The organism is Geomonas subterranea (assembly GCF_019063845.1).
GTDB classification, from domain to species: domain Bacteria; phylum Desulfobacterota; class Desulfuromonadia; order Geobacterales; family Geobacteraceae; genus Geomonas; species Geomonas subterranea.
On sequence record NZ_CP077683.1, the window covers coordinates 4812501 to 4869698 of the forward strand.

Consider the following 57198-nt stretch of genomic DNA (forward strand, 5'->3'; position numbering starts at 1 on the left):
CGTTTCGGGAAGTATGCATGGCAGTGAGATCATTTACAGTTTTTTTATGGTCAAGCTACTAAGGGCGTACGGTGGATGCCTAGGCAGAGAGAGGCGATGAAGGACGTGGTAAGCTGCGATAAGCTTCGGTGAGCCGCTAAACAGGCTTTGACCCGGAGATTTCCGAATGGGGAAACCCACTGGAGGTAATGCTCCAGTAACGTAGAGTAAATTCATAGCTCTATGTGGCGAACGAGGGGAACTGAAACATCTAAGTACCCTCAGGAAAAGAAAACAATAGTGATTCCGTCAGTAGCGGCGAGCGAAAGCGGAACAGCCCAAACCGGCACCATTTCGATGGTACCGGGGTTGTGGGGCCCCGACGTGGGATTGATGATTGGTAGGAGAACGGTCTGGAAAGGCCGGCCATAGTGGGTGATAGCCCCTTATCCGAAACCATGAGTCACCCTAGGGTGTCCCCGAGTACTGCGAGGCACGTGAAACCTCGTGGGAATCCGGGAGGACCATCTCCCAAGGCTAAATACTACTCTCTGACCGATAGTGAACCAGTACCGTGAGGGAAAGGTGAAAAGTACTCCAATGAGGAGGGTGAAATAGAACCTGAAACCGTATGCCTACAAGCAGTGGGAGCACTATGGAGCAATCCAGTGTGACCGCGTGCCTTTTGCATAATGAGTCAGCGAGTTACCCTTTGCAGCGAGGTTAAGTTCATGGAACGGAGCCGCAGCGAAAGCGAGTCTTAATAGGGCGAATTAGTTGCAGGGGTAGACCCGAAACCGGGTGATCTATCCATGTCCAGGGTGAAAGGAAGGTAACACTTCGTGGAGGCCCGAACCCACTGGCGTTGAAAAGCCAGGGGATGAGGTGTGGATAGGAGTGAAAGGCTAATCAAACTCGGAGATAGCTGGTTCTCCCCGAAATATATTTAGGTATAGCCTCACAAAGTAAGTAGCGGGGGTAGAGCACTGGATGGGCTAGGGGCCTCACCAGGTTACCAAACCTAACCAAACTCCGAATACCGCTAACTGTTATTGTGGGAGTCAGACTGCGGGTGATAAGATCCGTAGTCAAAAGGGAAAGAGCCCAGACCGCCAGCTAAGGTCCCAAAATCTATGCTAAGTGGAAAACGATGTGGAAATGCCCAGACAACCAGGAGGTTGGCTTAGAAGCAGCCACCCTTTAAAGAAAGCGTAATAGCTCACTGGTCGAGTGGGTCTGCGCGGAAAATGTAACGGGGCTAAGCATAGTACCGAAGCTGCGGATTTGATCCTTAAGGATCAAGTGGTAGGGGAGCATTGTGTAAGCCTGCGAAGGTCGACCGTGAGGACGGCTGGAGGTATCACAAGAGATTATGCTGACATGAGTAGCGAAAAACAAGGTGAGAAACCTTGTCACCGAAAACCCAAGGTTTCCTACGTAAAGGTAATCTGCGTAGGGTTAGTCGGTCCCTAAGGCGAGGCCGAAAGGCGTAGTTGATGGGAAACGGGTTAATATTCCCGTACCACCTGTTGTTGCGATGGGGGGACGGAGTAGGGTAGACGATCCTGGCGCTGGTTGTCCAGGTTTAAGGTCGTAGGCGGGAAGAGGAGGCAAATCCCTTCTTCCATTCAACGCTGAGAACTGATGACGAGGGGGTATCCCCGTAAAGTCGTTGATCCCATGCTTCCAAGAAAAGCCTCTAAGCTTCAGACAGCAGGTGACCGTACCGTAAACCGACTCAGGTGGGTGAGGATAAATGTCCTAAGGTGCTTGAGAGAACACTGGTTAAGGAACTCGGCAAAATGATACCGTAACTTCGGGAGAAGGTATGCCCTTTTTGGTGAAGGCGATTCGCTCGCACAGCTGAAGAGGGTCGCAGAGAAATGGCGGTAGCGACTGTTTACTAAAAACATAGGACTCTGCAAAGTCGCAAGACGACGTATAGGGTCTGACGCCTGCCCGGTGCCGGAAGGTTAAGGGGATTTGTTAGCCGCAAGGTGAAGCTTTGAACCGAAGCCCCGGTAAACGGCGGCCGTAACTATAACGGTCCTAAGGTAGCGAAATTCCTTGTCGGGTAAGTTCCGACCTGCACGAATGGCGTAACGATTTCCGCGCTGTCTCAACCAGTGGCTCAGCGAAATTGAATTCTCGGTGAAGATGCCGAGTACCCGCAGAAAGACGGAAAGACCCCGTGCACCTTTACTACAGTTTGACAGTGACATTCGAATAAGCTTGTGTAGGATAGGTGGGAGACTTTGAAGCTGGGACGCTAGTCTCGGTGGAGTCAACCTTGAAATACCACCCTGGTTTGTTTGGATGTCTAACCCAGGTCCGTCATCCGGATCGGGGACACTGTCTGATGGGTAGTTTGACTGGGGCGGTCGCCTCCCAAAGAGTAACGGAGGCGCGCGAAGGTTCCCTCAGGCTGATTGGAAACCAGCCGTAGAGTGTAAAGGCATAAGGGAGCTTGACTGCGAGACCAACAAGTCGAGCAGGTACGAAAGTAGGTCTTAGTGATCCGGCGGTTCTGTATGGAAGGGCCGTCGCTCAACGGATAAAAGGTACGCCGGGGATAACAGGCTGATCTCCCCCAAGAGTTCACATCGACGGGGAGGTTTGGCACCTCGATGTCGGCTCATCGCATCCTGGGGCTGAAGTAGGTCCCAAGGGTTTGGCTGTTCGCCAATTAAAGCGGTACGCGAGCTGGGTTTAAAACGTCGTGAGACAGTTTGGTCCCTATCTTCTGTGGGCGTAGGATACTTGAGAAGAGTTGACCTTAGTACGAGAGGACCGGGTTGAACGTACCTCTGGTGTTCCAGTTGTTCCGCCAGGAGCAGTCGCTGGGTAGCTATGTACGGAAAGGATAACCGCTGAAAGCATCTAAGCGGGAAGCCTCCTTCAAGATTAGGTATCCCTGGGAGCAATCCCCTAAAGGCCCGTTGTAGACCACAACGTTGATAGGCCGGGTGTGTAAGCGCAGTAATGCGTTCAGCTTACCGGTACTAATCGGCCGTGAGGCTTGACCATAAAAAATTCTTAGAGAGGGGGTGGTTCTCCACCCCCCGATCATAAACTGCCGGTGCTGCAACCTACATTCATGATGATGCAATTGAAGAGAAATAGACTGTAGGGGCGAATAATCATTCGCCCTTACCACGAGTTTCTCTGTGGCTATGCCGAGAGGGTCACACCCGTTCCCATCCCGAACACGGAAGTTAAGCCTCTCAGGGCCGATGGTACTGCACTGGTAACGGTGTGGGAGAGTAGGTCGCCGCAGGGAATTTAATAGAGAAAGCCCCGCCAGGTTCGTCCAGGCGGGGCTTTTTCGCGTCCTGAATCAAGGCTTGCCAGTTGGTCCTCGCAGTCTCATCCCTGCTGTGGCAACGCCCTCACCCCCGCCCCTCTCCCAGGGGGAGAGGGGGGCTATAGGGTGCTCATAGGGGTGCCTATGGGCTGCCAAACGCTACCTTGGCGACGTCCTTGTATTCCTTTGCGAAATGCACTTCCAATCCTTCCTTCAGGTAGTCCGGCAGTTCCTGGAAATCTTTCCGGTTGGCTTCCGGAAACACCAATACCTTCAGGCCGGCCCGCCGTGCAGCGATGGTCTTCTCCTTCACGCCGCCTATGGGGAGTACCCGTCCCGTCAGGGTCAGCTCCCCGGTCATTCCCAATTTACTCCGTACCGGCTTTCCTTTTATCATCGAGATTAATGCCGTTGCCATGGTTACGCCCGCGGACGGGCCGTCCTTCGGGGTGGCGCCGGCTGGAACATGAAGGTGCACGAAGTGTGTGTCGAAATAATCCTCCGGCGCTCCAAAGTCCTTCAGATGCGCCATCACGTACGAATACGCTATTTCCGAGCTCTCAATCATCACGTTGCCCAACTGGCCGGTCTGTCTGAACCCTTTACCCTTGCTTGCCATGGCTGTCGCCTCGATGGGAAGCGTGGCGCCCCCCATGCAGGTCCACGCGAGTCCGGTCACCACACCTGGTACCCCTTCGAAAATCTCTTCCGTGGTGAAGACCGGCTGGCCCAGGTAATCCACCAGATCTTTGCGTGCGATCACAATCGGCTCTATCCTGCCACCTGCGAATTCCTTGGCCGCCTTTCTCATCACCTTTTTGATCCGGTTCTCCAGCGTCCGTACGCCTGCTTCCCGCGCCCAACCCTCGATGAGGGCGGCCAGCGCATCTTTCCGGATAGTGACCTTGCCCGGCTTAAGACCATGGTTCTTCAGTGCCTTCGGGATCAGGTAGCGCTTGGCTATTTCCATCTTCTCCTCTAGCACGTAACCGGAAAGCCGGATGATCTCCATCCGGTCCAGCAGTGGGGCGGGGATGGTGTCCAACTGGTTCGCCGTCGCGATGAACAGGACGTTGGAAAGGTCGAAGGGGACGTCAAGGTAATGGTCGCGAAAGGTGCCATTTTGCTCCGGGTCGAGTACTTCCAATAGGGCGGATGCCGGATCCCCTTGGAAGGAGGCACCAATCTTGTCGATTTCGTCCAGCATCAGCACCGGATTGGCTGTCCCGGCACTTTTCATTGCCTGCACGAACTTACCGGGCATGGCGCCGATGTAGGTGCGGCGGTGTCCTTTGATCTCGGCCTCGTCCCGCATACCGCCCAGGGAGAACCGGAAAAAGGAGCGCCCCAGTGCATCGGCGATGCTTTTGCCTATCGAGGTTTTCCCGACACCCGGAGGGCCGACCAGGCAAAGGATGGACCCCGAGATATCGCCTTTCATCTTGCCAACCGCTACGAACTCAGTGATCCTATCCTTCACGTCGTTCAACCCGTGGTGGTCCCGGTCCAGAATTCGCCTCGCCTTGTCCACGTTGTAGGAGTCCTTACTGTACTTGCCCCAAGGGAGGATGGTGAGCCAGTCGAGGTAGTTGCGAGTGACATGGTACTCGGCCGACGCCGGTTCCAGGAGCTTGAATTTCTCGAGTTCCTCGGTCACTGTTCGCTGCGCCTCATCGTTCAGTTTGAGGTGCTTCAGGCGCTCCTCGAACTTCTCCGCCTCGGCTGCCTTCCCTTCCTTTTCCAGCCCCAGTTCTTTCTTGATGGCCTTCAGCTGCTCGCGCAGGAAGAATTCTCGCTGTTGCTGGCTGATCTTTTCCTCAATCTGCTTGGTGATCTTGGTCTGCAAGCGGGACACTTCCAGCTCTTTCTTGAGCAGGGTGAGCACGAGGTCGATCCTCTTGCGCACGTCGAACAGTTCCAGCACCCGCTGCAGGTCCTGTCCGTCCGCGGAGGTCAGGCTGGCGGCGAAATCCGCGAGCTTTCCCGGGTCGTCGATGCTGGACCTCCCGAGGAACAGCTTTATTTCCTCGGAGTAAAGCGGGTTGATCTGTACCAGTTCCTTCAACGTGCTGACGACAGCCATAGAGTATGCTTTCAATTCCGGATTGACGGAAAGCTCGGTGCCGTACTGGTAGTTCACTGTGGCGAACAGCGCCCCGTCATTCTCGTGCAGTTCCACCATCGTGAAACGCTCCAGGGTATTGAGCAGGAACTGGGCGTTTTCGTCATCAAGGTGCATCATCTTCACGATTTTTCCGGCGACGCCCACGCGATGCAGGTTGTCTGCGCCGTCCGGCTTCTCCGGATCCTTCACCAGCACGAGGCCGATCGCCTGCCCCGGTGTTTCCATTGCCCGCTTGATCGCCTGGACCTGGTGCGGATCGTTCAGTACCATCGGAACCAGCATGTTGGGGAACGCGGGACGCGGTCGCAGAGGGATTACGGGAAGCCCCAGCGGCAGGACTTCCGAAGCCAATACCAGCCCCCCCTCCTGCTGTTTGCCGTTTACTTCAGCTTCGACTATCTCAATATCCTTTTCGCTCATGATGAGACTCCTGGCGTGGTTTTAATAAAACGTAAGCACGCTTGTCTGGACTGTCAACCTCGTGCGGCCTCGACGCAGGCGAAATATCGCTGCGGCAGCAGTGCGCAGATAAGGTTGATAATCCCTCTGAATGTTGTACACAGATACAGGTGCGTGCCCAGGCATCGCAGATCTGTTCGAATGTTTGAGTCAAAGGAGTCAGCCATGAAAATTCTGATGGTGGTAACCTCCCATGACAGACTGGGGGACACCGGAGAGAAGACCGGTTTCTGGTTGGAAGAACTGGCCGCCCCGTATTATGTCTTTCGTGATGCGGGTGTCAAAGTCACCATAGCGTCGCCCAAGGGAGGTATGCCGCCGGTCGACCCGAAGAGCAACTTGCCGGAAAACGAGACGCAAGCCACCCGCCGCTTTAAAGAGGACCAGGCGGCACAGGATGACCTGGCGCATTCCATTCGTCTGCGCGAGGTGTCGGTGAATGACTACGATGCCGTCTTCTTTCCGGGAGGCCACGGTCCGCTGTGGGATCTCGCTGTCGACCCTGATGCCATAGTGCTGATCGGGGCTTTCGCGAGGGCCGATAAGCCGATAGCCGCTGTCTGCCACGCACCGGCGACGCTTGGAGACGTCAAGGGAAAGGACGGTGACTTTCTGGTTCGAGGCAAGCGGGTCACCGGGTTCACCAACGCCGAGGAGGAGGCCGTGGGGCTTACCGACGTTGTCCCCTTCCTGCTGGAGGACCGGCTGAAGGAACGGGGAGCTGACTTTCGCAGCGGCGTGATATGGGGACCTTACGTCGAGGTGGATGGAAAGCTGGTAACGGGGCAAAACCCGGCATCCTCGGCGCCGGCCGCGGAGGCCCTGTTGAAAGTGCTGACATCCCGCTGAAACCGCGGGCGAGCCGGTCCTACAAAAGAAGGGAAAGGAGCCATTATGGATGCACTACGGAAGATCAAGAAGGTCTGGAAGAGTAAGCCCACCATCGAGGGGGCCGGGGTGCACCTGAAGAGGGCCTTTGGAAATCACGAGGTCCCCATGTTCGATCCCTTCCTGCTCATGGATGACTTTCACTCCAACTACCCGCCCCACTACCTGAAGGGGTTCCCCTGGCATCCACACCGTGGCATAGAGACCATCACCTACGTGCTGCACGGCAGGGTGGAGCACGGCGACAGCATGGGCAATAAGGGCGTCATCGGCCCGGGGGACCTGCAGTGGATGACCGCCGGCAGCGGGATCATTCACCAGGAGATGCCGCTGGGGGACGACGAGGGGCTCATGTGGGGGTTCCAGCTCTGGGCCAACCTTCCCGCTTCTCACAAGATGATGCCGCCACGCTACCGCGGCATCGTCGCCGAAGAGATCCCGGAAGTGACCATGAACGGTATCAAGGTCAGGGTCATCGCCGGCACGGCGGGCGGAGTCCAGGGACCGGTGCGGGACGTGGTTGCCGATCCCGAGTACCTCGACGTTACCATGCCGGAAGGAGCCACCTTCACCCATGCCATTAAAAGGGGGTACACCGTCCTTGCCTATGTCATCGACGGCGAAGGGTACTTCGACCACGAACGCAACGCCTACGGGCACGAGGTGGTGGGGACCAGCTACTTCGACCTCGAGCGGCAGTGCGAGTGCGGCCCGGAGAACCTGATTCTGTTTGAGGATGGGGACGTGGTCTCGGTGACCACACAGGGGAACCCGGTGCGGTTTCTCCTGATATCGGGGAAGCCAATCGGGGAACCGGTGGCGTGGTACGGGCCCATCGTCATGAATACCCAGGAGGAGTTGCAGGTGGCGTTCGAGGAGTACCAGAAGGGGACGTTCGTGAAGTAGCGCTCGCGGAGATGGTGGGATTGCCGGAATAAGAAACGGGACGCCTTGGCGGGCGTCCCGTTTCTCGTCCAATCAGTTGTTGCCGCTCCCCTCTGCTTTCAGCTTCTCGTTCGGGGAAAGCTCGATCTGCACGCGGCGGTTGAGGGCCCTGTTGGCCTCGGTGTCGTTGGCAACCGCGGGGCGGGAGGAACCGTAACCGACTGCGGCCATCTTGGTCCCCGGGACCCCCTGGGACATGAGGAAGTCGCGCACGCGGCCGGCGCGCCGCTCGCTCAGGGGCTGGTTGACCGCGTCGGAGCCGGAGGAATCGGTATGTCCCTCAATAACGATGGTGGTCTGCGAGTCCCTCAGGGTGGGGACGGCCTTGCTCAGGGCGTCCTTGGCCTCGGGCTTCAGGGTGTCCTTGCCCAGGTCGAACAGGATCCCTGACGGAAGTGCAACGTAGACCTTGTCGCCGTCACGGACCACCTCTGCCTGCGGCATCTCCTTCTTGAGCGCGGCTGCCTGACGGTCCATGTAGTTGCCGACACCGCCGCCCACGACTGCACCGGTGAGACCCCCGATCGCCGCATTGCGACCCCGATGGGATTTGCCGCCGATGAGCGCACCGGCGCCGGCACCAAGCACCGCGCCACCAAGAGCGCCCAGAGTCGTCCTCTTGTATTCGTAGCTGCCATCAGGATTGGTGGCGCAACCGGTTGCTAACAAGGCAACTGCAGTCATGCCGACGATAATTCTTGCAATCAGGCGTGCTGTCATAGCTTCATCTCCTTAATGAATAAAATAGGCACTGTAACACACCAAAGATACCACCTCCCTCCCTCAAGATCAATGCCCTGTTACACTCATTCAGTGAAGTTTGTGCTGCGCGAGATGAAACTGTTGAGGATTGCGAACGTTTCGGCGGGCTTTTCCTCCTGCGGATTGTGGCCGCATTGATCCAGTACCTGGAGCTCGGCCCCCACGATGACCGACTGCAGGCGGGTTCCCTGTGAGAGAGGGACGATGCCGTCGTGACTTCCCCAGAGCAACAACACCGGCAGGCGCAGGTCCTGATAACGGGCGGCGATCTCTTCCTGGTCCAGCGGAACCAGGCTGCGGCACGTTTCCACCAACGCGCGCTTCGCTTCCCTGTTCCGGTAGCAGGGGGCATACCTGGCGATGTGCTCCCGGTCGACCAGTTTGTGATCGTAGTAGGCCATCTTCAATCCGACCCTGATCCAGAGGTCCGGTGCGTAAAGGGCAATGAACAGCGCCGCCGCCAGCCGGTTCGCGAAAATCTCGGCCATGAGCGGGAGCCGCTGAATATACCCGGGGCCGGCCATGATCACCATCGCCGCGAGCAGGCCCTCCGCCTTGCGCAGCATCGCCTCGACCGCGGCAAGCAACACCACGGCACCGCCGAGCGAGTGACCGACAAGGGTTACCTGGTTCAGTCCCTGCCGGTCGAGGAACGAGAGCAGCCGCAGGCTGTGCCCGCGAATGGAGTAGTCGGCCCGCCCCGGTTTGGACGATGCTCCGGAGCCGAGGAGGTCGAGGAGGTAGAGGGTATAGCGGTTGGTAGGGAATAGGGGGACCACGTCGCACCAGGTCTCGGACCTGGCGGCCAGGCCGTGCACGAGGACTACCTTTGCCGGGCCGTTTCCATAACGGCGGTAGGCCAGGGTCTCCCGGTCGGAGAGGCGGCACTGATTCAGGGGAAGGTCAGAGAGGTCCATGTCGGGTAGTTTAACAGAAAGTGCAGTGAACCGTGACACCAGGCAGCGAAATTTGCGGAGTCTGCTACTATTAAGACTCTGTAAAAAATTCATTCCCTTCTGGATCTGGTGAGAGTGCCAAGAGGTGATCAAAGAGCGGGAAGGGCAAACGGAGAGCATAAAAAAAGCCCGATGATTTTGCTCACCGAGCTTTTTCTGAAAAAATAACTGACGTCCACGTAGAACCTGCTCGATCCGTGCGGGATGGGTTTTTGCTGCATGAAGTTGATACCAGGGCCATCCTTTTCTGGTCTTTTTATGCCATAACGGAGGAGATCTAGAGCCTTATCGGCTTGGTCTACCGAACGCCAGTTACCAACCCCACATGCCGCTTCATGCATCTGGAGTTGTTTTGATTTGGTTGTCAAAGTCGCTGTTTTTGCTTCCCTCCATAAGAATCATTCTACTCCGGGCTCTTATGGCGTTCAATACCTTTTTTGTGTCTGCGCGCTCCGCAGAAAGTACAGTGCCGGGAGACTCCCTCGTGTCGTCACGCATACTCATGATAAGCACGAACCGTGAGACGGCACCGCAGCCGGCGGTACCGCTCGGGGCCGCCTGGGTAGCCGAAGCACTGCGACAGGCGGGCTTCCACGTCCGCTTCCTGGACCTTTGCTTCGAGCGCGAACCGGTCGCCGCTGTCGTGGCGGCGCTCACCCGGTTCGCACCGGATGGCATTGCCCTTTCTGTCAGGAATCTCGACAACTGCAACTTCCTCGCGCCGAAGTCTTACCTTCCCGAAGTACGGGACGTCGTCCGCGCCATAAAGGGCCACTCCGGTGCCCGTGTCCTCATCGGAGGGGCCGGGGTGAGCATCCTGCCGCACCAGGTACTGGAATACCTGGAACTTGATCACGCCGTGGTGGGGGAGGGGGAGCGGGCGGCTGTGGAGTTTTTCAGCGCGGGTAATGCCGACGCAGCCGGGCGGGTGGCCGGAGTGGTCTGCAGGAATGGTGCGCCAGATCAGCAATCCGCTCCACTCCGGGGACACTGCGACCAATCGGTGATGCCGCGGCTGCATGAGTGGGTCGATGCCAGGAGGTACCTGGCACAGGAACCGGTGCTCCCGGTCCAGGGGAAACGGGGCTGTGCCCATCGCTGCCTTTACTGCACGTACCGTCAGATAGAAGGGGAATCCTGGCGGGTGCGGGACCCTTCCGCGGTGGTGGACGAGATCATCGAGTCGATGCGGCAAACTTCAGCCCGGGAATTCGAGTTCGTGGACAGCATCTTCAACGAGCCTGAGGGGTACCTGGAACTGCTGCTGGAAGAGGTGCTGAGACGCGACGTGAAGGCGCGGTTCTGCGCTTCCTCCCTCTCGCCGAAAGGGGTGACGGCGGAGCAGCTCCGGCTGATGGAACGGGCCGGCATGACGTCGCTGGTGATCACCCCCGAGAGCGCTGCGGGAGCCACGCTGGCCGCCTTGCAGAAGGGGTTCGACGAGGACGACGTTAACCGCACGGCCGAACTCCTTGGCCGCTCGCGCCTGAGGGCGCTCTGGTGCTTTCTCGTCGGCGGCCCCAAAGAGGACGAGGAGACCCTGGGGCAGACGGTGGCTTTTCTTAACCGCCATGTCGGCAGCAAGGATGGCGCCTTCATTACCACGGGATTGCGTATCTATCCCGGGACTGGGCTGCACCTGCTTGCCTTGCAGGAGGGGGCGGTCCACGCGGATGACGACCTGCTGATGCCGTCCTTCTATTTCTCCCCGCAGCTGACCCCGGAACGAGCCCGGGCGCTGCTGGACCGCGGGGTGCACCACGGCCGCTGCATCCACCTCACCGAAACCCAAGCCCTCGGACTGGGGACTCTGCGCCGCATCGGTACTGCGATTGGGCTGCCGACACCTTTCTGGCGCTACGCAGGATATGCCAGGGGTGCACTAAGGACATGGCGGGGGCAGGGGGGGGACCCGGCGCGGCGGTAATGGTTATCTGCAATTCAGGTTTTATTTTAGGGGGCGTCAGAGTGATCTGCCGCAGAAACGGCCGTGACCGCAATCGATGCACCCTGGTGCCGAGGCCGGTCAGCCCCAAGGGAGAGTATATGCAGCCCGTTCACGACAAGTCTTCCTTCCCTTTGGTCCAGTGCTGCCTGCTGTTCATGTTGCTGCTGGTCCTCTCATGCGGCCCCGCGCACGGGGCTCCCGTCGCGGTTCATTTCACCGAGGGGATGGCGCGGGGCTTTCTGGAACTGAACGATTCTGCCGGCCGGCGCATAGCGTCAGGTGATTTCCTGCAGCTCCCGAGGGAAGGTGAGATAAAGACCCGGGTCGTTCTTTATTTCAAGGACGGCTCGCTGCACGACGAGACGGTGGTCTTCTCGCAGCAGCACAAATTCCTGTTGAAGAGCTACCGGCTGATCCAGAAGGGGAAGGCGTTCGAGGACGACCTCGATGTCACCCTGGAGCGCGTCACCGGCAAGTACCGGGTAAAGGTGAAGGGCAAAGACGGGCGCGAGAAGGTGCTCGAAGGGGAGTTGGAGCTCCCCCAGGACGTCTATAACGGCATGGTTCCCACCGTCATGAAGAATCTCACCAAGGGGAGCAGGGAAACGATCCACATGGTCGTTTTCACCCCGACCCCCAGGGTGATAGAGCTGGAGATGGCGCCGGCGGGCAGCACCAAGGCCCAGATCGGCGACGTGGAAAGGACCGCCGTCCACTATGTCCTGAAGCCGCACCTCGGCCTGCTGAGGCTCCCTGCTGCGCTCCTGGGGAAGAGCCCGCCGGACAACCACATCTGGACCATCATGGACGAGGTGCCCGCCTTCGTGAAGTTCGAGGGGCCGCTCTCTACTGGCGGTCCCGTCTGGCGCATCGAGTTGACCAGCCCCACGTGGCCCAAATAAACGAACGCAGCACGCGAGCCATATGCCATTGATCCCCCGCAAAAGGACAACTCTCGAGTTCCTCGACCTCCCTCCGGAGGTCTGCACCCAGGAGGAACTTGAGGAGAGCCTCGCCGACCTCAGGACGGTGAACCGCTACCTGGGCGACACCCGGGCTCTATTGAAGCACCTCTCCGGCAAGGTGCAGGGGCAGCGGCACATCTCCGTGCTCGATGTAGCGACCGGTTCAGCCGACCTTCCGGTTGCCATCGTCGAGTGGGCGAGGGGGCAGGGGCTCGGCGTCAGTGTTACCGGCGTCGACGTAAACAGCAGGACCATCGATATCGCGCGCCGGTATGCCAGTGGGTACCCCGAGATCAAGCTGATGGTTGCGGACGCCCTGCACCTGCCGTTTCGGGACCACAGCTTCGACGTCGTGCTCTGCAGCAAGAGCCTGCATCACATGAAGGAGCCGGAAGCGGTAACGGCGATGAAGGAGATGCTCCGGGTGGCACGGCGGGGCTTCATCGTCATGGACCTGCGCAGGAGCTGGATCGCCTATTTTCTCATCTACCTGCTCACCAGGATCTTCACCCGTAACCGCATGACCCGCTACGATGGCCCTCTTTCGGTCCTCAAGGCGTTTACCGCCGGCGAGCTGCGGGAATGCGCGGCGAAGGCGGGAGCCACGTCCGTCCACGTCCGTCGCGAGCCTTTCTGGTTGCTGGTCGTTTCCGGGGAGAGCCCATGAAATTCTCCGTCGCTACCAATTTCGAAGCTGATCTCCTGCCGGCGCTGGAAGGGTACCCCGTCGCCGAGCTGTTCGGGAAGCTCCCTGCCGACAGTGTGGGGGGAGGCCGGGCCTCCTTCATGCTGGCCCCCTTGAGCAAGGCGCGGTTCAGGGCGCACGTGCAGGAAGCCGCGCGCCGCGGTATCGGCTTCAACTACCTCGTGAACCCCGCCTGCATGGACAACCGCGAGTTCATCCGGAAAGGGCAGGCGGAACTGGAGCGCCTGCTTGCTTTCGTGGAGGAATGCGGCGTTACCTCGGTCACCGTTTCCCTTCCCTTTCTGCTCCCCATCATCAAGAAGCGTCATCCGCGTCTCAAGGTGCGGGTCGGCGTGTACGCGCGGGTCGACTGCGTGGCGAAGGCCCGGTTCTGGGAGGACCTCGGGGCGGACTGCATCACCCTCGAATCGATCGCGGTGAACCGCGACTTCCCCATGCTGGGGTCGATCCGGCAGGCGGTGGGCCTGGAACTGCAGCTGATCGCCAACTCCAACTGCCTCATCTTCTGTCCCCTCTCCGGTCAGCACATGGTGAACCTCTCCCACGCCTCGCAAAAGGGGCACGCAAGCCGCGGTTTCATGATCGATTACTGCGCGCTCAAGTGTTCCGCGCTGAAACTGGCCGACCCGTCCCATTATCTGCGCTCGGAGTTCATAAGGCCTGAGGACATGAAGGTCTATACCGGCCTTGGTTTCAATTCGTTCAAGATACTGGAGCGCGGGGCGCCCACCGACGTGCTGGCCCGCCGGGTCCGGGCCTACGCCGAGGGGCGTTTCGACGGCAACCTGCTGGACCTGATCCAGCCCTACGGCTACAAGACCAGCTCGCCGAAGGGGGGGCGCCTGCTCGATTTCCAGAGGTTCGCCAGGTTTTTCTTCCGCCCGATGGCCGTCAGCCAGACGGGGCTGCTCCGCCTCAAGCGGCTGGCGGAGAAGCGCGGCCTGCTGGCCGGCCTTCCCTGGGACCCGGTCTTTATCGACAACCGGCTTCTGGACGGCTTCCTGGACGGCATGAGAGAGATCGACTGCCGGAGCGGCGATTGCTCCCGGTGCGGCTACTGCGAACGCTGGAGCAGGGAAGCAGTGCGGGTGGATGAACGGTACCGGCAGGAGATGCTGCGGCTATACGACGCCGCGTTCAATGACATGTACTCCGGTGCGCTCTGGGGCGTTGCCGAAAGGAGGGGAGAATGAGCGATGCAGCCATTACCGGGGGGGAGTCCCCGGGAGCGAGAGCGTACGTCGCATCGATAGCGTCCGCCGTGCCGCGCTTCAGTGTGTGCCAGAGGGTCACCGCCGACCTGGTTCGTGAGCATTTCAGGGAAACGCTCACGCCGAGAAGCATGGGGCTGATCCGAGCTACCTTCGAGCATCCGAGCATCGAGAAGCGGCACTTCGCCGTGGACGACCCCGCCCGCATCTTCAGCGAAACGCAAGACCAGCGGGTGGCGCGCTTCACGGAGCAGTCCATCAGCCTCGCGGCCGAGGCGGTAACCAAGGCGCTGGAAACGGCGGGGGTGACGGTTCAGCAGGTGAAGGGGCTCGTGGTCAATACCTGTACCGGATACATCTGTCCCGGGATCTCGACCTATCTGGCGCAGCGGATGGGGCTCTCCCCACGCGCCAGGCTGTACGATCTCGTCGGCAGTGGGTGCGGCGGCGCCATCCCCAACCTGCAGGTTGCCGAGTCCATGCTGAGGATGACGGGAGGGGTGGTGGTGAGCGTCGCGGTGGAGATCTGCAGCGCCGCCTTTCAGATGGGGAACGACCTGAGCCTCATCCTCTCCAACGCGCTCTTTGGAGACGGGGCCGCGGCGGCGGTGCTGTGGGAAAAGCCGTCCGGGTTCGAGTTGTACGGATCCGCCGGACGTTACGTGCCGGAGCAGCGGGAGGCGATCCGGTTCGTGCACAAGGGGGGGGAGTTGCACAACCAGTTGTCGACCGACCTCCCCGGGTTGGTCGGCAAGGCGGCGGCCGAGGTGGTGGACGATCTGCTCGAAGCGTCCCCCGTCGCCAAGAGCGATATCGGCGGATGGGCGCTGCACACGGGCGGAGAGAAGGTGATCAATGCGGTGCGGGACCAGGTGGGAATCCCGGAAGAGCGGCTCCGGGCGACACGGAAGGTACTCTCCCAGTACGGCAACATGTCCTCGCCGACCGTGTGGTTCGTGCTGGAAGAGATGCTGCAGGAGGGGATGCCCGCCGGCGAGTGGTGCGTCCTGCTCGCCTATGGTGCCGGTCTCTCCGCACATGCGTGCTTGCTGAGGAAGGTCTGAAGGCAGCCGCTGGAGGGCTGGGAACTTTAACGTAGAACATAGAACCTAGAACGTCCGTTAAAGCCGTTAGAGCCGTTAGAGTCCTTAAAACCTGTGCCGGGAGCGGAACTGGTCGCCGGTGAAGAATCCCCGGACCAGGTCGAGGTTGTTCAAGAGCACCTTCAGCGCACCTTTCTCACGCTTCCTGACGAAGTAGTTGCCGATGAACATGGAGGGGCTGAAAAAAGCCTTCAGGTTTTCCCAGTTCATGATCCTGTTCAACTGCCCTACGCTGAGCCGCTTCGTCCTCACATTGCACATGAACCCGGTGTACCTGCTCAGGCGGTCGGGATTGGTCACCAGGCCCGCCTCCAGCAGTTCTTCCCTGATCCTGGTGCCGGGATACGGGGTCACGCACTGCACGTAGGGAAGGTCGATGCCGAGCCTGCGCGAGGCGCGGAACACCTCCCGGATCTCCTCCGGCCCGTCGTCCGGGTTGCCGATGATGAACCCACCCATCACGCCGATGCCATGCTGCCGCAGCAGGCGTACCGCCCGCTCCGTCTTTTCCCTGATATCCCCCTTCTGAAAAAGAGCCAGGTTTTGAGGAAGCACCGACTCGATGCCGAGAAACACCATGGCGAAATTGGCCCGGGCCAGCGCCGGTATCAGTTCGGGATCTGCGACGATGCCGGCGACCGAAGCCTGCACCAGGTACTCCATGCTGTTCAGTCCGTGCTCCACGATGGCACGGGCAAGGCTGGTAAAGCGTTGGCTGTCCAGGGTGATGTTGTCGTCGACCAGCAGCACGGTCCGCGTGCCCCGCTTTTGCAGCTCCTTCAAGTCGGCGATGACACGCTCAATGCCGTAGCAGCGGAAACTGGTCCCGTACATCCCGGTAATGGAGCAGAAGGTGCAGGTCATGGTGCAGCCGCGGGAGGTCTCGACGCAGTCGAGTTTGCGGTCGAAATAGGTGAAGCCGTCGAGCACGCGGGCGTCGCGCTCGGGTAGTGGTAGCCGCGCGACATCGAGCAGCGGTCCGGCCGTGTTATGGATGAACGCGCCATTGTGGCGCCAGGATAGTCCGGGTACATCGAAGAGGGTACGCTGTCCGTCCAGCGCCTCCAAAAGCGCCGGGAAAGATTGCTCCCCCTCACCGCGCAGCAGGAAATCAAAAGGGGGAGAGTCGTGAGTGAGCTCCCGGTACGAGAGGGTGGCGTGATACCCTCCCAGCACCAGCGTGGTGTGGGGGAGAAAGGTGCGGCAAATCGACATCACCCTCAGCGCGCTTTCGTACTGGAAGCTCATGCTGCTGATGCCGATCACGTCAGGCCGGAAATCGTGCAGGAAGCGCTGCAGCCACGCCTGGATGTTCCGGTGCACCAGCACCAGGTCCACGACCTTCACCTCGTGCAGCTTGAGCTGGGCGGCGATGGAGCAGAGCCCCAGGTTGGGCACCTTGATGATGCGATGGAAGTTGTTGGCGGCGTCCGGCATCGCCAAAAGGAGTATCTTCATCGGCTTCCTTGGGAGGCTGCGTGGATTGCGACCCTAGCAGTATAGAGGGAGCCTCGGGATAAGCAAATTGGCGCGGAGGGTGGCGAGGAGAGGCAATGAAGATAAAATGATCATCATTAACCGGACGCTGCGACGCGGATGCCGCCGCAGCTGGAGGTGGACCATGGGCGAGAAGGATGGCACGAAGGAGGAAGCACCCGTTGTGGTCATCGTGGAGCGGCGCCAACAGAAGGAGAGAGAGCTGAGTTCGACTGACGTTATGAAGATACTGAGAAAGAGGGCGGCCCGGGCGCGGAAGATCCCGCCTGTGGAATAAAAAGCATCATCGGCGACAGGAAAAGGCCCCCGACCGGAAAGAGGCAACAGAACCGGCGGGGGCCTTTCTCTGTTCCGGGCACTCAAAAAGCGGCATCGGTTGCCTTACTCACATAATAGTGTAAGAATATTATCATCCTATAAGCCGGAGATCTAAGGTCATGGAGACCAAGCTTGTCGTACCCCAAAACATCGAGCAAGAAGAGGATGTCTTCCAACTGGTAAATGAGCAGGAGTCTCCTCTTCAGAGTGTGCTCGATATCCAGCAAATGCTTCCGGTCCAGGACGTTGAGGCGCCGGATCATCCTTTAGAGAGTAATCCTCACTTCATCGATGCCAATGTGACTGTCATCTCCGCCCCGCACGACAAAGGGGTGAAGCAGAAGGCGCCGAAGCAGGACAAACGCGGCAAGACAGGCAAAGCCAAGAGCGATACGGCGTCAAAGGCGGTGAAAGCTCCCAAGGCTGTCAAAAGCGTCAAGGCAACCAAGGACCCCAAAGCCGCCAAGGCGACGAAAACTGCCAAGGCTGCGAAAACGGCCAAGGCTGCCAAGCCCAAGATTACCAATCCCGACGCGACCAAGCCGCAGGCGGTCAAGCCCAAGGCGGCCAAGACGGTCAGGCCGAAGTCGGTCAAGACGGTCAAGCCGAAGGCAGCCAAGGCGGGCGCGAAGCAGCCTCCCAAACCGAAAGGGCCGGCCGGCCCGGAGCAGCCGGAGTTCGATCTGGCCGAGAGCCGCTGGTACCTCAACCGCGAGCTGACTTGGCTCGAGTTCAACCGCCGGGTGCTGCACGAGGCGACGGACGAGCGTACCCCGCTGCTGGAGCGGCTGAAATTCATCGCCATCGTCAGCTCCAACCTCGATGAATTCGCCATGAAGAGGATCGGCGGCCTGAAGCAGCAGATCGGCGCCGGATTGCACGAGCTGACGCTGGACGGCCGGACGCCGCGCCAGCAGGTAACCGAATGCAACGCCTCGGTCCGCGAGATCGAGGCGGCCAAGAGGGAAGCCTTCCGCGAGGTGAGGGAACTCCTGGAAGGGAAGGGGATCGTCATCGAGAGCTACGACACCCTGACGCCCAAGGAGAAGAAGCTGCTGCGCGAGCACTACTACACCAATATCTACCCGCTCCTGACGCCGCAATCGATCGACCCGGCCCACCCCTTCCCGTTCATTTCGAACCTTTCGCTCAACCTCCTGGTGACGCTGCGCTACCCGAAATCGCGGGAGCACTCCCTGGCGCGGGTCAAGGTGCCGATCGGCCTGGGTACGCCCCGCTTCATCCGGGTCGGCAAGGGAGATCACTTCATCCCCATCGAGCAGGTCATGATGAACAACCTGGACATGCTCTTCCCGGGGATGCTCATCGTCTCCTGCGAGATCTTCCGGGTCACCCGCAACGCCAACACCGAAAAGGACGAGGAGGAGGCGGACGATCTGATGTCGATGATCGAGTCGGAGTTGAAGGAGCGCAAGTTCGCGCCGATCGTGCGGCTCGAGGTGGGGGCGGGGATGGAGCCGCTGCACCGCGGCCGGCTGGCTGCCGAACTGGAACTGGACGAGGAAAACGACGTCCTGGAGGTTTCGGGTATGCTCGCCCTGCGCGACCTCTTCGAGATCTCCAAACTCGACTACCCGCGGTTGCACGACCCGCCGCACCACCCGATCGACCACCCGCAACTTCCTGCCGAGAGGAACATCTTTCACACCATCCGCGACATGGGCTCGCTCCTGTTGCAGCACCCGTACGTCTCCTTTTCCACCTCCGTCGAGCGCTTCCTGCGCGAGGCGGCCAACGATCCCAAGGTGCGCGCCATCAAGATGACCCTGTACCGCACCTCGATCCAGGGGCGCATCATCGATGCGCTGGTGCAGGCGGCGCAAAACGGCAAGCAGGTGGCGGTGGTCGTGGAACTGAAGGCGCGCTTCGACGAGGCGACCAACATCCACCTGGCCGAGGTGATGGAGGAGGCGGGGATCCACGTCACCTACGGCGTGGTCGGGCTGAAGACCCACTGCAAGGTGATCCTCGTGGTGCGCCAGGACTTCCAGGGACTCAGGCGCTATGTCCACATCGGCACCGGCAACTACCATACCGAAACCGCCCGTATCTACAGCGACGTCGGGATCATAACCTGTGACGACACCATCGCCCAGGATGTCACCGAACTCTTCAACTACCTGACCACGGGCTTCACCGCCAAACGCAACTACCGCGCGGTCATGCCCGCGCCCAAGCTGTTGAAGAAGGCCCTCCTGACCCGCATCGAGCGGGAGGTCGCGCTGCACCAGGAAAGCGGCGGCGGGCTGATCCGGTTCAAAATGAACGCGCTCGAGGATGGCGACATCGTCAAGGCGCTCTACCGCGCCTCGATGGCGGGAGTGAAGATCGACCTGTATGTAAGGGACACCTGCCGGCTGCGACCGGGCATCCCGGGGCTCTCGGATAACATCCGGGTGGTGAGCATCGTCGGGCGTTTCCTGGAGCATTCCCGGATCTACTACTTCAGAAACGGCGGCGCGGAGGAATACTTCATATCTTCCGCCGACGCCATGAAGCGAAACCTCGAGGCGCGGGTAGAGGTTCTCTGTCCGGTCACGGCGCCGGAGCTGACCTCGGAGTTGAGGACCGTCCTCGACTGTCACGATGCGGACCACCGTTCAGCGTGGGACATGCAGGGGGACGGGAGCTACCTGCAGCGCCAGCCGGCAGAGGGTGAGAGCGGCGAAGGAACGCAGCAGATGCTGATCGCCCAGGCGCAGCAGCGGCTCAAGGAAGCGCTCAAACAGAAGAAAAAGCCGATGCAGAAATGATCCGCAGTCAGGGACCGCTGCCGGATGACATAGAGAGTGAAAAGGAATAGCATATTTGATGTGCCGGTAGTTCAGCCGGACCAACCGGAGACAACCCAGGGGGAAGTGATGGAAACAAAAGTGACTTGTGTCTGTGCAGGCGATCATGAGCAACACATCTGCTATCTGCACAGTAAAGGCCTGGTCGAGGAGGTGGAGAAACTCACCGATAATCCGACCGTGACCTGCGCGATCTGCCTCGTGAACGCCAATTCGCCTGACAACGTCTGCTCGCCCACCACGCTCGGTGGCGGGTTCAAATACTCGGACATGCGGGACAGCAAGAAGATCATCTGCGAGAGCGTGACGGAAGCCATTCCGGAAGAGAGCAAAGAGGAGAAGTAGAGCTCCCTCCCCGGAGGGGAAGGTTAGGGAGGGGGAGCAGGTGCGAAGATCCCCCCCTCCGTAGGGAAGAGCGAATAGAAAAAGGCGGCCCCGGTACTGTTACCGGGGCCGCCTTTTTGTTCATGCTGCGATTTGCTCGATTACCCGAGGATCTGCTTCAGGTCGCCTTCGGCGGTGCCGATCGGGCCGATGTTGAAGTTCTCGACCAGGAAGTTCAGCACGTTCGGGGTGATGAAGGCGGGGAGGCTCGGTCCCAGCTTGATGTTCTTCACGCCCAGGTGGAGCAGGGTGAGGAGGATAGCCACCGCCTTCTGCTCGTACCAGGAGAGGATGAAGGAGAGCGGCAGGTCGTTGACGCCGCAGTTGAAGGCGCCGGCCAAAGCCACGGCGATCTGGATCGCGGAGTAGGCGTCGTTGCACTGGCCGATGTCCAGAAGGCGCGGAATGCCGCCGATGTCGCCGAAGTCGAGCTTGTTGAAACGGTACTTGCCGCAGGCCAGGGTGAGAATGACGCAGTCGGACGGTACCTGCTCGGCGAACTCGGTGTAGTAGTTACGGCCGGTTTTGGCGCCGTCGCAGCCGCCGATCAGGAAGAAGTGACGGATCTGACCCGCTTTCACCGCGTCGATGACCTTGTCGGCCACGCCGAGGACCGCGTTGTGCCCGAAGCCGGTGAGGATCTCCTTGCCCGGGGCCTCTTCGAAGCCGGGGAGGGAGAGCGCCTTCTCGATAACCGGGGAGAAGTCCCAGCCGTTGATGTTCTTGACGTCCGGCCACTGGACCAGTCCCCAGGTGAAGAGGCGGTCTTTGTAGCTCTCGGCCGGGCGCTGGATGCAGTTGGTGTTGAAGATGATGGCGCCGGGGAAGTCGACGAATTCCTTGGCCTGATCCTGCCATGCGCCGCCGAAGTTGCCGGCCAGGTGGGCGTACTTCTTGAGACCCGGGTAGCCGTGGGCGGGGAGCATTTCGCCGTGGGTGTAGATGTTGATCCCTTTGCCTTCGGTCTGCTTCAGGAGCTCTTCGAGCATGCGCAGGTCGTGGCCGGAAACGAGGATTGCCTTGCCCGCCTTGGTGCCGAGCTGTACCGGAGTCGGTACCGGGTGGCCGAAGCTGTCGGTGTTGGCCTTGTCGAGCAGTTCCATGGTGACCAGGTTGATCCTGCCGCACTCCATGGAGAGGCCGACGTAGTCCATGAGGCCGAGGGTGAGGTCGAGGGTGGCTGCCAGCGCCTTGTGGGTGAAGGCGTAGATCTCGTCGTTCTCGAGACCGATCACCAATGCGTGGTGGGCGTAAGCTGCGTACCCTTTCATGCCGTAGATGAGGATTTCTTTCACGGAGTGGACGTCGGCGTCGATCTCTTCGCTCTTGACGCCGTGCTTGGCGCCCAGTGCGACCAGCTCGGAGGTGGTGCCGGCGTGGAACGCCTGCGCAGCCTCGGGTACGGTGCCGGTGTAGGGGGCGCCGTTGGCCTTCTCGTACAGTGCCTGTGCCTGGTTGCGCAGGGTGGCTGCTTCACGTACCAGCTTGGCGATTTCCTCGGCGTCGAAGTCGACGTTGGTCACGGTGGTGAAGAGGCCGTCCAGCATGAAGCGGTCGATGGCTGCATCTTTGGCGCCTTTTTCGCGGGCGAGGTTGGCCCAGAAGGCGATCCCTTTCAGGCTGTAGATGAGCAGGTCCTGCAGAGCCGCTACTTCCGGCTTCTTGCCGCAGACACCGACTTTGGAGCAACCGCCGTTGGCGGCTTGTTCACACTGGTAGCAAAACATGTTGTCCATCACTTCCTCCTTAGCGTTTGTTTGAGTTGAGGTGGTCATACCGAAAAGGTTCTTCAAAAAGGTCTTCATCGTTTCTCCTGGCTAAGCTTAATCTGTTGAAGCGGGCCTTATGGCAGCCCCCGGCTCCTGTGTGCCGCTTCGATGATGTGACTCTAGCGGCTAATGCTGACAGCGACCTTGACCTAAGTCATAAAAACCGGGTTTGTGGGTTTGGGGATCTTTTTTGTCTTGTGGGGGGAGAGTCTTGATGGAAGCTGCGGGAAGCATGGGAATGATGGGAGTTATGGGAAGGATGGGAAGGATGGGACGGAGGGGAAGGAGTGAACCGGGGGGCGAGCGGGGGCGGACGGTGCGGGAGGCAAGCGGGGAGTCGGGCGACGGCTCCCCCGCCTGGCGCGGAGTTCAGTGGACTACGCTCCCTACCATGGCTTTGTAGATGTCGGGACGGAGCACGAACTGCAGCCTCGACGAGGTGGCTGTGCCAAAGGCTATGGCCTGCTCGCCGCCGATGTAGTTGTTCAGATGGTAAATGGGGCGCAGGTTGAATCCGAGCCGCCCGAGGTCGGCCTCGAAGACGCGACCGTATTTCGAGGCCAACTCGGAAACCTTGTCCCAGGTTCCTAACATTTCCAGGGGAATGGCTACCCCGTCCGCTACACGAATGAGTTCCTGCATGCTTTGCTCCTCCTGACTTCTGAGGCATTTATCGGCATGCAGCAACGGAACTTGAGGGGTTAACTGCGAAGCACGTCGAGGGTGGCAACTGCGCCGCGGGCGGGGCAGTCGGCGTCGGCGCAGCTGGTGAGTACTTTCAATAGCACCAGCCCCGCCCCCAAAAGCCCCATTATCAGGAGCACCACGCCGTGCCAGCCGAAGGAGCTCAAGAACACGCCGCCGGCGGTGCCGGAGATGCTGGAGCCGAGGTAGTAGAAGAAGAGGTAGAGGGAGGCGGCCTGCGCACGGGCGGTCCTGGCGCGGCTACCCACCCAGCTGGAGGCGATGGTGTGGGCGCCGAAAAAGCCACAGGTGAAGATGGCGATCCCGGTGACGATGGTGCCGAGGTCGCGGCTCAGGGTGAAAAGCGCCCCGGCGACCATGGTGCCTATGGTGAGAAAGAGCATCCGGCTGCGCCCGAAACGCTCCACCTGCACCCCGATCATGGAGGAGCTGAAGGATCCCAGCATGTAGACCAGGAAGATCAGGCTCACCAGCGAGGCCGGGAGGTGGTACGGCGCTCCCAGAAGCCGGAAGGTGATGTAGTTGTACAGCGTCACGAAGCTCCCCATGATCAGGAAGGAGATCCCGTACAGGCAGAGCAGCCCCGGGTCCTGCAACTGCCGGTACAGGGAGCTGAACAGGTAACGCACCGCGAAAGGGCGCTTCTTGAAGTTTTCGGAGGAGGGGAGGCTCTTGGCGAAATACAGGCTGAGGGCGAAGCAGACCGCGCCGATGACGGCAAGGGCGGTGCGCCAGGACGTGGCCTCCGCCATGGTGGCGGTGAAGATCCTGCCGGTCATGCCGCCTATGGCGTTGCCGCTGATATAGAGCCCGATGGCGGAGGTGAGCGAGGCCGGAGCGATCTCTTCACTGAGATAGGCCAGCGCCACCGCCGGAAGCCCGGCCAGCGCGATTCCCTGCAGGAACCTCACGACGACCAGCTGTTCGAGGCTGTGGGTCTGGGAGGTCAGATAGGCCAGGACGGACGTGGTGAGCAGCGACGCCACCATCACCGTTTTTCTCCCGAGCGTCTCGGAGATGGTGCCGGCGAACAGCATGGAGATGGCGAGGGCGCAGGAGGAGACGGAAAGCGGGAGGCTCGCGAACATGGCGCTGACGCCGTACTCGCGGGTGAAAACCGGCAACAGCGGCTGCACGTCGTAGAGTGTGATGAAGGTGACAAACCCGGCGAAGAAGAATGCCCAGTTGATCTGCCGGTATCTTTTGGTGCCGCTCTTGATGGATCCCATTGGTTCTCCCTGTTTCTGACCGCCCTTGGAAGCAACTATAGCGATTGCCGTTCCATAAGAAAAATATATAATGCTTATCGCTTCGATAGCTATTTGTTATGAATGGAGGCGGCATGGACATCAGGCAGTTGAGGTATTTCGTGGAGGTGGCGCGGCTCGCCAACTTCACCAAGGCGGCCGAATCGCTGCGCATCGCCCAGCCCGCCGTCAGCATGGCGGTGAAGAAGCTCGAGGAGGAACTCGACCTGGTCCTTTTCAACCGCCAGGACAAGAAGGTGTCGCTGACGGCGGAGGGGGAGATCTTCCTTTCCCACGCCAGGCGGATTCTCGACGACCTGCGCGGCGCGGAGCTGGAGATGGCCGAATTGAAGGGGCTCAGCAGGGGGGAGGTGAGGATCGGCATCACCCCGATGATAAGCGCCTACTTCTTTCCGGACATCTTCAGGGATTTCAAGAGGGCATACCCGCAGCTGAGCATCTCGGTGCTCGGGGAGGGGTCGGGACGGATACAGAAGATGATAGGGGAGGGGGAGCTGGACATGGGGGTGGTGGCGGGGGGTGGGAGCGCGGCCTTTCCCCCGACCTTGGAGGTGCGCCGTTTCCTGCGCGAGGAGATCGTGGTTTGCGTGCCGCTGGGGCATCCCTTCGCCGGCCGCTCCGCGGTTACCCTCGCCGAGTTCATCGGGGAACCGCTGGTCTTTTACAAGGAGGGGTACTACATCAGGGAGTTCTTCCTCGAGGCACTCAAGGGAATCGGCGGCGCGCCCAGGATCATCTTCGAGACCAACCTCTTCTCGCTGGTCAAGTCGCTGGTGCGAAACGGTACCGGGATTTCGATCTTCCTGAAGATGGTGGTGGCCGAGGATGCCGATCTCGCCGCGGTCTCCTTCGATCCCCCGCTGTCCCTCGACCTGCTCATAGCCTGGAAGAAGGATACCTACCTCTCGCTCGCCAACCGCGCCTTCGTCGATTTCCTGCTGGAACATGCCCCGGGGGAGCGGCAGGGGGAGCGTTAGCCTGCCTCAGGCCGGTTTGAGGAGTTCCATCAGCTTGCCGGCGATCTTTTGGGGGGGAAGGACGTAGTCGACGGCACCGGTCTGGGCGGCCGCCTTGGGCATGCCGTAGATGGTGGAGGACTGCTGGTCCTGGGCCATGGTGATGCCGCCGATCTCGTGGATGTGCCGGATCCCGTCGGCGCCGTCACGCCCCATGCCGGTCAAAACGATGCCGATCAGCTTGCCTCGTAACGGCCTGGACAGGGAGAGCATGGTGACGTCCGCGGCCGGCTGCACGTAGTTTACCCTCGGCCCCTCGCAAAGAACCACCCGGTTGTTTCCCGTCAACTGGAGGTGGAGTCCTCCCGGCGCCATGTAGACGTGGCCGCTTTTGAGGTACTCGCCGTCCTCGGCCAGCTTCACCGGCATGGACGCGGCCGCATTCAGCCCCTGGGCGATGCGGTAGTCCATCTGCGGCGTGATGTGCAGCACGATGAGGAAGGCGGCGTCCAGCGGCGGCAGTTCCCTGAACAGCGCCTTGAGCGTCAGCGGCCCTCCGGTGGAGACGCCTATAACCACCAGGTTCTTGCTAGTCATGAGCCACCGGCGCGTTCAGCAGGGTGAGGTAGTACTCGATGGAATCCAGCAGCTCGTCCGGGCTGAACGGCTTTGTCATGTAGTCCGACACGTACTCCTGCAGCCCCTCCATCTTGGAGTCGGGCTCCCCCATGCCGGTCAGCATGACGATCACGTTGCCGGGATACATCCCCCGTTCCACGATCTCCCTGATGGTGTCCCAGCCATCCATGTCGGGCATCATGATGTCCATGAGGATGACCCCCCGGAATCCCGCCTCCAGTTGCTCCAGGCACTCGGGACCGCTGGCCGCGCTGGCCAGCTCGAGTTGCGCGGACTCGCAGATGATATCCACCGATGCCCTCACGTACTCGTTGTCGTCTACGATCATTACCCGTCTGTTCATGATTGCGGTTCCTTCTGTTGCGGCGCGGGCGCGCCTTGTGTTTCGATGAGCTGGGCCATGGCCCGGTGGTCCAGCGGCGGGGGCTCCTCCCGGGGCGGCTTCACATGGTACAGCATTTCATTGATCCTGGCCATGAACTGCTCCAGGGTGAACGGCTTGGCGAGGAAGATCGCCTCCTGGCGCAGCTTTTCGTCCTGCGGGACCACCGTGTTGGTGTACCCCGAGATGTAGAGCACCGGCAGCGCGGGGTGGCGTTCCTGCAGCTTCTCGTACAGCTCGGGACCGGTCATCTCCGGCATGATCACGTCGGTCGCCAGAAGGTCGATTCCCTGCTCCTCCGTCGCAGCCAGCTCCAGCGCCCGGGATGGGGTCTCCGCCACCAGGACCCGGTAGCCGAACGAGGCGAGCAGGTCGGCGGCGACCTCGCGGATCATCTGGTTGTCCTCGACCAGCAGGATCGTCCTTTCCGTGCTGTCATGCTCGGGGGGGGCGATCCCGGCGGAGGGACGCAGGATCGGCTCGGCCGTACTCGCGCTGGCGGGGAGGTAGATGGCGAACCTGGTCCCTTCCCCCGGGCGGCTCCTGACGTCGATGCAGCCGCCGTGGTGCTTTATGACGCCGTAGACCGTGGCGAGGCCAAGACCGGTGCCACGGCCGCTCTCCTTGGTGGTGAAGAACGGCTCGTACATGTGCCTGAGCGTTTCCTCGGTCATGCCGCAGCCGTCGTCGCTGAAGGCGAGCAGGATGTAGTGGCCGGGCTTGGCGACCGGATGCTGCCGGTGGAACTCCTCGTCCAGTATCAGGTGGCCGGTCTCGATGCAGATGGAGCCGCTCCCCTCGATGGCGTCCTGGGCGTTCAGGATGAGGTTCAAGAGCACCTGTTCCAGCTGGCCGCGGTCCGCCTGCACCTTGGCGGCGCCGGGGGAGAGCAGAAGGTCGATCCGGACGTTGTCCCTCACCGTCGCGCGCATGATCTCCCTGAACGACGTGATCACCTCGTTCAGGTCCAGAAGGCTCATGTGCAGCACCTGCTTGCGTCCGAAGGAGAGCAGCTTCTGGGTCAGGTCGCTCGCCTTGTGGGCCGCCGAGCTCATGGACTGGATCATGCGGGTCTGCGGGCTTCCCTCGGGGGAGATCCTGAGCAGCATGTCGGCGTAGACGATGATCGGTGTCAGCAGGTTGTTGAAGTCGTGGGCCACGCCCGCGGCCAGCTGCCCCACCGCCTCGATTTTCTGGGTGTGGCGCAGCTGCTCCTCCAGCAGGTGGCGTCCCTCGTCGGCGCGCACCCGGCTGATGGCGATGCCGGCCAGGTGGGCCGCCGACTCCAGCAGCTGGATGTCCTCGTCGCCCGGCGCGCGCGGTTCCCGGTGGTACACCGCGAGTGTTCCCAATAGGGTGCCGTTGCTGGCATACACCGGCTCGGACCAGCAGGACCTGAGCCCGGCGTCCCGCGCCGGCTGGAAGTTGTGCCAGTACGGATGCGGCTCCAGGTCCTCGACCACCACGCGCCTCCTCAAAAACGCCGCCGTCCCGCACGACCCCTTGCCGTTACCGATCCTCAATCCGTCCACCGCCTGGTTGTACCCGGCCGGGAGCGAGGGGGCGCAGCCGTGGCGCAGCCTGGTGCCCGACTCGTCGACGAGGAGGATGGAGCAGAGCGCGCCCGGCAGGCAGTCCTCGACGAACTGCACCACGTCCACCAGGAGCTCCTGCAGCTCCGCGTCGGTGGCGATCCGCTCCAGCGCCTTCAGCCGGCTGCGCTCACGCTGTTCGGCGTGCTTTCTCTGGGTGATGTCCCGCGCGATGCTGAGGATCAGCGTGCGCCCGTCGCTCTCCATGACGCGTGCCCGGACCTCGGTCGGGATCACCGTGCCGTCCTTGGCGAGGTAGGCGCTCTCGAAGCTGGCCTCTCCGCATTCCTTGAGCCTGGCTACGGTGAGCTCCTCGCTCTCCGCCAACTCGGGCGGTTTCAGCTGTTGCAGGCGCCCCCCGGCCAGTTCCCCGGGTGCGTACCCCGTCAGCCGGCAGAGCGCCTGGTTGAAGTAGAGCAGCCGCCCGTCCTCGTCGGTCTGTATGATGCAGTCGTTTGCTGCGTCTATCTGCGCCGCCTTGAGTGCGAGTTCCGCCTGCTGCCCCTGGATGATCCGCTGCGTCTGCTCCAGGCGGGTCAGGTGGGCGAACAGGATGCGGGTCAGTATCACGATCACAACGCAGAGCACGAGGATCAGCGCGGACTGCTGCAGCGGCACCCCGGCCGGGGACCCGCTCCCTCCCAGGGCGAAGATGCCGATCACGGCGGTGATCGCGGTGCCGACGGCGACGCCGATGCGGGTTTTCAGTTGTGACATCGACAGTGGCTTCATATCTGGTAACTCGCCTCGACTGTTTCGTCCGCTGCGGCCGGCGGCTCCTGGTGCCCGGCTTGCTTCAGGGTGAAGAACATGGTGGTGCCGCTATCGGCCCCGGCGCTCGTAGCCCAGAGCTTCCCGCCGTGGTTGGCCACGATCCTGCGGCAGATGGCCAGCCCGAGCCCCTGCGTGTTCAGGTCGTGCCGCGCGGCATCGGCCTTGTAGAACTCGTCGAACACCCGGGCGAGCTGCTCCTGGTTCAGCCCGATGCCGTCATCCTGGACCGATACCTCGACCTCTTCTCCCTTGCGGACGGCGGACACGACCACCTTGCCGTTTTGGGCGGCGTAGCGCGCGGCGTTACTGAGGAGGTTTCTGAACAGCAGCGTCAGCTGCTCCGCCGACCCCAGCACCTGCAACTCCGGGTCGATCGCGTTGCAGCAGATCACACTCCGCTGCGCCAGGGACGCCGACATGTCGGTCAGTGCGCTGTCGGCGGCGGCGTAGAGGCTCACCGGGATCAGCCGGGGCTGGCTCGCGGAGATCCGTACCAGATCGAGCGCCTTGCCTGCCAGCCCCTGGATCTGGTTGATGCATTGCTGGCAGATCTCCAGCATCCGTTCCACGCCCGGATCGGTCACCTTGCTCCGAATCAACGGCATCAGGGCGAAGAGCGGGGTGAGCGGCGTGTTCAGGTCGTGGTTCAACTGGATCATCAGGGACTCGATCATGCGCGAATGGTGCTTCTGGGCCTCGATCCGCCTGCTCTCCCGCTCCACCGTCTTGCGCTCGGTGATGTCCAGTATCACCCCGACCAGTCCGCCGGGGACACCGTCTTCATCCCTGACCGCCGCCTTGTGGAAGATCACGTCGCGCACGCTGCCGTCCGCGTAGCGCACCTGGGACTCGTAGATCTGGGTCCCAGGCGTCTGCATGATTTCCTGGTCCATGTCGTGATATTTCTGGGCCAGTTCCCGGTCCCACAGATCGAACACCGAGCGCCCCAGAAGCTGTTCGCGGCTAAGCCCGACGTAGGTCTGAAAGGCCTTGTTGCACAGGTTGTAGCGTCCCCGGGCGTCCTTGGAGAAGATCGGACTCGGTATGGTGTCCAAGAGCAGCTGCTGGAAGTGAAGCTGCTTCTTGATCTCGCTCTCGGAGCGCTTGCGGTCCAGGCCAAGGATGACGGCGCAGAGCACGAATACCGCCGCCAGCGCCCAGTTGATGAGCCCGATCTTCAGGTTGATCCGGTCGTAACGCGCCAGGTATTCGCTCTGTTTCACCCCCACGAACAGGGCGCCGATGACCTTTCCGTTCATATCCCGTATCGGATCGTAGGCGGTGAAGTACGGGGCGCCGAGGATGTCGGCCTCGCCGCGGTACCGGATACCCTCCTTGAAGATGGCGTCGTAGGCCGGGCCCGTCAGCCTGGTCCCGATCGCCCTGCTGCCGTCCTTTCTGAGCACGTTGGTGGCGATCCGGGTGTCCCCCATGAAGATGGTGGCCCTGCTGCCGGTGATGCAGAAGATCTTGTCCGGTATCTCGTTGTCGTCGTTGAGGACGTAGTAGTCGCCGAGGATCATCTTGCCGTTTTCGATGTGGAAGTTCCGCCCGCGACGGTTCATCTGCTCCCAGAAGGCCATCATGCTGCTTTCCTGCTGCCTGTTGGCCTGGCGCACCGCCTCCTGGCTGATCTGGTCCAGCATGAGGTGGTTGGCGACCATCATCACCAGGGCCACGGTCACCGCGCTGACCAGGAGGAGGATCGATATCTTGTCGCGTGCTGCCTTCAGGACCTTCACGTTCTTCTCCCGGTTGCGGTCGTCATCCCCCGCGTCACACCCTGAAGCTGCGCTTGCCGTGCGAGGCGAGCCATCCCATCAGCCGTCCCGCCATGTCTGATAGCGGCACCACCTCGTCCACCCCTCCCCGGGCGATCGCCTCGCGCGGCATCCCGAACACCACGCAGCTCTCCTCGTCCTGGGCGAAGGTCCTCGCACCCACGCTGTGCATCTCCAGCATCCCCGCGGCGCCGTCGTCCCCCATCCCGGTCATGATGATGCCGAGGCTGTTGTCCGCGGCGCAGTTGGCGGCGGACCTAAACAGCACGTCGACCGAGGGGCGGTGCCTGGATACCGGCGGGCCGTCGTCCAGCGCGATGGTGTAGTTGGCGCCGCTTCTGGCGAGCAGCATGTGGCGGTTCCCCGGCGCGATGTAGGCGTGGCCGGGGAGCACCCGCTCGCCGTGCTCCGCTTCCTTGACCGCGAGGGCGCACAGGCCGTCCAGCCGTGCCGCGAAGGTCCGGGTGAAGGTCTCGGGCATGTGCTGCGTGATCAGTATGGCCGGGCAGTCGGCGGGGAGAGCGGTGAGGAAGACCTTGAGCGCCTCGGTGCCGCCGGTCGAGGACCCGACAGCCACGACCTTTTCCGAGGTCGAGAAGTGCTGGTGGCGGTTGGGGAGCACCGCGTCGGCGGAGAGCTTCCGTTCCACCTGCGGGGTGCCCTTGCCCCCCCCCTTCCTCCTGAAGGCCACGTGGGCGCAGCGGATCTTCTCGGTGAGCTCCTCGGCGTACTCCAAAAGCCCGCTGCGGATGTCGATCTTCGGCTTGGTGACGAAGTCGAAAGCGCCCAGTTCCAGCGCCTTCAGGGTCACCGCCGAACTCTTCTCGGTCAGCGATGAGACCATCACCACCGGCATGGGGCGCAGCCTCATCAGTTTTTCCAGGAACGCGAGCCCGTCCATCTTGGGCATCTCGACGTCCAGGGTGAGCACGTCCGGGCTCAGTTCCTTGATGCGCTGCCGGGCCGCCAGCGGGTCCGGTGCCGTCCCCACCACCTGGAGGTCGGGAGCCTGGTTGATGATCTCGGTCAACAGCGACCGGATCAGGGCGGAGTCGTCTATTACCAGCACCTTTATGGGCATTCAGTGTCTTCCTGCGTGCAGGGCGCGCATCCTTTTCACCAGGGCGCGGCCGGTTTTGGGAAAGAAAATCACCTTCCTGGGGCAGCACTCCCCGAGGTCCGAGGCGATGATCGGTATCCCCTGTTTCTTCAGGTAATCAACAGCGAAGGCGGCGTTGTTGCCGCCGATGTCGGTGCTGCTCTCCATCACCCGCCCGGCTCCGAAGATCTTCGCCGCGAGCCGCCTGCGGTTGGCGCCGAGAAGCTCGAGCTGCTCCAAAAGGCGACGCATTGCGCAGGCACCGTAACGGGCGCAGTTTCCGGAGCTGTCGTCGCAGGCACCCGAGCAGGGGGTGGCGCTCCCTCCCTGGACCAGTTCCGGCAGCATGAAATGGTTCATCCCCCCGACGCCGAGCTCCAGGTCGTACAGGCATACCGAGACGCAGGAGCCGAGCAGGGTGGTGATGGCCACGGCCTCGCCGGTGGCGTAGAATTCCCCCGCCACGATCTTCACCGCCACCGTCTTGAATTCCGGGTCGAAGTAGCTGAGCCGTCCCTGGCCCGGGTGCCTCGGTCGCTTCCCCCCTGTTTTCCTCCTGTGCGGCACCGTCAGCTCCTCAAGGCGTAGGTGGTGTTGCCGCAGACCCGGAACAGTTCCTGGGCGTGGTGCAGGCTCTCCGAGTGCCCCACGAACAAGAGCCCGTCCGGGTGCAGCACCCGGGAGATCCGCTCCAGGACGGCGAGCTGGGTCGGCCGGTCGAAATAGATCATCACGTTGCGACAGAAGATGAAGTCGAACTTCCCGCGCATGGGCCACTGCTCGTCCAGGAGGTTGAGCCTCTTGAAGGTCACCACCCGGCGCAGTTCCTCCTTCACCCTGATGAACCCGTCGTTGTTTCCCTCACCCTTCAGGAAGAAGCGTTTCCGGTACGGTTCCGGGATCTTGGGGAGCTGGTCCACCGGGTAGACCCCTTCGTCCCCCCTGCCGAGGACGTTGGTGTCGATGTCGGTGGCCAGGATGCTGACCCCCACCCCCGCCGGCAGCGCGTCCAGCGCCGTCATCGCAATGGAGTAGGGCTCCTCGCCGGTGGACGAGGCGCAGCTCCATATGGTCACCTGCTTCCGGTCCCGCTGCTGGCGCAGGCGCTCGGAAAGAAGCCGGAAATGGTGAGGCTCGCGGAAGAAGGAGGTCATGTTGGTGGTGAGGGCGTTGATGAACGCCTCCACTTCCTGGGGATCTCCGCTTTCCACCAGGTCGAGGTACTGCGCGAAGCTCTCCACCCCCCTGGCCCGCAGCCGGCGCGCCAGCCGGCTGTAGACCATGTCCATCTTGCCGGGCGCGAGTGAAATCCCGGCGTTACGGTAGATGAAGCCGCGCACCCGGGCGAAGTCGTCCGCGGTGAAGCGGTACTGGAAGTTATTCCACCCCTGCTCCGTGGCGCCGTTAGCCGTGGCGCTTCCCCCCCCCCTCAGGTGGCGCGCCACCTCCGTGCGTACTAGGGGGCTCAGAATTCCTTCCAATCATCGTCCGCCTCGGCGGACTCGGAGGCCCGGGACAGACGCTGGTCCTGCGTTTTCCCCCCTGCCGCCATCGCTACGGGTTTCACCTTTTTTTCCTGGGGCTTGGGCTTTGCCGCCGCGTGGGTCAACCTGCGCTTCTCCGAGGAGGGAGGGGGCGCCGCCTTGTTTCCCTGCTCCAGGGTGAAACGCGCCACTACGGCCACCAGCTGCTGGGCCTGGTCCTCGAGGGATTCGGCGGCGGCCGCCGCCTCCTCGACCAGCGCCGCGTTTTGCTGGGTGACGTCGTCCATCTGGGTGATGGCGGTGTTGACCTGCTCGATGCCGCTCGACTGTTCCAGCGAGGCGGCCGAGATCTCTGCCATGATGTCGGTCACCCTCTTGATGCTAGTGACGATGTCCTGGGTGGTGCGCCCCGCCTCTTCGACCAGGCGGCTGCCGTCCTGCACCTTCGAGACGGAATCCTCGATGAGCGCCTTGATCTCCTTGGCCGCCGCGGCGCTTCGCTGGGCGAGGCTCCTCACCTCGGCCGCGACCACGGCGAAGCCTCTCCCCTGTTCGCCGGCGCGCGCCGCCTCGACCGCGGCGTTCAGGGCGAGGATGTTGGTCTGGAAGGCGATGCCGTCGATGACGCCTATGATGTCCGAGATCTTCTTGGAGCTGTCGGTGATGCTCTCCATGGTGCGCACCACACGGTTGATCACCTCGCCCCCCTTGACCGCCACGCCGCTGGCATTGATGGCGAGCTGGTTCGCCGCCTGGGCGTTGTCGGCGTTCTGCTTCACGGTGGAGGTGAGCTCCTCCATGCTGGAGGCGGTTTCCTCGAGGGCGCTCGCCTGCTCCTCGGTGCGCTGGGAGAGGTCGGCGTTCCCCGCCGCGATCTCCTCGGTCGCCGTGGCGATCGATTCGGCGCCGTTTCTCACGTCGCCCACGATGTGCGCGAGCCCCTCGTTCATATCCTTGAGCGAGGAGAGGAGCTCCCCGGTCTCGTCCTCGCTGTTCACGGTGATGTGGGCGGTGAGATCGCCCGAGGCGATGCGCCGCGACGCCGCGATGGCCTGGTCGAGCGCCTCCTTGATCTTGCGCGCGACGAACCAGGCGAAGAGGAAGATGACCACGGCAAGGAGCGCGGTGCCGCCGATGATCTGCCACTTCATCTTGTTCATCTCGGCCGTGACGGTGTCGACGTAGATGCCGCTGCCAACGATCCAGCCCCACTCCTTCATCAGCATGACGTAGGAGATCTTCGGGACCGGCACCGTGGAGCCGGGCTTGGCCCACATGTAGTCGACCACCCCTTCGCCCTTTTCCTTGCAGACGTTGACGAACTCGACGTAGAGCCTTTTGCCGTTGGGGTCCTTGTTGTCGTACTGGGTCTTGCCCACCAGCTCCGGCTTGATCGGGTGCATGAGCACCTTGGTGTCCATGTCGTTGACCCAGAAGTACTCGTTCCCCTGGTACCTCATCTCGGAGATCTGCTTCAGGGCGTCGGCCTGCGCCTGCTGCAGGGTCTTTCTCCCCTCCTTCACCGCGTTCTGGTTCGCCGTCAGGACGTCGTAGGCCACGTCGACCACCGCCTTGGTGGCCTGGATCTTCTCGTCCATCAGCTTGTTCTGCATGAAGGGGAGCACGTAGAGCATGACGCCGAGCACCATCATGACGATGGTGGCCACCGAGATGCTCAGTATCTTGGTCAGGATCTTCCAGTCTTTGAATCGCACCGTTTTCATAGGTTCACCGCCTCTTTCTGAGTATTCTCCACGCTACTGTCAACGATTTGCAGCTCGTCGCTGCCGATCAGTTTTTCGATATCCACGAGGATCAGCATTTCGTCGTTCAGGGTCCCAAGCCCGGTGATGTAGCGGGTGTCGAGCGATGCCCCGAGCTCGGGAGCCGGCTTGATGCTTGCCGCCGGGAGCGCCACCACGTCCGAGACGCCGTCCACCACGATCCCCACCACCTTGTTCAGCACGTTTATGATGATGACCACGGTGAACTCGTGGTAGGTCGCCTCGCCGACGTTGAACTTGATGCGCAGGTCGACGATCGGGACGATCACCCCGCGCAGGTTGATGACCCCCTTGATGAAGGCGGGGGTGTTGGCGATGCGCGTGACGCAGTCGTACCCCCTTATTTCCTGGACCTTCAGTATGTCGATCCCGTAACTCTCGTTCCCCAGGGTGAAGGTGAGGTATTCCGAACCCCCCTCCGTCGCCTGTTGTTCCACCGCGTTGCCCTGTGCCGTCTGCATGATGTGTTGCCTCCTTTGCGCTACTTCTAGAGCCTCTTGTGCATCGCGAACAGTTCGGGGAGGTCCAGGATGAGCGCCACGCGGCCGTCCCCGAGGATGGTGGCCCCCGCGCTCCCTTCGACCCGGCGGTAGTTGGTCTCGATGCTCTTCACCACGACCTGCTGCTCGTCCAGGAGCGCGTCGACCAGGATACCCCCTCTTTCCCCGTCCGCCTCCACCAGCACCACGATGCCGCGCTGCGGCTCGCTCACCTCCGCCTCGAGGTTGAAGATGCGGTGCAGCTTGATGATGGGGAGGTACTCTCCCCGCACCTGGACCACTTCGCGGCCGTTCACGCTCTTCAACTGCCCGGCCTTGGGTTGCAGCGACTCGATCACCATGTTGAGCGGTATGATGAACTTCTCCTCCCCGACCGCGACCGAGAGACCCTCCAGGATCGCCAGGGTGAGCGGCAGGCTGATGGTGAAGCGCGCCCCCCGCCCCGCCTCCGAGACGATCTGCACGCGCCCGCCGATGGCCTGGACGTTCTTGATGACCACGTCCATCCCCACCCCCCGCCCGGAGAGGTCGGTCACCTCGCTGGCCGTGGAGAATCCGGGCGCGAAGATGAGCTGCCAGACCTCCTCGTCGCTCATGCTCTCGGAGCAGGGGATGCCGCACTCGAGCGCCTTCTCGAGGATCCTCTCCCGGTTCAGGCCGGCGCCGTCGTCGGTCACGTCGATGACGATCCTACCCCCCACCTGGGAGGCGGAAAGCAGCAGTGTCCCCACCGGGCTCTTGCCGCAGGCGGCCCGCCGTTCCGGCGTCTCCAGCCCGTGGTCCAGCGCGTTGCGCACCAGGTGTCCCAGCGGATCGGCGATCTTCTCGATGAGGCCGCGGTCCAGTTCCGTGCTGTCGCCTGTGGTCTTCAGCTCGACCTGCTTGCCGAGCTTGGCGGCGGTTTCACGCACCAGGCGCGGGAAACGGTTGAAGACGATGCTGATCGGCACGAGCCGGATGGACATCACAGTTCCCTGCAGGTCGCGGGTATTGCGCTCCAGTTGGGCGAGGCCGCGCTGCAGCGTCTGGTGCAGGATGGGGTCGAGTCCCACCGCGATCTGGCTCAGCATGGCCTGGGTGATCAGGAGCTCCCCGATCTGGTTCACCAGCTGGTCCACCTTGGTCACGTTGACCCTGATGGAGGATTCCGTCTCGCTGCCGCGCCTGCCGAAGGCGCCGGGAGCGGTCTCGTTGCCGTCGTAGGCGCGCCTGCCGGGGGAGGGGAGAAGGGGCTGCTCGGGTGCAGGCTCTCCCGCCGGGGCGCGCCGGTCCACGAGCTCCTCCTCGATGTGAAGCTGCTCTTCGTCCGCCACGAACATGAACACGTCGAGCAGCTGGTCGCGGCTGGCGCGGGTCAGCAGCGAAAAGTCCCAGCGGGTGATGCAGCGCTCCGGGTCGAGCTCCGCCAGGTCGGGGGTGTCCATGAGCTGCGCGGCGCAGGTAAATTCCCCAGGCTCGGCGAGGTCCGTGAGCTCGGAGATGATGCTCTCCATCCGGATCCCCCTCGCGAAAATCTCGGGATCGGGGGTGAAGGCGAGGCGGCAGCGGCGCGGCAGGAACTCCTCTTCCTGCGTGGCAGATGCCTCCTGCCCCGTTCCCGGGGCGACCTCCTGATCATGGGCGCCCGTGTCGGTGACCTGCTGCAACCTGGCCCGCACCCGGTCGATGGCCTCCTGGTCCACTGCCTTTCCCTCGCGATGCCAGGCGAGTTGCATGGCGATGGCGTCTCCGGCCTCGAGGAAGAGGTCGATCATGCCGGGAGTGAAGGGGATCTCCTGGTTTCTCAGCCGGTCCAGAAGGGACTCCATGACGTGCGTCACCACGGTCATGTCCTGGAAGCCGAAAATCCCGGCTCCCCCCTTGATGGAGTGGGCGGCGCGGAAGATGGCGTTCATCTGCTCGTGGTCGGGTTCCCTGTCGCCAAGAGAGATGAGGATCTGCTCCATCTCGGCCAGGTTCTCCGCGCACTCCTCGAAGAAGACTTCGTTGAAGCGGTTCAGGTCGACGCTGCTGTTTTCCCCTTTGGGAGTTGCCATGCCGGTTCCTTTGCTCTCTTCCACCTGTTTCACGGTTCGGGCTGCGCTGCCAGAAGGTCATGGAAGCCCAGGGCCTCGATCTGCTCGCTGAGGGCTGGGGGGGGCGCTGCCAGGAGGGGGGCGGTGCCGCGACGCTTCAGGTTTTCCAGAAAAAGCGCGAGCAACTGGCAACCGCAGGCGTCGATGTCGCTCACCCGTGACAGGTCGATGGTCGTCTGTGCCGGGGTGGGCGTCACCCCGTCAAGGCGCCCCACCAGGAACTGGTGTAACTCCCGCGCGCGCTCCACCGTAAAGGGGCCTTCGGGGATGATGTTTGCATTATTAACAAAAACTTTTTTGCCCAATTTTTATCGCCTTTACAATGGGTTCGCGTTCTGGCTGGACTTCACGTTGAAAAGAAACAACCAATGTTATATGTGTAAGGATAGTATCGGCAAGGGCGGCGCTTACTTTAGTGGTTTTGTGGTAGGCAAGGGATTTCCCGATCCGCGGCATCTTTACTGACAGAGGGGGAAAATGGGGGGGCGATGTGCCGCTTGTGGGGGGGGGAGGCGAAAGCTCGGCGTGGAGCTCGCGGCGATGACGGCGGCTAGCGTGGGACGGCGGTTTTCTCGAAGACCTTGGCGACCTGATCCGAGTACACCAGTCTCCATTCGCTTCGTTGCTGCAGGAACCTGGCGAAGTCGGAATCGGCTTCGAACATGATCCAGGTGATGCCGTAGCGCTCCAGCACCTGGTCCCATCCCGGCCGGAAGGCGATGATCTCGTTGTATTCCCTGAGGCGCCGGGCTCCGTACATGTCCAGCCTGCCGTCGATGAAGACCCGGCAGTCGGGATAGCCGCGGTAGATGAGGTAGTCCCCGAACTCGTCGCTGTTGAAGACCCTTCCCTTGATTCCGGTGCGCAACACGAATTCGCAGGCGTCCACGGGCATCAGCCGGCGGTCGAAGGCATGGTGGAAGAGTCCGCCGGTTGCGGCCGCCGTCACGACCGCCAGGGCCACGGCTCCCCACAGGGGGGGGAGGGGGCGCCGCTCGAGGCGGCCGAGACGGACGGAAACCTCCCTCAGCGCGCGCCCGCACCTCCCGCCCCCTTCCCGCCCCAGTTCGCCGAGCCGGGCCGCCAGCACCGGTGCCGTCACCAGGCCGAAGAGGGGGATGTAGCGCACGGAGGTGAGGGCCATGTAGCCAAAGCCCAACACCAGCAGCAGTTCCGTCGGCTCGGTTTTTTTCGGCGACAGCGCGAAGAGGGCGATCAGGAGGAGCAGCAGGCAGTTGAAGGGAAGCCAGCCGTGAATGGACGGGGGGAGAAACTCTGCCACGTGATCCATCAGGTAGCGGTCCGAGACGAGCCTGAGCGGGAACAGCAAGAGGCGCCACCCGTACGGGTTGACCAGCGCCGCGACCAGGCAGGCCAGCAGCACCGCGCCAAGCTCCCCCCCCTTTTTCCGTGCGGCGCGGCGATCGCCGGTGCCGCCGGCCATCCCCGCCGCCGTTCCCGCAAGGTAGGCGGCCAGGAGCAGAAAACCGGCGGCGAAGCCGCCGTGCAGGTTCACCCACAGCAGCATGAGCGGCGGCAGCAGCCATAGGGACCTCCCCCCCTCTCTGCGCCAGCTCTCCAACCGGTGGTGAAAAACGACCAGGAACAGGAAGGTGAAGAGGTGCGGCCGCGCCAGCCAGTGCATCTGCGAGCAGACGAGGGTGGCGAGCGTCACCGCCGTCGCCGTGAGGATGCCCGCCCGGTAGCTTACCAGGGCGCGAAACAGCAGCCGGAAGGTCACCGCCAGCAGCAGCGCGTACAGCGCCACGACGCCGCTCATCCCGGCGGCCTGGTGCGACAGCGCCATGACCGCCTCCGCGAGCCATTCGTGGGCGGTCCAGGGGAGCGCCGGGGCGTGCTGCGAGAATATGTCGAAGCGGGGGACCGCGCGGGTCCGGAGGATCTCCTCGCCGGCGCGGATGTGGAAGCCGGTGTCTCCATCGAGCAGCAGCGGGGAAGGGGAGGTGAAGAACAGCGCGCAGAGCAGCGTGACCAGGAGCAGGTCGGCGATCGGTGGGACCAGGTACCGTGTCAGGTGGCGCGGGCTCTTCATGCGGGTCCCAGGCGGCATATCTCGTTGAAAGGGGAGCCCGGAAGCCGTGTGGCTAGCGGGGGGGAGGGGGCGATGGAGCCCCTTGCCGGCGTCCTGCATGCCGGCAAGGGAGGTGGCGCTTACTTCTTGGCGAGTCTCGCGTAAGTCAGTGCCAGTTGGACGGAGATTATCAGCAGGATGAACGTGTTGAAGTCGACTTTCATGGGATCACCTCCTTGGATGAGAGTGTGCTTCGGGTGCTGCGTGGTGCGGTCACTTGAACGCCCTGGAGATCTGGACCACCGCCGGGCCCAGGACCACCACCAGCAGGGCGGGGAAGATGGCGAACACCAGCGGGAAGATGAGCTTTATGGTGGTCTTGGCGGCGGCTTCCTCGGCGGCCTGCCTCCTTTTGGTTCTCAAGTCGTCGGAGAAGGAGCGCAGGGCCTGGCTCAGGCTGGTCCCGAAGCGCTCGGTCTGGGCGAGCATGGTGGTGAAGGAGCGCATGTCGTCCACCATGGTCCGCTCCGCCATGTCCTTCAGCGCATTGACCCGCGGCTTGCCGGCCCTGATTTCCATGGTGGCCTGGCGTATCTCCTGGGCCAGCGGGTTCTGATCCAATTGCGGTACCTCGCAGGCGCGCAGCAGCGCGGCGTCCATGCTGACCCCCGCCTCCACGCAGAGCGTCACCAGGTCCAGCACGTCCGGAAGGGTATGGAAGATGATGAGCTGCCGGCTCTTGACCTTGACCGAGAGCCAGTAACTCGGCAGCAGGTACCCGACGATGGCGCACACCAGCAGGATGACGAGGTTCATGCTGTCGAAATAGGCGCGCCTGGGAGCGACGCTGATGAGCAGGTAGGGAAGCGGCAGCGTCACGGCTAAGAGGAGCTTGCTGCCGAGAAAGACGTGCACGCTGTCGCGGTGCAATCCCGCCGCGACCAGGGCTTTTCTGTAGCGGGACTGCTCCTGTTTCGGGAGATTCATCCGCTCGCCGATGCGCTGCAGCTTGGCGGCCCAGGTGCCGGACTCGATTTCCGGCATGAGGCGCAAAGGTTTGGCAGTCGGAAAGAAGGCGGCCATACGCTGCGCCACCGGGCTCCTTCTCGACACAAGGACGCGCGACAGGGCCAGCGACAGCAGCAGCACCGAGCAGAACACCGTGAAAGCGATCAGGTAGAGCATGGTGCACCTCAGATCTGGATTCTGATGATCCTCCTGATGATGATCAGGCCGGCCAGTTGCATGAACGCTGCGAACGCGAGGATGTACAGCCCCAGAGGCTCCCTGGTCAACTCCTTCTCGTACTCGGGGCTGAGCAGGGTGAAGCAGCCAAAGGCGACCACGGGCAGCGCCCCCAGGACGTAGCCGGAGAGCCTTCCCTGGGCGGTGTAGACGCGTACCTGCCTGCGGATCTTGAGCCTCTCCTTGATGGTGAGGGCGAGCTTGTCCAGGAGTTCGGAGAGGTTCCCGCCGATATCGGCGTTGATGGTGATGACCGTGGTGAAGAACCTGAGGTCCATGCTCTCCATTCTCTGGTTCATGTCTGCCAGCGCGTCGACGAGCCTCAGGCCGAGTTGCTGCTGTTCGTAGGCGATCCTGAACAGTGTTCCGGTCGGGGCCGGCACCTCCTCGCCCACCAGTTGAATGGCCGTGGGGAGGGACTGTCCGGCCCTGAGGGAGCGCGAGATGATGCTGAGGGCGTCGGGGAAAAGCTCGGTGAACCTGACGATTCTGCGCGAGGTCTTCACCCTGATCACTATCTCGGCAGTCACCACCGGCAAGGCCGCGGCGGGCAACGCCGCAGGGAGGTACCCTGTCTCCAGCGCGGTCAGCAGGGCAAGCGCGAAGGCGGCCAAAACGACCGCGGTCACCAGCAGCGCGGGAGGGATCTCTATTCCTGCCTGCTCCAGCCTTTTCCCCATCTGGCGCGTTTGCGGCAGGCGGGTCAGCAACTCTCCCGCCTGGTGCGCCTTCCTGGTGAGGGCCTCTCGCAGTTCGGGCTGAACGTCACCCGCGGTGCCGCGCGCCATCTGCTGCAGGCGCCTTCTGAGCTCCGTCCTCGCGGAGGCGTTGCGCTTGAGGATGTAGAGGCAGAGGGCGCAGCTTGCGCAGAGGGTGGTGAGAAACACCAGTGCCACGATAGGAACAATCATGCTCGGCTCCTAGTTGCGGAACATCCCTTCCGGAAGTTCGTGTCCGAAGAGTCGGAACCGCTCGGCGAACAGCGGTCTCACGCCGGTGGCGCGGAACTCCCCGATGACCCGCCCTTCCTGGTCGATGCCCCTTTGTTGGAACACCATGACGTCGTGCATCACGATGGTGCCCCCCTCCATGCCGGTGATCTCCGATAGCTTGACGAGCTTGCGGGTGCCGTCGGAGAACCTGACCAGCTGGAGCACGATGTTGAGCGCGGACGCCATCTGCTCCTTTATGGCCCGTTCCGGAAGGTCCAGGCCGGCCATCAGCACCATGGTTTCCAGCCGCGAAAGGGCGTCGCGGGTGGTGTTGGCGTGAACCGTGGAGAGGGAGCCGTCATGGCCGGTGTTCATCGCCTGCAAAAGGTCCAGCGCCTCGGCGCCTCGCACCTCGCCTATGATGATACGGTCCGGCCTCATCCGGAGCGCGTTGCGCAGCAGCTCGCGCGAGGTCACCTCGCCCCTTCCCTCGAGGTTCGGCGGCCTCGTCTCCAGGCGCACCACGTGGTCCTGCTTCAGGTGCAGTTCCGCCGAGTCCTCGATGGTGACCAGCCGTTCGTCGGAGGGGATGAACGCGGAGAGGACGTTCAAGAGGGTGGTTTTTCCGGTGCCGGTCCCGCCGGAGACCAGGATGTTCAGCCTGGTCTGCACCGCCCCCTCCAGCAGCTCGGCCATCCGCTCGTCCAGTGTTTCCAGCTGGATCAGGTCTTTCATGGTCAACGGGTCACGGCCGAAACGCCGGATGGAGAGGACGGGGCCGTCCAGGGCGAGCGGGGGGATGATGGCGTTGACGCGGGAGCCGTCGGGAAGCCTCGCGTCGACGTACAAGGAGGCCAAGGTCAGGGATTACTGGGGACGGCGCCCCTCTTCCCTGCGGCGGCCGCGGCTTTTGGAGCGGCTCTACCCCTATGTATTCGACAACCCCGCGCGCGGTCGTTCCTTTTTGCAGGAGTTCTTCGCGGTCTCGCCGGAGCAGTTGCAGGATCCCTTCTTCTCCCACTCCGTGCGGTGGGGGGGAGGGATCCGGAACCTCGCCTTTTTGTCACCGGAGTACCGCAGCTGCCTCTCCGGCTACGACCCTTGCGAGGAACTGGCCCGCTGGCTGCCGGAGAGCTTCGCAGGACGGGACCTCTTGTGCCGCGCGCAGGTGCTGGAGATAGAGCTCTTCCTTGCCGGCTTCCTCCTCTCTTCGCAGGGGGACCGGGTAGCGATGGCGCACTCGGTTGAGATGCGGCACCCCTTCCTGGACTACCGGGTGATCGACTTCGCCTTCCGGCTTCCGGCCCACTGGAAGATGAGGGGGCTGCAGGAGAAATATTTCCTACGCCGGGCCTGCCGTGGGCTACTGCCGCGGCCGATCGTGAGCCGGGGAAAGCACCCGTATCGGGCGCCGGTGGACGCGCTTTTCACCGCAGCCGCGCCTGCCGATTATGTTGACGAACTGTTGTCCGGGCAGAGTCTGAAGGCGAGCGGGTATTTTGACGCGGACAAGGTGGCACGTCTCTACCGACGGGTCGCCGAGGCCCCGCGGGGAGCGGTCGGAGAATTCGCCAACATGGCCTTGATGGGGGTCCTCTCCACCGAAATCCTGCACCGGCAGTTCCTGGCATCCTCCTCCTACCGGGGGGGGAGAAAACTGAGGCCGGACCTGGTGCGGTATGGCGCGGCGAGGAAGCTAGATGGGCGGGATTCTGGGGGGGGCACCGCCCCTCCCTGAAGGGAGAGACCATGGAACTGCAGATGGTGCATAGTTTCCTGGAATCCAACGCCCTTGTGCGGCCGGACAAGATAGCCCTGGTCCATGACGGCGAACGGATCAGCTACCGGCTTTTGAACCATTGCGCAAGCCGTGTGGCGGCCTTCCTGGTGCAGCGTGGCGTGCTTCCGGGAGACAGGGTCGTGATCCTGCTGAGCAACGGCGTGAAGTATGTGGCTAGCTACTACGGGGTCTTGAAGGCGGGAGCGGTCGCCGTACCCCTCAACGCGGAGACGGGGCAGGAGGCGCTGAGCCGTCTGCTTGATGAGCTGCAGCCGGCAGGGATCATCCTGGAGCAGGGCGCGGGGTACCAGCTGCAGCAACTCCCTATGGCGCCAGCCTCGGTACGGTTCCTGCTCGCTGCGGATTCCTCTCTCCCTGTCTCAGAGCCGCGCCGGCTCTGGGGGTGGGACGAGGCGCTCGAAGGGGAGGAGCTTTCCGAAGGGGCCCGCACCATCCCCGCAGATGCCCTCGCCAGCATCATCTACACCTCGGGTTCCACCGGTCAGCCCAAGGGGGTGATGCTTTCCCACCGCAACATCGTCAGTAACACCCGCTCCATCGTTGATTATCTGTGCCTTACCGAGAGCGACATCCAGATGGTGGTGCTCCCCTTTTTCTACGTCATGGGAAAATCGCTCCTGAACACTCACATTGCGGTGGGCGGCACCGTGGTGATCAACAACAACTTCGCCTACACCGCCTCGGTGATAAGGCAGATGGCAGAGGAGGGGGTGACGGGTTTTTCCGGCGTACCCTCGACCTACGCCTATTTGCTGCACCGCTCGCCGCTGGCGTCATTCCGTGACCGGCTCCCGTGCCTGCGCTACTGCACCCAGGCCGGCGGCCACATGCCGCGCGAGATCAAGGAACGGCTGCTGCAGGTCCTCCCACCGCACACGAAGCTTTTCATCATGTACGGCGCCACCGAGGCGGCGGCGCGACTCACTTACGTGGAGCCGGAAAGGCTCGTGGAAAAGCTGGGTTCCATAGGAAAGGCCATCCCCGGCGTAACGGTACGGGTGCTGGGCCCCGGGGGGGAGGAGTTGGCCGAGGGGGAATGCGGCGAACTCGTGGCATCGGGTCCCAACATCATGCTCGGTTACTGGAACGACCCGGAGGCGACTGCCCGGGTGCTGGACCGGAACGGCTACCACACCGGCGACCTCGGTTACCGCGACGCCGACGGCTACCTCTACGTGACCGGAAGGAAAGACCACCTGCTCAAGGTGGGAGGGCACCGGATCGATCCTCAGGAGGTCGAAGAGGTGCTCATGTCCAGCGGTTTTCTTCTGGAGGTGGTAGTGCTCGGCCTGGATGACCCCCTGCTGGGCAAGAAGCTGGTGGCGCTCGCGGTTCCCCTGAGCGGCAACCCCAGTGACCGGACCCTGCTCTCTTTTTGCCATGCCAGGCTTCCCAGGCATAAGATCCCTGGGGAGATACGGCTGGTAGCCGCACTTCCCAAGTACCCCAGTGGCAAGATCGACCGCGCCTCGTGCCTGGGCCTGTGCGCATGAGGCACGAGGCGCACGGCTGCCAGAACGTCAATCCATCCCCACGGCCCGTTCGGGGCGTGAAAGAAGGTGCCTTATGACAATGACGACAGGATTTTTCCCCGATGTGCTCCGGCTTGACCCTCAACGGGAGGCCGACCGCATCTGCGCCAGGATCAAGGAGTTGATGCGCGATCAGGTGAAGAGGGGTGGGGTGGTGGTAGCCCTCTCCGGCGGGATCGACAGCAGCGTCACCGCGGCGCTTTCGGTCCGGGCGCTGGGGAGGGAGCGGGTGGTGGGGCTGGAGATGCCCGAGCGGCATTCGGCGCGGGAGACCCTGGCGCTGAGCGGCAAGGTCGCCGGCGCCCTCGGCATACGGACCCAGGTGGAGGACATCTCGGGGATCTTGCAGTCGGTCGGCTTCTACGAAAAATATGACAGCGCGGTAAGGATGGTGGTGCCTGAGTACGGCGACGGCTGGGCCTCGAAGATCGTCATCTCCGGCGTGAAGAACCAGCCCCGCTTCACATCCTTCTACCTGGTCACCGAGAATACCCAGCAGGTACAGTCGACGGTGCGCCTCCCCCTGCAGCCCTACCTGGAGATAGTCGCCGCTACCAACTTCAAGCAGCGCATCAGGAAGATGCTGGAATACTACCATGCCGACCGGCTCAACTACGCCGTCGCCGGCACGCCGAACCGGCTGGAGTACGATCAGGGGTTCTTCGTGAAGCTCGGAGACGGCGCCGCCGACATCAAGCCGATCGCCCACCTGTACAAGTCCCAGGTGTACCAGCTCGCGGAGTTCCTGGGCATCCCGGAGGAGATCCGCAGCAGAAAACCGACCACGGATACCTACTCCCTCGCCCAGGGGCAGGACGAATTCTACTTCTCGCTTCCCTACCAGATGATGGACCTTTGCCTCTACGCCCATAACCACGGCGTGCCGGCGGAAAACGTGGCTCCGATCCTGGGGCTTGAGCCGCAACAGGTGCGCATGGTGTACCGGGACATCGACGTGAAGCGAAAGACCACGCGCTACCTGCACCTCCCGCCGCTACTCGTGGAAGAGGTGGCATGGGAGTAACAACGCGAAAAGGAGATAACCAGATGAACCTAAAGGATGAGATCAGACATTTCGTGGTGGAAAATTTCCTCTTCGGCGATGCCGGGGGGCTCACCGATGACAGCTCCTTCATCCGGGAAGGGATCGTCGACTCGACGGGGATCCTGCAACTGGTAGCCTACCTCCAGGAGCGCTACCAGGTCCTGGTGACCGACGAGGAACTGATCCCGGAGAATCTCGACTCGGTGCGACGGGTGGCGGCGTTCGTGGAAGGAAAGCGGCAAGGCGATGCTGCCGGCGCTGGCAGCGAAGGGTAGGGGGAGACCATGCGAGCGACGATGAGCGGCGGGATCCTGCAGAGGGTTCTGGGGAAGCTGGCGATGTTGGCTCCCGGCGGTTATTCGTTGCGTCCCTGGCTGCACAAGATCCGTGGCGTGCACATGGGGAAAAACGTCTGGATCAGTCAGTTGGTCTACCTGGATGACCAGCATCCCGAAAAGATCGCCATCGGCGACAACGTCACCATCGGGCTGCGTTGCACTGTCTTTGCCCACTTCTACCTGGGCGACCGTTGTCCCGAGGAGGTGAAGGGGGGGGTGGTCATCGGTAACGACGTATTCATCGGCCCCAACTGCACTATCCTGCACGGCGTCACCATCGGGGCGGGGGCCGTGGTGGTGGCGGGAAGCGTGGTAACCAGAAACGTTCCCGCCGGCGTCCTTTACGGACCGCCGGCGGCCGAGCCTCTGGCCCGCATCACCCATCCGCTCACGGAAAACGGCCAGGTCCAGTACCAGAAGTTCCTCTTCGGTCTCAAGAAACTCTAGTCGTAACTCTTCTTCATCAGGTGGAACAGGAACGCGAGCAGGACCATGAAGCCGACCGCGATCCCTCCCGCCACCCGCCTTTTCTGGTGCGACTGTTCGATCTCCTTCAAGGCCGCATCCAGTTTTCCTAGCTCCTTGTTGATGGCTGCCGATTCCCCCTTCACCCGCGCCACGTCCACGTCATGGAACAGGGTGTGGAAGCGGTTCCTCACGGCGAAAAGCGACTTACCCATCTTCTCGGTGTCGACGCCGCTTGCCTGGAAGCCGGCGATCCGGCGCGAGATGTTGTCGATGTACTCCTCGGTCTGCTGCATGGCATCCCGGATCGCCTGCGCCCTTTCGAAGCTGTGGCAGCGGGTGCAGCTCTTTTCGTTGATGAGGGCAAGCGACGCCTTCACCACCTGGTGGTTGCCGTGACAGGTCACGCAGGTGGGGCCGCCGGCGCCGAGCGCGCGGCCGTGCGCGCTGGAGAGGTAATCCTTGTAAACGCCGGGATGGCAGCGCCCGCAAAAACCGGGAATGTCCTTCTCCTTCGGTGCACCCAGAAACCCGCGCTGCGGCGTCATGGCGTTGGCCGCGTCCTTGGGGTCGCCGCCGTGGCAGCCGTTGCAGGAGATCCCGTTCTCGGCGTGGATGCTGCCGCGCCAGAGGTTGACCGGTGCGCCGAGCCGGTCCGGCAGCGAGGAGTGGCATTGGATGCAGACCGTCTCCGGCTGCTCCACCGGCGCGGCCAGTGCCGGTTGCAGGAAGAGGAGCGGGGCGAGGAACAGGATGGCCAGGGTCATTTTCCTTGTCATGACAGGTGCCCCCATACGCTAAGAGCGATCCAGAGCAGGATGCCCGCGATCACCAGGGTCAGGAATACCGGGCGCTTCAACGGATGCCGCTCCGGAGACCGGTCGATGAAGGGAAGCAGTGCCAGGAAGGTCATCGCCGCCGCCTGAACCGAGAGCCCCAAAAGCTCGCTCGGGAAGATCTTCAGGGTCTGGTAGTTGGCCAGAAAGTACCACTCCGGCTTGATGTGCGCCGGCGTCTTGAAGGGGTCGGCCGGCACGAAGGCGTCAGGTGTGAAGGGCATGCCGGGCCAGAAAAAGACGACGGCCAGGAAGACGGCGAAGTAGATGGAGATCGAACTCAGGTCCTGCAGCACGTAGTTGGGGAAGAAGGGGATTCCGCCGGGGTGCCCCTGGTAGTGGTACTGTTGCGCCTCGAAGGGAGTCGCGGTTCCCTCCCTGCCGAAGGGGGGAGCCGAGATTCCGGTGCGCTTCAAAAGGAACAGGTGCGCCCCGATGAAGGCCGCGATCACCACGGGAAGTACCGCCGCGTGCAGGGCGAAGAAGCGTCCCAGTGTGGGCGGGCCCACCAGTTTGCCGCCGCGCAGGAACTCCACCAGGTAGGGGCCCGCCACCGGAATCGCGCTGGCGCTGTTGGTGGCAACCGTGGTGGCCCAGAAGGAGAGCTGGCTCCAGGGGGCCAGGTAGCCGGTGAGGGAGATCCCCTGCACCAGTGCGAGCAGGGTGAAGCCGGTGACCCAGTTAAGCTCGCGCGGGGCCTTATAGCTCCCCATGAGCAGGGTGGAGAGCATGTGCAGGATCAGCACCGCCACCATCATGTTGGAGCCCACCGCGTGACACAGGCGGATCAGCCAGCCGAAGGGGACCTCGTTCATGATGAAGGTGACGCTTTTGAAGGCCTTGTCCGCGTCGGGGACGTAATAGATCATGAGCAGCATGCCGGTGATCACCTGCAAGGCGAAGATCACAAGGAGCACGCTCCCAAGTGAATACCACTCGTTGATGTTGCGCGGCAGCAGGTAGCCGGTCAGCTCCTTCTCCACGATCTCGCCGACCCCGATGCGCAGGTCGAGCCAGCGGTACAGCCTCTTTAGCATGGACGTTTGCCTCCGTGGGGGGTTAGCCGATGGTGATGTTGCCTTCGGTGACGGTGAGCGGGATCTTGGCGAGCGGGCGCGGCGGGGGGCCTCCCAGCACCGAGCCGTCGGTGGAGAACTGGCCGCCGTGGCAGGGGCAGAGAAACTGCTGCTTCTCCTTGACCCACTGCACGATGCAGCCAAGATGGGTGCAGACAGCGGAAAGGGCGACCAGCTCGCCCGTCTTGGTCTTGATCAGCACGGCCGAGGAACCGGCGAACTCGAAGAACTTGGCGTCCCCCTCCTTGAGCTCTCCCGCCGGAATAACCAGCTTGGCGGCTCCCCCCTGGCCCGTTCTGGGAGCCAGATAACGGAAAACCGGATAGCCCGCGGCAACCGCTGCGGCGGCCGTGGCTCCGGCCACGCAGACCCCGAGAAACTTCCTCCTTCCCTCGTTCTCCATGCAACCTCCCTGCTGTTGTCTGTCGATTCGGCACAAGTATAATGACAGCTTGCACCTTTTCAAGCGACTTTTTCATGAACCTGAGGCGAGGAGGACGTTCACGCTGAAAGCCGCGGCGCCACGGCCGGCGCGGCACGGGGGTGTGCCGCAGTGGGGCTCCATCTATCTAATGAGCCATTGGGCCGAGGCCGCTTTACCCTCTTTACCCCTGGCGGCGTTTCGGGTATGCTGGCGCCCTCGCCGCGAACCTCACCGTAAGGAGAACCGATGGAAACGTATTACGACCCCAAGGATTTGGGGAGCTTCGCCGAGATCGGCAAAGACGCGCCGGAACTGGCCGGGAAGTTCTTCGACTACTACAACGAGGTCTTTGCCGAGGGGGACCTCACCGAGCGGGAAAAGGCTCTCATCGCCCTTGCCGTCGCCCATACCGTGCAGTGTCCCTACTGCATCGACGCCTATACCCGGGCGTGCCTGGAGAAAGGGTCGCATCTGGGCGAGATGACCGAGGCGCTGCACGTGGTGACGGCCATTCGCGGCGGCGCATCCCTGGTGCATGGCGTGCAGATGCGCAAGATCGCCGAGAAACTCTCGCTTTAGGAGACGGAATGGACGGGGCGACGCACAGACAGGGGGAGAGTTTCGGGGAGCGTCTCGCGCGCCATGGGCTCTCGCTCGCCCGCGAGCGGACCACGGCGCTGCAGGTGAACCTGGGGCTCGTCTGCGACCTCGCCTGCGCCCACTGCCACCTGGAGGCTGGGCCTGCGCGCAGCGAGATGATGCCGCTAACGGTGATGGACGAGGTGATCGCCTGTGCCCGCCGTTTCCGGTTCGACAGCATCGACCTGACCGGGGGCGCCCCGGAACTGGTCCCGGAGCTGCCGTACCTGGTGCGGGGGGTGGCGCCGGAGACCCCGAGGCTGATCGTGCGCACCAACCTGGTCTCGCTGGAGGGGGAGCGGGGCGAGGAGCTGTTGCGGTTGTACCGCGAGCTGAAGGTGGTGCTGGTTGCCTCGCTGCCGGCGGTCAACCAGAGCCAGACCGAGGCCCAGCGCGGGGGGGGCGCCTGGGAGAGGAGCATCCGGGCGCTGAAGAGGCTGAACGAACTGGGATACGGCCTGCCGGGTGGCCCCCTCGAACTCGACCTGGTCAGCAACCCTTCCGGTGCCTTCCTGCCGCCTCCCCAGCTTCAGGCCCAGGAGAAGTTCCGGCGCGACCTCGCCCGCAGGCATGGCGTCAGTTTTCACAACCTCTACACCTTCGCCAACGTCCCGCTGGGGAGGTTTCGCCGCTTCCTGGAGCGCTCGGGTAACCTGGAGGGGTACCTGGAGAAGCTCGGCGCCGGCTTCAACCCCTGCGCCGTGGCCGGGGTCATGTGCCGCAGCCAGCTTTCCGTTGACTGGCGCGGGCGTCTCTACGACTGCGATTTTCATCTGGCCCGGGGGGTGTTCCAGGGGGCGAGGAACGGCTCATCTCCGCCCTGGTCGAGCTTCCCCCCCCGGGAACCCCCATCGCCGTCGCCGATCACTGCTATGCATGCACGGTCGGCTCCGGGTTCACCTGAGGGGGGAGCATCGTGGCCTAGTTAGGCCGTTTTCCCCCCGGCTTTCCCGCCGGCGCCCCCGGGCGGAACACCCGTCCCCGGTAATTCCCCTTCTGCTCCCAAAAAAGACGAAACTCGCGGTCCCGCAGGGCGCGCATCTTCGCCAGCGTCTGCTTGCCCAGTTCCGGTGGGAGCTTGCCCCGCGGCACCCGCTTCCAGGGGCCCTGCCAGGATCCGGATCGATGCCAGCCACCGCCGCTGATCTTGAAGTAGGCCGGGGCGAGGTAGAAGAGGTCCTCCGCGGCGACCGCCACCCCGAAGCCGAGCTCGGGCGGAAAGAGGAACAGCGGCGCCCGCCGCGCCGCCGAAGGCACCGGCCGGGGGGGGGCACCTTCCTGCGGTGCGGCAGCGGGAGGGGGCTCCTGCTGCTGCCGGTAATACTCTTCGTAGAACTGGTACGGGTAGTAGGTCTCGTCGGCGCGCGCGCTCCCGGCTGCTGCGGCAAGCGCGATGATCGAGGTCAGTACAAGCACTGTTTTCATGGCACCCTCCCTTTCCCAGCCTGGCTGGCAAGGCCCGTAAGTTCCAGGCTCGTCCTCCATAGACGCCCCGCCGCGGCCTGGTCGTAGGAGGCCGGTGAGGACGGGGCTTCCTGCTCCCCCGCGTAGTAGCCGCCACTTTTGCCGGCCAACTCGCCGGCGCGTGCGAGGTAGAGCACTGTGCGCGCCCCCCGCCCCGGCCCGACCAGCGTTCCGCTTCGCAAGGAGCCAACGACATGTGAGAGCCAGCTCACCACCCCGTTGTTGAGCGAAAAACGGGTGAGCACGTTGCCCGGCGCCGCCGCGTTCGCCGTGACCCCGGTTCCCTCCAGGCGGCGGGCCAGTTCGTAGGTGAAGAGCAGGTTTGCCAACTTGGACTGCGCATACGCCCTCCTCCCGTCGTACCCCCGCTCGAGGTTCAGGTCGTCGAAATCAATTCCGGGGCAGGCGCGGTGCGCACCCGAGGCCACATTCACCACCCTGGCCCGTCCCGCCTGGCGCAGCCGCTCCAGAAGGAGCAGGGTCAAAAGGAAGTACCCCAGGTGGTTCAGGGCGAAGGTCATTTCCACGCCGTCGGCGGTAGTGATGCGCCGGTCGAACCTCCCCCCGGCGTTGTTCACCAGCAGATCCAGGCGGGGGTGGACCGCGTGAAACCGCCGGGCGAGGGCGCGGACCTCCTCCTGCCTCGAGAGATCCGCCTGCCAGAACTCCACCCGGTAGTTGCCGCTTTTCCGCTTGATTCCCTCGGCGCTTCTTTCGCAGCGCACGTGATCCCGTCCCACCCCGATGAGGGTAGCTCCGCCCCGGGCCAGGGCGAGGGCGGTCGCCCTGCCTATTCCCGAACTCGCCTCGGTAACGAGGCAGATCTTGCCGGTCATGTCTGTCGACGCGGGCATGGCATCCTCTCTGGCCGATATTGGGATAATCTAACGATTCTCCGGTCGGCGGTACGATTGTCAAGTTTCACATCTGCCATTTTTTCATTGGGAAGTTGGCGAGCACCTGCGTTATAGTGGCGTGTGGTCCGGCACCCGTCCGGGCCGACGTCGAGGTGGAGAAGGGGGAGAAGGTGGCAAGAAGACCATGGGTGGACAAGGAACAATGCATCAGCTGCGGCATCTGCGTAGCGAACTGCCCGCAGGTGTTCCGCTTCGACGCGCACGGCAAGTCGGAGTGCTACGACCCCGCCGGCGCCGAGGAGGAAGTGATCCGGACGCAGGCGGTGGAGCTTTGCCCGGTGTCGTGCATCGGATGGGAGGAGCGCTAGCGTGCCCCTCGCCAATAGACCTGCCGGCCTGGTCAGAGGGGTCTCCCTGACCGCCTGTGTCGTGGCGATCAGCCTTTTGCACTACCTGACGCCGCTGAGGCTCGGGATGCTGCACGACATCTTCCAGCGCCTGTACTATATCCCGATCATCCTTGCGGCCTACTGGTTCGGGTTCCGCGGCGGCATCGGCTGCGCCCTCCTGGTTACCGTCGCCTACGCCCCGCATATCCTGTTCCAGTGGGGCGGGCACATCTCCATGGAGATGGAGAAGTACCTGGAGGTGATCCTGTACAACGTGGTGGGGGGGATCACCGGTTTTCTGTCGCAGCAGGAGCGCTGCCGGCGCGAGGAACTGGAACAGACCGCGCAGGGGCTCGAGGACTCCTACCGGCAGCTGAAGACCCAGTCCGAGCTGATCATCAGGATCGAGGAACAGCTGCGGCGCGCCGAGCGGCTGTCGGCCCTGGGGGAACTCTCCGCCATACTGGCCCACGAGATCCGGAACCCGCTGGCATCGATCCGGGGCACCGCGGAGATCCTGATGGAGCAGGGGACCCCGGCCGAGCGGCGGGGCGAGTTCCTCGAGATCCTGGTCAAGGAGTCGGACCGGCTGAACCGGGTGGTGGAGGACTTTTTGCGCATGGCCCGTCCCGAGCCGGCGGACCGGAGGGAATGCGACATCAACGAGGAACTCGCCAACATGGTGACCCTGCTGTCGGCCCAGGCGCGCGGCTGCGGGGTGAGCCTCGAGCTTTCCCGCGGGACGGTGCCGCGGCTGGTGGCGGACCCGGAGAAGCTGCGCCAGGCTTTCCTGAACCTCATGCTTAACGCGATCCAGGCCTCGGCGGAGGGAGGGAGCGTGCAGGTGGCAACCTCTTTTGACCGGGAGGCCGGTCTTGTGGAGATCCGCATCTCCGACCAGGGTGCCGGGATCGCCCCCGACGCCATCGCCCAGATCTTCGAGCCCTTCTTCACCACCAAGGGGAGCGGCACGGGGCTGGGACTTCCGATCACCAAGAAGATCATTGAGGGGCATGGCGGCAGTGTCGAGGTGACCAGCGAGCCGGGGAAGGGAGCGACCTTCAAGGTGCGGATCCCCGCCGGGGAGTGATACTGTGGAAAATCCTACTGCGCGTGCGGGATATTCCACACCACCCCCTCTGCCCGGGCGTTGCCGGCGCCACGACCTGATATGATCCTCATGGGTTAGGTCATCTCCCGCTCCGTGGCACGCTCCTTGTATCCGGGTGCAACGTCCGGGAAAACGGGCGCATCCCGCGCCTGCCGCGCCCGGCCGGGAGCTGCCCATGAGAAACAAGATCCTGAACACCGCGCTCGTCTTCTTCGTCGTCGCGGTCCTGGCAATTTTCGCATTTTACGTGCGGGTCGGCGCCACCGCCGATCAGGTGGTGGTGCTGCGCACCTCGGGGATGACCTGCGGCAGTTGCGTGAAGAAGATCACCGACGCACTGCAGTCCCAGCGGGGGGTCGCGGCCACGGAGGTGGATCTGGAGTCGGGGGTGGTCATCGCCGGGTACGACTCGAAGCAGACCGCGCCCGAGAAACTCGCCCAGGCGGTGCAAAAGATCGGTTTCTACTCTCAGGTGGCACAGGTGGTCACCCCGCAGCAGTTCCGCGGCATCGTCGGGCGGGACGTCGGCGGCAAGGCGGCGCCCGGTGGATGCTGTGGCTCGCGGGGGTGCGGCGCCGCCAAATAGAGGTCATCCAACGCCCGTGCGGGCGGGATTCAGCAACAGCCTGCGCGTCAGGCCCCAAAAGGAGCAACACATGGTTCAGTCAAGCAAAAAAGGATTCACAACCCTCCTCCTGGTCGCCATCGCCCTCGTCGCCATGGCGACCGTCGCCTTCGCCTTCAGCCTTCCGGGTATGGGGAAATACGAGAAGGTGAAGCCGGCCGGCGGCAGCGTCACCATCCCGGTCGCCAAGGTGAGCGACGGCAAAACGCACTACTACAAGTTCGCCGACGCCGGCAGCGAGATCAACTTCTTCATCGTCAAGGGAAGCGACGGACAGCTTCACATCGCCTTCGACGCCTGCGACGTCTGCTACCGCGAGAAGAAGGGGTACGAGCAGCAGGGGGACAAGATGAACTGCCTGAACTGCAACCAGAAGTTCGCCATCAACCGGATCGGTGCGGCCTCGGCCGGCGGTTGCAACCCTTCCCACCTTCCCGCCAAGGTCGACGGCGGCAAGGTGACCATCTCGGTCGGAGATTTGAAGGCGGGGGCACGCTTCTTCTAGGGAGGCGCCATCCGGGCGAAACAGAGAACCCGAAACGCCGGGAGTCGCGCAAAGCCGCGACCCCGGCGTTTTCTTTTGCCCCCGTTCGCGGGGCACGGGACCCCGGAGGAGGCCGGGGAGGTAGCCGTTTCGGGACGTCCGGCCGGCGGCCCCGTGAGGGGGGCGGTCTCCGCCGGGTTTTGCTGGTTGACACCCGTCTTGCTGGCGGTGTATTACAGAAGGGCGGTCAGCATCAGGGGGTATCACGTGAGCAAGGACAAGGACGAGCGCAAGGGGCACCTCAAGCTCGTGGTGAATAACGCGGAAATCAGAAGTGCCAGGCCTTCGGCGCCCGAGCAGGAGTTCGTCCCGCTCGAAGAACTGATCGCCAACCGGGACCTGTTCCGTCCCGCCTTCTACCGCGGCATGGGGCGGTTGCAGACCAAGGGATACCAGCAGTTGGAGCGCTATCTGGCCAACCGTGGCGCGCCGTACGGGATCGACCCCGTGCATGGCAAGGTGATGGTGCTCCCCGCCGGGAACGTCTCACCCGAGGCCTTGGAATTCGGCTCGCCTCAGGACGAACTCCTTTTGAGCATCTCCGAGGACGCCGGCGGTTCCGGGCTTTGCTTCTCGCTGGAGATGATCCTCCCTTACTTCAGCGAGGACGACGCGGTCATGGAGGAGGCACTCCTCTTCGCGCCCGTGCTGCAGTACGGCGCCCTGTTCCTGGAGGAGAACCCCCACGACGGCATGCTCGACCTGATCTACCGCCTGGCCGTGCCGCTGTTCCCGCCGGTACTCACCACCCGACTGGCAGAAAGGATGTTCTCCATCTTCTCCTTCGAGCTGAAGGAGACCTTCCTCGCCCTCTCCGACTACCCCGAGGGGTGACCCCCGACCCGCCCGGCGCCTTTCCGGGCACCCCTTTCCTCCCGTCCCCGGCGGATCTACGGCCGGCGCGGCCAGATCTTTAATATTGAAATGTTCTTCCGATAGTGATATTTATCATTGGCCTTTTCCCCTTTTAGGGTCGCTATTTATACTCCGGTAAACTGTTCGGTTATTTGTCCCGCGGTCTGGAGCGAAACACCTTTCCGCTGGCGCGTCGCGCAGTTGTGCAGATCTTACCCATTAACCATCCGGATTAGGAAGTCTTCCATGAAAGTGTTGTCTTTAGCGTCAACTGCTTTGGCCGCCCTCGCGCTCTTTTGCTGCAGTCCGGCCCTCGGTGCGTCCTGTACGACAACGGAATGCCACGCCCCCCTCTCCGCCTTCAAGTATCCCCACGCCCCGGTCAAGGAGGGAGACTGCTCCCCCTGTCACAGCCTGAAGGGAAAGGAGCACCCTGTGAAGGGGACGAAGACCTTCGAGCTGACAGCGAAGGGATCGGCCCTTTGCAAGGATTGCCATGACGTGCCTGGACAAAAGAAGGTGGTGCATGCGCCGGTGAGTGAAGGGGATTGCGTCAGTTGCCACAAGCCTCACGGCGCCAACAACCGCTTCCTTCTCGACGTGGGCGAAGATCGCTCCAAGCTCTGTTTCAACTGTCATGACGCCGCTCCCTTCAAGGCCAAGTTCATGCACGGGCCGGCCGCGGTCGGCTCCTGCAACGCCTGTCATGACCCTCACGCCTCCGCCGAAAACCGGCTCATGAAGGATAAGACACGCACCATCTGCCTGGGGTGCCACGCCGATTTCGCCTCACAGCTGAAGCAAGCCACCTACGTGCACCCTCCCGTTTCCAAGGATCCCTGCACGGCCTGTCACGACCCCCATGGCTCCGCCGTCGAGATGTTCCTCAAGGTCAAGTCCCCCGACCTTTGCGTCGGGTGCCATGCGAAGATTGGCAAGCAGATCGGCCAGGTCAAAGTGCCGCACAAGCCGATGCTGGAAAAGGGTGGCTGCTCGAACTGCCATTCCGCTCATTTCTCCAAGGGGAAGAAGCTTCTCTCCGGCAGCGAGATGGAGGTCTGCCTCTCCTGCCATGTCAAGGGGAAGGCGGGTAACCTGCGAGACATCCAGGCCGAGATCAAGGACAAGAAGTACCTGCACGGTCCGCTTCAGAAAGGTTCCTGCAGTGCCTGCCACGACCCGCACGGCTCCGACAACGCGCGGCTTTTGCGCGGCAAGTATCCCGAGGACCTTTACGCTCCGTACCAGGACGGTCTCTACGACGCCTGTCTGAAGTGCCACGACAGGAACCTGCTCAGGTTCCCAGAAACGACCATCTACACCAAGTTCAGAAACGGCAACCGCAACCTGCACATAGTTCACGTCAAAATCCGCAAGGGTCGCACCTGTCGCATCTGCCATGAACCGCACGCAAGCGACGGCGAGAAGTTGATCAGCAAGGCCGGCGCGCGGTTCGGAGACTGGAAAATACCGATCAACTTCGTCGTCAGCGGGACCGGCGGCAGCTGCGCGCCCGGTTGCCACAGACCGTTCAGTTACGACCGGCAGAGCCCGGTGAAGTACAACTAGCGACCATTAAACGTCCCCCCGCGACCCGGGGGCTTGTGCAAAAGGAGCAGTGACATGACCCGGACAGACACCTTGAGTAAAAACTTGAAGCGTCTCATTGCGTTCTTCTGCGTGGGTGCCGCGCTTTCCGGTTGCGCGGCCTCGAAGCCGAAACTGGCGCCGTCGTTTTTCCCGCCGCCGCCCGATGAACCGCACATCCAGTACCTCATGGGGATCAACAACTCGAGCGACCTGGGTAGTTCAAGCGG

At 62.6% G+C, this 57198-nt stretch carries 51 protein-coding genes, 2 rRNA genes and 1 pseudogene (1 of these 54 cut by a window edge); 27 read left to right on the forward strand and 27 right to left on the reverse strand.

The window, feature by feature from the left end; genetic code table 11:
- Nucleotides 1–48 precede the first annotated feature (48 nt).
- Nucleotides 49–3006: ribosomal RNA gene (locus KP001_RS21105) — 23S ribosomal RNA — on the forward strand.
- Between the two features lie 136 nt (nt 3007–3142).
- Nucleotides 3143–3259, forward strand: a 5S ribosomal RNA gene (gene rrf / locus KP001_RS21110).
- 166 nt (nt 3260–3425) lie between these two features.
- Here the strand turns inward: rrf and lon are convergent.
- Nucleotides 3426–5828, reverse strand: a complete 2403-nt coding sequence (gene lon, locus KP001_RS21115) for an endopeptidase La (protein ID WP_217287445.1) — start codon at nt 5826–5828, stop codon at nt 3426–3428.
- 204 nt (nt 5829–6032) lie between these two features.
- Here lon and KP001_RS21120 point away from each other — a divergent pair, with 204 nt between their 5' ends.
- Together KP001_RS21120 and KP001_RS21125 are read left to right on the forward strand one after the other, a co-directional pair.
- Complete coding sequence (locus KP001_RS21120; protein ID WP_217287446.1) at nt 6033–6716, forward strand: type 1 glutamine amidotransferase domain-containing protein; 684 nt, start codon at nt 6033–6035, stop codon at nt 6714–6716.
- A 45-nt stretch (nt 6717–6761) separates the two neighbouring features.
- Entirely contained in the window at nt 6762–7661 is a 900-nt protein-coding gene (locus KP001_RS21125; RefSeq protein WP_217287447.1) for a pirin family protein, read from the forward strand.
- A 72-nt stretch (nt 7662–7733) separates the two neighbouring features.
- On the opposite strand, the gene KP001_RS21130 is transcribed toward KP001_RS21125, so the two are convergent.
- Both KP001_RS21130 and KP001_RS21135 read right to left on the reverse strand, forming a co-directional pair.
- Nucleotides 7734–8420, reverse strand: a complete 687-nt coding sequence (locus KP001_RS21130) for a YiaD family glycine zipper/OmpA-like lipoprotein (RefSeq protein ID WP_217287448.1) — start codon at nt 8418–8420, stop codon at nt 7734–7736.
- A gap of 86 nt (nt 8421–8506) precedes the next feature.
- Nucleotides 8507–9379, reverse strand: coding sequence for an alpha/beta fold hydrolase (locus tag KP001_RS21135; protein ID WP_217287449.1), 873 nt, complete (start codon nt 9377–9379; stop codon nt 8507–8509).
- Between the two features lie 523 nt (nt 9380–9902).
- Between KP001_RS21135 and KP001_RS21140 the strand changes: the two genes are divergently transcribed.
- From KP001_RS21140 to KP001_RS21160, 5 genes are all read left to right on the forward strand, one after another.
- Nucleotides 9903–11345, forward strand: a complete 1443-nt coding sequence (locus tag KP001_RS21140) for a B12-binding domain-containing radical SAM protein (protein ID WP_239027844.1) — start codon at nt 9903–9905, stop codon at nt 11343–11345.
- A 119-nt stretch (nt 11346–11464) separates the two neighbouring features.
- Nucleotides 11465–12268 carry a hypothetical protein gene (locus KP001_RS21145; RefSeq protein ID WP_239027845.1) on the forward strand — a complete coding sequence of 268 codons (804 nt, stop codon included), beginning with the start codon at nt 11465–11467 and terminating at the stop codon, nt 12266–12268.
- A gap of 22 nt (nt 12269–12290) precedes the next feature.
- Entirely contained in the window at nt 12291–12998 is a 708-nt protein-coding gene (locus KP001_RS21150; RefSeq protein WP_217287450.1) for a methyltransferase domain-containing protein, read from the forward strand.
- A complete protein-coding gene (locus KP001_RS21155; RefSeq protein ID WP_217287451.1) occupies nt 12995–14230 on the forward strand; it encodes a U32 family peptidase in 1236 nt (411 codons plus the stop codon). Before KP001_RS21150 ends, KP001_RS21155 begins: the two co-directional genes overlap by 4 nt.
- A complete protein-coding gene (locus KP001_RS21160) occupies nt 14227–15312 on the forward strand; it encodes a type III polyketide synthase (RefSeq protein ID WP_217287452.1) in 1086 nt (361 codons plus the stop codon). Before KP001_RS21155 ends, KP001_RS21160 begins: the two co-directional genes overlap by 4 nt.
- Nucleotides 15313–15396: 84 nt before the next feature.
- Here KP001_RS21160 and KP001_RS21165 read toward each other — a convergent pair whose 3' ends face one another.
- Nucleotides 15397–16809 (reverse strand): B12-binding domain-containing radical SAM protein, encoded by a 1413-nt coding sequence (locus KP001_RS21165; protein ID WP_217287453.1) that lies wholly within the window; start codon nt 16807–16809, stop codon nt 15397–15399.
- A gap of 163 nt (nt 16810–16972) precedes the next feature.
- Here KP001_RS21165 and KP001_RS21170 point away from each other — a divergent pair, with 163 nt between their 5' ends.
- The 3 genes from KP001_RS21170 to KP001_RS21180 all read left to right on the forward strand — a co-directional run bounded on the left by KP001_RS21170 (nt 16973) and on the right by KP001_RS21180 (nt 20324).
- On the forward strand, nt 16973–17125 hold the full coding sequence (locus KP001_RS21170) for a hypothetical protein (RefSeq protein WP_217287454.1): 153 nt from the start codon (nt 16973–16975) through the stop codon (nt 17123–17125).
- A 160-nt stretch (nt 17126–17285) separates the two neighbouring features.
- On the forward strand, nt 17286–19940 hold the full coding sequence (gene ppk1, locus KP001_RS21175) for a polyphosphate kinase 1 (protein WP_239027846.1): 2655 nt from the start codon (nt 17286–17288) through the stop codon (nt 19938–19940).
- A 108-nt stretch (nt 19941–20048) separates the two neighbouring features.
- Nucleotides 20049–20324, forward strand: a complete 276-nt coding sequence (locus KP001_RS21180; RefSeq protein WP_217287455.1) for a hypothetical protein — start codon at nt 20049–20051, stop codon at nt 20322–20324.
- Nucleotides 20325–20464: 140 nt separating this feature from the next.
- Here the strand turns inward: KP001_RS21180 and hcp are convergent, their stop codons facing one another.
- From hcp to KP001_RS21195, 3 genes are all read right to left on the reverse strand, one after another.
- Nucleotides 20465–22099 carry a hydroxylamine reductase gene (gene hcp / locus KP001_RS21185; protein ID WP_302466979.1) on the reverse strand — a complete coding sequence of 545 codons (1635 nt, stop codon included), beginning with the start codon at nt 22097–22099 and terminating at the stop codon, nt 20465–20467.
- A gap of 402 nt (nt 22100–22501) precedes the next feature.
- Nucleotides 22502–22774: a hypothetical protein gene (locus KP001_RS21190; RefSeq protein WP_183348426.1), complete on the reverse strand. Its 273-nt coding sequence runs from the start codon at nt 22772–22774 to the stop codon at nt 22502–22504.
- A 59-nt stretch (nt 22775–22833) separates the two neighbouring features.
- The gene (locus KP001_RS21195) at nt 22834–24066 is read right to left on the reverse strand and encodes an MFS transporter (protein WP_217287456.1); all 1233 of its coding nucleotides are present in this window, start codon (nt 24064–24066) and stop codon (nt 22834–22836) included.
- Nucleotides 24067–24179: 113 nt separating this feature from the next.
- Between KP001_RS21195 and KP001_RS21200 the strand changes: the two genes are divergently transcribed.
- Nucleotides 24180–25082, forward strand: coding sequence for a LysR family transcriptional regulator (locus KP001_RS21200; protein WP_217287457.1), 903 nt, complete (start codon nt 24180–24182; stop codon nt 25080–25082).
- 6 nt (nt 25083–25088) lie between these two features.
- On the opposite strand, the gene KP001_RS21205 is transcribed toward KP001_RS21200, so the two are convergent.
- The 15 genes from KP001_RS21205 to KP001_RS21275 all read right to left on the reverse strand — a co-directional run bounded on the left by KP001_RS21205 (nt 25089) and on the right by KP001_RS21275 (nt 42238).
- A complete protein-coding gene (locus KP001_RS21205; RefSeq protein ID WP_217287458.1) occupies nt 25089–25658 on the reverse strand; it encodes a CheB methylesterase domain-containing protein in 570 nt (189 codons plus the stop codon).
- On the reverse strand, nt 25651–26043 hold the full coding sequence (locus tag KP001_RS21210) for a response regulator (protein ID WP_217287459.1): 393 nt from the start codon (nt 26041–26043) through the stop codon (nt 25651–25653). The genes KP001_RS21205 and KP001_RS21210 overlap by 8 nt, the downstream gene beginning before the upstream one ends.
- Complete coding sequence (locus tag KP001_RS21215) at nt 26040–28391, reverse strand: GAF domain-containing protein (protein WP_239027847.1); 2352 nt, start codon at nt 28389–28391, stop codon at nt 26040–26042. Before KP001_RS21215 ends, KP001_RS21210 begins: the two co-directional genes overlap by 4 nt.
- A gap of 11 nt (nt 28392–28402) precedes the next feature.
- Entirely contained in the window at nt 28403–30190 is a 1788-nt protein-coding gene (locus KP001_RS21220) for a cache domain-containing protein (RefSeq protein ID WP_239027848.1), read from the reverse strand.
- A 34-nt stretch (nt 30191–30224) separates the two neighbouring features.
- Nucleotides 30225–31310, reverse strand: a complete 1086-nt coding sequence (locus KP001_RS21225; protein ID WP_217287461.1) for a protein-glutamate methylesterase/protein-glutamine glutaminase — start codon at nt 31308–31310, stop codon at nt 30225–30227.
- Nucleotides 31311–31895, reverse strand: a complete 585-nt coding sequence (locus tag KP001_RS21230; RefSeq protein WP_217287462.1) for a histidine kinase — start codon at nt 31893–31895, stop codon at nt 31311–31313. It abuts the gene before it with no gap.
- A 2-nt stretch (nt 31896–31897) separates the two neighbouring features.
- On the reverse strand, nt 31898–32809 hold the full coding sequence (locus KP001_RS21235) for a CheR family methyltransferase (protein WP_239027849.1): 912 nt from the start codon (nt 32807–32809) through the stop codon (nt 31898–31900).
- Nucleotides 32794–34536 carry a methyl-accepting chemotaxis protein gene (locus KP001_RS21240; protein ID WP_217287463.1) on the reverse strand — a complete coding sequence of 581 codons (1743 nt, stop codon included), beginning with the start codon at nt 34534–34536 and terminating at the stop codon, nt 32794–32796. The genes KP001_RS21235 and KP001_RS21240 overlap by 16 nt, the downstream gene beginning before the upstream one ends.
- Nucleotides 34533–35057, reverse strand: coding sequence for a chemotaxis protein CheW (locus tag KP001_RS21245; RefSeq protein WP_217287464.1), 525 nt, complete (start codon nt 35055–35057; stop codon nt 34533–34535). The genes KP001_RS21240 and KP001_RS21245 overlap by 4 nt, the downstream gene beginning before the upstream one ends.
- 26 nt (nt 35058–35083) lie before the next feature.
- Nucleotides 35084–37132 (reverse strand): chemotaxis protein CheW, encoded by a 2049-nt coding sequence (locus KP001_RS21250; RefSeq protein ID WP_217287465.1) that lies wholly within the window; start codon nt 37130–37132, stop codon nt 35084–35086.
- 29 nt (nt 37133–37161) lie between these two features.
- Nucleotides 37162–37476, reverse strand: coding sequence for an STAS domain-containing protein (locus KP001_RS21255; protein WP_217287466.1), 315 nt, complete (start codon nt 37474–37476; stop codon nt 37162–37164).
- Nucleotides 37477–37721: 245 nt separating this feature from the next.
- Nucleotides 37722–39224, reverse strand: coding sequence for a hypothetical protein (locus KP001_RS21260; RefSeq protein WP_217287467.1), 1503 nt, complete (start codon nt 39222–39224; stop codon nt 37722–37724).
- Between the two features lie 252 nt (nt 39225–39476).
- On the reverse strand, nt 39477–40388 hold the full coding sequence (locus tag KP001_RS21265; RefSeq protein ID WP_217287468.1) for a type II secretion system F family protein: 912 nt from the start codon (nt 40386–40388) through the stop codon (nt 39477–39479).
- Nucleotides 40389–40396: 8 nt separating this feature from the next.
- Nucleotides 40397–41359: a type II secretion system F family protein gene (locus KP001_RS21270; protein WP_217287469.1), complete on the reverse strand. Its 963-nt coding sequence runs from the start codon at nt 41357–41359 to the stop codon at nt 40397–40399.
- A 9-nt stretch (nt 41360–41368) separates the two neighbouring features.
- Nucleotides 41369–42238: a TadA family conjugal transfer-associated ATPase gene (locus KP001_RS21275; protein WP_302466980.1), complete on the reverse strand. Its 870-nt coding sequence runs from the start codon at nt 42236–42238 to the stop codon at nt 41369–41371.
- Here KP001_RS21275 and KP001_RS21280 point away from each other — a divergent pair.
- The 5 genes from KP001_RS21280 (at nt 42183) to KP001_RS21300 (ending at nt 46543) form a co-directional block, all read left to right on the forward strand.
- Nucleotides 42183–43118, forward strand: coding sequence for an asparagine synthase-related protein (locus KP001_RS21280; protein ID WP_217287470.1), 936 nt, complete (start codon nt 42183–42185; stop codon nt 43116–43118). The genes KP001_RS21275 and KP001_RS21280 overlap by 56 nt on opposite strands.
- Before the next feature lie 11 nt (nt 43119–43129).
- The gene (locus tag KP001_RS21285) at nt 43130–44674 is read left to right on the forward strand and encodes a class I adenylate-forming enzyme family protein (RefSeq protein ID WP_217287471.1); all 1545 of its coding nucleotides are present in this window, start codon (nt 43130–43132) and stop codon (nt 44672–44674) included.
- A gap of 73 nt (nt 44675–44747) precedes the next feature.
- Entirely contained in the window at nt 44748–45737 is a 990-nt protein-coding gene (gene nadE, locus KP001_RS21290) for an NAD(+) synthase (RefSeq protein ID WP_217287472.1), read from the forward strand.
- Nucleotides 45738–45760: 23 nt separating this feature from the next.
- Complete coding sequence (locus KP001_RS21295; protein WP_217287473.1) at nt 45761–46033, forward strand: acyl carrier protein; 273 nt, start codon at nt 45761–45763, stop codon at nt 46031–46033.
- Nucleotides 46034–46042: 9 nt separating this feature from the next.
- Nucleotides 46043–46543, forward strand: a complete 501-nt coding sequence (locus KP001_RS21300; protein ID WP_239027850.1) for an acyltransferase — start codon at nt 46043–46045, stop codon at nt 46541–46543.
- Here KP001_RS21300 and KP001_RS21305 read toward each other — a convergent pair.
- The 3 genes from KP001_RS21305 to KP001_RS21315 are packed head-to-tail and all read right to left on the reverse strand — an operon-like array spanning nt 46540 to nt 48876.
- Nucleotides 46540–47340, reverse strand: a complete 801-nt coding sequence (locus KP001_RS21305) for a cytochrome c3 family protein (protein WP_217287474.1) — start codon at nt 47338–47340, stop codon at nt 46540–46542. The genes KP001_RS21300 and KP001_RS21305 overlap by 4 nt on opposite strands.
- Complete coding sequence (locus KP001_RS21310; protein WP_217287475.1) at nt 47337–48434, reverse strand: cytochrome b; 1098 nt, start codon at nt 48432–48434, stop codon at nt 47337–47339. The genes KP001_RS21305 and KP001_RS21310 overlap by 4 nt, the downstream gene beginning before the upstream one ends.
- 22 nt (nt 48435–48456) lie before the next feature.
- The gene (locus KP001_RS21315; protein ID WP_217287476.1) at nt 48457–48876 is read right to left on the reverse strand and encodes a QcrA and Rieske domain-containing protein; all 420 of its coding nucleotides are present in this window, start codon (nt 48874–48876) and stop codon (nt 48457–48459) included.
- A gap of 267 nt (nt 48877–49143) precedes the next feature.
- Here KP001_RS21315 and KP001_RS21320 point away from each other — a divergent pair, with 267 nt between their 5' ends.
- Complete coding sequence (locus KP001_RS21320; RefSeq protein ID WP_135872495.1) at nt 49144–49476, forward strand: arsenosugar biosynthesis-associated peroxidase-like protein; 333 nt, start codon at nt 49144–49146, stop codon at nt 49474–49476.
- Between the two features lie 8 nt (nt 49477–49484).
- A pseudogene (arsS, locus tag KP001_RS21325) lies at nt 49485–50440 on the forward strand (arsenosugar biosynthesis radical SAM (seleno)protein ArsS).
- A gap of 17 nt (nt 50441–50457) precedes the next feature.
- Here the strand turns inward: arsS and KP001_RS21330 are convergent.
- Nucleotides 50458–50961, reverse strand: a complete 504-nt coding sequence (locus KP001_RS21330; protein ID WP_217287477.1) for a hypothetical protein — start codon at nt 50959–50961, stop codon at nt 50458–50460.
- On the reverse strand, nt 50958–51854 hold the full coding sequence (locus KP001_RS21335; RefSeq protein ID WP_217287478.1) for an SDR family NAD(P)-dependent oxidoreductase: 897 nt from the start codon (nt 51852–51854) through the stop codon (nt 50958–50960). The genes KP001_RS21330 and KP001_RS21335 overlap by 4 nt, the downstream gene beginning before the upstream one ends.
- 173 nt (nt 51855–52027) lie before the next feature.
- Here KP001_RS21335 and KP001_RS21340 point away from each other — a divergent pair, with 173 nt between their 5' ends.
- The 7 genes from KP001_RS21340 to KP001_RS21370 form a co-directional block, all read left to right on the forward strand.
- Nucleotides 52028–52225 carry a ferredoxin gene (locus tag KP001_RS21340; protein ID WP_217287479.1) on the forward strand — a complete coding sequence of 66 codons (198 nt, stop codon included), beginning with the start codon at nt 52028–52030 and terminating at the stop codon, nt 52223–52225.
- A gap of 1 nt (nt 52226) precedes the next feature.
- Entirely contained in the window at nt 52227–53336 is a 1110-nt protein-coding gene (locus tag KP001_RS21345) for a two-component system sensor histidine kinase NtrB (protein ID WP_217287480.1), read from the forward strand.
- A 196-nt stretch (nt 53337–53532) separates the two neighbouring features.
- Nucleotides 53533–53943 carry a heavy-metal-associated domain-containing protein gene (locus tag KP001_RS21350; RefSeq protein WP_217287481.1) on the forward strand — a complete coding sequence of 137 codons (411 nt, stop codon included), beginning with the start codon at nt 53533–53535 and terminating at the stop codon, nt 53941–53943.
- Between the two features lie 70 nt (nt 53944–54013).
- Complete coding sequence (locus KP001_RS21355) at nt 54014–54487, forward strand: DUF2318 domain-containing protein (RefSeq protein ID WP_217287482.1); 474 nt, start codon at nt 54014–54016, stop codon at nt 54485–54487.
- A gap of 246 nt (nt 54488–54733) precedes the next feature.
- A complete protein-coding gene (locus tag KP001_RS21360; protein ID WP_217287483.1) occupies nt 54734–55360 on the forward strand; it encodes a hypothetical protein in 627 nt (208 codons plus the stop codon).
- Nucleotides 55361–55627: 267 nt separating this feature from the next.
- Nucleotides 55628–56950, forward strand: a complete 1323-nt coding sequence (locus KP001_RS21365; protein ID WP_217287484.1) for a cytochrome c3 family protein — start codon at nt 55628–55630, stop codon at nt 56948–56950.
- A gap of 54 nt (nt 56951–57004) precedes the next feature.
- Nucleotides 57005–57198: the 5' portion of an NHL repeat-containing protein gene (locus tag KP001_RS21370; RefSeq protein WP_217287485.1), read on the forward strand. It continues 1027 nt past the right edge of the window; 194 of the gene's 1221 nt are visible here — the first part of the coding sequence; the start codon lies at nt 57005–57007; its stop codon lies beyond the right edge, outside the window.

Bases quoted from the DNA above. Each gene is read 5' to 3' on its own strand.
- lon (WP_217287445.1), bottom strand. From the start codon at position 5,828: ATGAGCGAAAAGGATATTGAGATAGTCGAAGCTGAAGTAAACGGCAAA.
- KP001_RS21190 (WP_183348426.1), bottom strand. From the start codon at position 22,774: ATGCAGGAACTCATTCGTGTAGCGGACGGGGTAGCCATTCCCCTGGAA.
- KP001_RS21310 (WP_217287475.1), bottom strand. From the start codon at position 48,434: ATGCTAAAGAGGCTGTACCGCTGGCTCGACCTGCGCATCGGGGTCGGC.
- KP001_RS21355 (WP_217287482.1), top strand. From the start codon at position 54,014: ATGGTTCAGTCAAGCAAAAAAGGATTCACAACCCTCCTCCTGGTCGCC.
- KP001_RS21315 (WP_217287476.1), bottom strand. From the start codon at position 48,876: ATGGAGAACGAGGGAAGGAGGAAGTTTCTCGGGGTCTGCGTGGCCGGA.
- KP001_RS21195 (WP_217287456.1), bottom strand. From the start codon at position 24,066: ATGGGATCCATCAAGAGCGGCACCAAAAGATACCGGCAGATCAACTGG.
- KP001_RS21150 (WP_217287450.1), top strand. From the start codon at position 12,291: ATGCCATTGATCCCCCGCAAAAGGACAACTCTCGAGTTCCTCGACCTC.
- KP001_RS21245 (WP_217287464.1), bottom strand. From the start codon at position 35,057: ATGCAGACGGCACAGGGCAACGCGGTGGAACAACAGGCGACGGAGGGG.
- KP001_RS21250 (WP_217287465.1), bottom strand. From the start codon at position 37,132: ATGGCAACTCCCAAAGGGGAAAACAGCAGCGTCGACCTGAACCGCTTC.
- KP001_RS21295 (WP_217287473.1), top strand. From the start codon at position 45,761: ATGAACCTAAAGGATGAGATCAGACATTTCGTGGTGGAAAATTTCCTC.
- KP001_RS21335 (WP_217287478.1), bottom strand. From the start codon at position 51,854: ATGCCCGCGTCGACAGACATGACCGGCAAGATCTGCCTCGTTACCGAG.
- KP001_RS21225 (WP_217287461.1), bottom strand. From the start codon at position 31,310: ATGCCCATAAAGGTGCTGGTAATAGACGACTCCGCCCTGATCCGGTCG.
- KP001_RS21205 (WP_217287458.1), bottom strand. From the start codon at position 25,658: ATGACTAGCAAGAACCTGGTGGTTATAGGCGTCTCCACCGGAGGGCCG.
- KP001_RS21130 (WP_217287448.1), bottom strand. From the start codon at position 8,420: ATGACAGCACGCCTGATTGCAAGAATTATCGTCGGCATGACTGCAGTT.
- KP001_RS21155 (WP_217287451.1), top strand. From the start codon at position 12,995: ATGAAATTCTCCGTCGCTACCAATTTCGAAGCTGATCTCCTGCCGGCG.
- KP001_RS21365 (WP_217287484.1), top strand. From the start codon at position 55,628: ATGAAAGTGTTGTCTTTAGCGTCAACTGCTTTGGCCGCCCTCGCGCTC.
- KP001_RS21135 (WP_217287449.1), bottom strand. From the start codon at position 9,379: ATGGACCTCTCTGACCTTCCCCTGAATCAGTGCCGCCTCTCCGACCGG.
- KP001_RS21120 (WP_217287446.1), top strand. From the start codon at position 6,033: ATGAAAATTCTGATGGTGGTAACCTCCCATGACAGACTGGGGGACACC.
- KP001_RS21265 (WP_217287468.1), bottom strand. From the start codon at position 40,388: ATGCTCTACCTGATCGCTTTCACGGTGTTCTGCTCGGTGCTGCTGCTG.
- KP001_RS21240 (WP_217287463.1), bottom strand. From the start codon at position 34,536: ATGAAAACGGTGCGATTCAAAGACTGGAAGATCCTGACCAAGATACTG.
- KP001_RS21160 (WP_217287452.1), top strand. From the start codon at position 14,227: ATGAGCGATGCAGCCATTACCGGGGGGGAGTCCCCGGGAGCGAGAGCG.
- KP001_RS21280 (WP_217287470.1), top strand. From the start codon at position 42,183: ATGGCGTTGACGCGGGAGCCGTCGGGAAGCCTCGCGTCGACGTACAAG.
- KP001_RS21125 (WP_217287447.1), top strand. From the start codon at position 6,762: ATGGATGCACTACGGAAGATCAAGAAGGTCTGGAAGAGTAAGCCCACC.
- ppk1 (WP_239027846.1), top strand. From the start codon at position 17,286: ATGGAGACCAAGCTTGTCGTACCCCAAAACATCGAGCAAGAAGAGGAT.
- KP001_RS21300 (WP_239027850.1), top strand. From the start codon at position 46,043: ATGCGAGCGACGATGAGCGGCGGGATCCTGCAGAGGGTTCTGGGGAAG.
- KP001_RS21165 (WP_217287453.1), bottom strand. From the start codon at position 16,809: ATGAAGATACTCCTTTTGGCGATGCCGGACGCCGCCAACAACTTCCAT.
- KP001_RS21145 (WP_239027845.1), top strand. From the start codon at position 11,465: ATGCAGCCCGTTCACGACAAGTCTTCCTTCCCTTTGGTCCAGTGCTGC.
- KP001_RS21170 (WP_217287454.1), top strand. From the start codon at position 16,973: ATGGGCGAGAAGGATGGCACGAAGGAGGAAGCACCCGTTGTGGTCATC.
- nadE (WP_217287472.1), top strand. From the start codon at position 44,748: ATGACAATGACGACAGGATTTTTCCCCGATGTGCTCCGGCTTGACCCT.
- KP001_RS21270 (WP_217287469.1), bottom strand. From the start codon at position 41,359: ATGATTGTTCCTATCGTGGCACTGGTGTTTCTCACCACCCTCTGCGCA.
- KP001_RS21260 (WP_217287467.1), bottom strand. From the start codon at position 39,224: ATGAAGAGCCCGCGCCACCTGACACGGTACCTGGTCCCACCGATCGCC.
- KP001_RS21200 (WP_217287457.1), top strand. From the start codon at position 24,180: ATGGACATCAGGCAGTTGAGGTATTTCGTGGAGGTGGCGCGGCTCGCC.
- KP001_RS21330 (WP_217287477.1), bottom strand. From the start codon at position 50,961: ATGAAAACAGTGCTTGTACTGACCTCGATCATCGCGCTTGCCGCAGCA.
- KP001_RS21350 (WP_217287481.1), top strand. From the start codon at position 53,533: ATGAGAAACAAGATCCTGAACACCGCGCTCGTCTTCTTCGTCGTCGCG.
- KP001_RS21320 (WP_135872495.1), top strand. From the start codon at position 49,144: ATGGAAACGTATTACGACCCCAAGGATTTGGGGAGCTTCGCCGAGATC.
- KP001_RS21285 (WP_217287471.1), top strand. From the start codon at position 43,130: ATGGAACTGCAGATGGTGCATAGTTTCCTGGAATCCAACGCCCTTGTG.
- hcp (WP_302466979.1), bottom strand. From the start codon at position 22,099: ATGGACAACATGTTTTGCTACCAGTGTGAACAAGCCGCCAACGGCGGT.
- KP001_RS21210 (WP_217287459.1), bottom strand. From the start codon at position 26,043: ATGAACAGACGGGTAATGATCGTAGACGACAACGAGTACGTGAGGGCA.
- KP001_RS21180 (WP_217287455.1), top strand. From the start codon at position 20,049: ATGGAAACAAAAGTGACTTGTGTCTGTGCAGGCGATCATGAGCAACAC.
- KP001_RS21305 (WP_217287474.1), bottom strand. From the start codon at position 47,340: ATGACAAGGAAAATGACCCTGGCCATCCTGTTCCTCGCCCCGCTCCTC.
- KP001_RS21215 (WP_239027847.1), bottom strand. From the start codon at position 28,391: ATGTCACAACTGAAAACCCGCATCGGCGTCGCCGTCGGCACCGCGATC.